The organism is Uliginosibacterium silvisoli (genome assembly GCF_036017035.1).
GTDB classification, from domain to species: Bacteria; Pseudomonadota; Gammaproteobacteria; order Burkholderiales; family Rhodocyclaceae; genus Viridibacterium; species Viridibacterium silvisoli.
The window spans coordinates 1,628,432-1,686,102 of sequence record NZ_JAYXHS010000001.1 but is presented as its reverse complement, the minus strand read 5'-3'; the positions used below and the strand labels follow the sequence as shown (position 1 = coordinate 1,686,102).

At 59.8% G+C, this 57,671-nt stretch carries 50 protein-coding genes (1 of these 50 cut by a window edge); 20 read left to right on the top strand and 30 right to left on the bottom strand.

Going from position 1 to position 57,671, the window contains the following annotated elements; all coding sequences use genetic code 11:
• Positions 1 to 143: 143 nt before the first annotated feature.
• Positions 144 to 1,355: a hypothetical protein gene (locus VVD49_RS07650; protein WP_327598545.1), complete on the bottom strand. Its 1,212-nt coding sequence runs from the start codon at positions 1,353 to 1,355 to the stop codon at positions 144 to 146.
• Between the two features lie 1,009 nt (positions 1,356 to 2,364).
• On the opposite strand from VVD49_RS07650, the gene VVD49_RS07645 reads away from it, so the two are divergent.
• The 4 genes from VVD49_RS07645 (at position 2,365) to VVD49_RS07630 (ending at position 6,931) form a co-directional block, all read left to right on the top strand.
• Positions 2,365 to 3,357 carry a glycosyltransferase family 2 protein gene (locus VVD49_RS07645; protein WP_327598544.1) on the top strand — a complete coding sequence of 331 codons (993 nt, stop codon included), beginning with the start codon at positions 2,365 to 2,367 and terminating at the stop codon, positions 3,355 to 3,357.
• 117 nt (positions 3,358 to 3,474) lie between these two features.
• Complete coding sequence (locus tag VVD49_RS07640; RefSeq protein WP_327598543.1) at positions 3,475 to 3,825, top strand: DMT family transporter; 351 nt, start codon at positions 3,475 to 3,477, stop codon at positions 3,823 to 3,825.
• A 45-nt stretch (positions 3,826 to 3,870) separates the two neighbouring features.
• Positions 3,871 to 4,710 carry a class I SAM-dependent methyltransferase gene (locus VVD49_RS07635; RefSeq protein ID WP_327598542.1) on the top strand — a complete coding sequence of 280 codons (840 nt, stop codon included), beginning with the start codon at positions 3,871 to 3,873 and terminating at the stop codon, positions 4,708 to 4,710.
• A gap of 397 nt (positions 4,711 to 5,107) precedes the next feature.
• Positions 5,108 to 6,931, top strand: a complete 1,824-nt coding sequence (locus tag VVD49_RS07630; protein ID WP_327598541.1) for a DUF2142 domain-containing protein — start codon at positions 5,108 to 5,110, stop codon at positions 6,929 to 6,931.
• Positions 6,932 to 7,249: 318 nt separating this feature from the next.
• Here the strand turns inward: VVD49_RS07630 and VVD49_RS07625 are convergent, their stop codons facing one another.
• The 10 genes from VVD49_RS07625 to VVD49_RS07580 all read right to left on the bottom strand — a co-directional run bounded on the left by VVD49_RS07625 (position 7,250) and on the right by VVD49_RS07580 (position 18,612).
• The gene (locus tag VVD49_RS07625; RefSeq protein ID WP_327598540.1) at positions 7,250 to 9,259 is read right to left on the bottom strand and encodes a glycosyltransferase family 2 protein; all 2,010 of its coding nucleotides are present in this window, start codon (positions 9,257 to 9,259) and stop codon (positions 7,250 to 7,252) included.
• Between the two features lie 371 nt (positions 9,260 to 9,630).
• A complete protein-coding gene (locus VVD49_RS07620) occupies positions 9,631 to 10,473 on the bottom strand; it encodes an MraY family glycosyltransferase (protein WP_327598954.1) in 843 nt (280 codons plus the stop codon).
• Positions 10,474 to 10,640: 167 nt separating this feature from the next.
• Positions 10,641 to 11,588, bottom strand: coding sequence for an NAD-dependent epimerase/dehydratase family protein (locus tag VVD49_RS07615; protein WP_327598539.1), 948 nt, complete (start codon positions 11,586 to 11,588; stop codon positions 10,641 to 10,643).
• A 17-nt stretch (positions 11,589 to 11,605) separates the two neighbouring features.
• Complete coding sequence (locus VVD49_RS07610; protein WP_327598538.1) at positions 11,606 to 12,412, bottom strand: glycosyltransferase family 2 protein; 807 nt, start codon at positions 12,410 to 12,412, stop codon at positions 11,606 to 11,608.
• 23 nt (positions 12,413 to 12,435) lie between these two features.
• Entirely contained in the window at positions 12,436 to 13,371 is a 936-nt protein-coding gene (locus tag VVD49_RS07605) for a glycosyltransferase family 2 protein (protein ID WP_327598537.1), read from the bottom strand.
• The gene (locus tag VVD49_RS07600; RefSeq protein WP_327598536.1) at positions 13,368 to 14,279 is read right to left on the bottom strand and encodes a glycosyltransferase family 2 protein; all 912 of its coding nucleotides are present in this window, start codon (positions 14,277 to 14,279) and stop codon (positions 13,368 to 13,370) included. The genes VVD49_RS07605 and VVD49_RS07600 overlap by 4 nt, the downstream gene beginning before the upstream one ends.
• Before the next feature lie 36 nt (positions 14,280 to 14,315).
• Positions 14,316 to 15,161: a class I SAM-dependent methyltransferase gene (locus VVD49_RS07595; protein WP_327598535.1), complete on the bottom strand. Its 846-nt coding sequence runs from the start codon at positions 15,159 to 15,161 to the stop codon at positions 14,316 to 14,318.
• Positions 15,158 to 16,675 (bottom strand): lipopolysaccharide biosynthesis protein, encoded by a 1,518-nt coding sequence (locus VVD49_RS07590; protein ID WP_327598534.1) that lies wholly within the window; start codon positions 16,673 to 16,675, stop codon positions 15,158 to 15,160. The genes VVD49_RS07595 and VVD49_RS07590 overlap by 4 nt, the downstream gene beginning before the upstream one ends.
• Positions 16,676 to 16,714: 39 nt before the next feature.
• Entirely contained in the window at positions 16,715 to 17,722 is a 1,008-nt protein-coding gene (locus tag VVD49_RS07585) for an NAD-dependent epimerase (RefSeq protein WP_327598533.1), read from the bottom strand.
• Positions 17,723 to 17,853: 131 nt separating this feature from the next.
• Complete coding sequence (locus tag VVD49_RS07580) at positions 17,854 to 18,612, bottom strand: glycosyltransferase family 2 protein (RefSeq protein ID WP_327598532.1); 759 nt, start codon at positions 18,610 to 18,612, stop codon at positions 17,854 to 17,856.
• Positions 18,613 to 18,679: 67 nt separating this feature from the next.
• On the opposite strand from VVD49_RS07580, the gene waaC reads away from it, so the two are divergent.
• Both waaC and waaA read left to right on the top strand, forming a co-directional pair.
• Positions 18,680 to 19,669: a lipopolysaccharide heptosyltransferase I gene (gene waaC / locus VVD49_RS07575; protein ID WP_327598531.1), complete on the top strand. Its 990-nt coding sequence runs from the start codon at positions 18,680 to 18,682 to the stop codon at positions 19,667 to 19,669.
• Positions 19,666 to 20,940, top strand: a complete 1,275-nt coding sequence (waaA, locus tag VVD49_RS07570; RefSeq protein ID WP_327598530.1) for a lipid IV(A) 3-deoxy-D-manno-octulosonic acid transferase — start codon at positions 19,666 to 19,668, stop codon at positions 20,938 to 20,940. Before waaC ends, waaA begins: the two co-directional genes overlap by 4 nt.
• A gap of 53 nt (positions 20,941 to 20,993) precedes the next feature.
• Here the strand turns inward: waaA and VVD49_RS07565 are convergent, their stop codons facing one another.
• The 3 genes from VVD49_RS07565 to VVD49_RS07555 all read right to left on the bottom strand — a co-directional run bounded on the left by VVD49_RS07565 (position 20,994) and on the right by VVD49_RS07555 (position 23,375).
• Positions 20,994 to 22,304, bottom strand: coding sequence for a TolC family outer membrane protein (locus VVD49_RS07565; protein ID WP_327598529.1), 1,311 nt, complete (start codon positions 22,302 to 22,304; stop codon positions 20,994 to 20,996).
• Between the two features lie 77 nt (positions 22,305 to 22,381).
• Positions 22,382 to 22,708 carry a rhodanese-like domain-containing protein gene (locus tag VVD49_RS07560; protein ID WP_327598528.1) on the bottom strand — a complete coding sequence of 109 codons (327 nt, stop codon included), beginning with the start codon at positions 22,706 to 22,708 and terminating at the stop codon, positions 22,382 to 22,384.
• A gap of 16 nt (positions 22,709 to 22,724) precedes the next feature.
• Positions 22,725 to 23,375 (bottom strand): protein-L-isoaspartate O-methyltransferase family protein, encoded by a 651-nt coding sequence (locus VVD49_RS07555; RefSeq protein ID WP_327598527.1) that lies wholly within the window; start codon positions 23,373 to 23,375, stop codon positions 22,725 to 22,727.
• A 311-nt stretch (positions 23,376 to 23,686) separates the two neighbouring features.
• Between VVD49_RS07555 and VVD49_RS07550 the strand changes: the two genes are divergently transcribed.
• From VVD49_RS07550 to VVD49_RS07530, 5 genes are all read left to right on the top strand, one after another.
• A complete protein-coding gene (locus VVD49_RS07550; RefSeq protein WP_327598526.1) occupies positions 23,687 to 25,312 on the top strand; it encodes a methyl-accepting chemotaxis protein in 1,626 nt (541 codons plus the stop codon).
• 97 nt (positions 25,313 to 25,409) lie between these two features.
• Positions 25,410 to 25,652: a FeoA family protein gene (locus tag VVD49_RS07545; RefSeq protein ID WP_327598525.1), complete on the top strand. Its 243-nt coding sequence runs from the start codon at positions 25,410 to 25,412 to the stop codon at positions 25,650 to 25,652.
• Between the two features lie 22 nt (positions 25,653 to 25,674).
• Positions 25,675 to 27,531, top strand: a complete 1,857-nt coding sequence (feoB, locus tag VVD49_RS07540; protein WP_327598524.1) for a ferrous iron transport protein B — start codon at positions 25,675 to 25,677, stop codon at positions 27,529 to 27,531.
• Positions 27,528 to 27,779 carry a hypothetical protein gene (locus tag VVD49_RS07535; RefSeq protein WP_327598523.1) on the top strand — a complete coding sequence of 84 codons (252 nt, stop codon included), beginning with the start codon at positions 27,528 to 27,530 and terminating at the stop codon, positions 27,777 to 27,779. Before feoB ends, VVD49_RS07535 begins: the two co-directional genes overlap by 4 nt.
• 143 nt (positions 27,780 to 27,922) lie before the next feature.
• A complete protein-coding gene (locus tag VVD49_RS07530; RefSeq protein ID WP_327598522.1) occupies positions 27,923 to 28,456 on the top strand; it encodes a hypothetical protein in 534 nt (177 codons plus the stop codon).
• A 63-nt stretch (positions 28,457 to 28,519) separates the two neighbouring features.
• Here VVD49_RS07530 and VVD49_RS07525 read toward each other — a convergent pair whose 3' ends face one another.
• The 7 genes from VVD49_RS07525 to VVD49_RS07495 form a co-directional block, all read right to left on the bottom strand.
• Positions 28,520 to 29,233 carry an FKBP-type peptidyl-prolyl cis-trans isomerase gene (locus tag VVD49_RS07525; protein WP_327598521.1) on the bottom strand — a complete coding sequence of 238 codons (714 nt, stop codon included), beginning with the start codon at positions 29,231 to 29,233 and terminating at the stop codon, positions 28,520 to 28,522.
• A gap of 178 nt (positions 29,234 to 29,411) precedes the next feature.
• A complete protein-coding gene (locus VVD49_RS07520) occupies positions 29,412 to 30,710 on the bottom strand; it encodes a sulfate adenylyltransferase subunit 1 (protein ID WP_327598520.1) in 1,299 nt (432 codons plus the stop codon).
• A gap of 1 nt (position 30,711) precedes the next feature.
• Positions 30,712 to 31,647, bottom strand: coding sequence for a sulfate adenylyltransferase subunit CysD (gene cysD / locus VVD49_RS07515; RefSeq protein WP_327598519.1), 936 nt, complete (start codon positions 31,645 to 31,647; stop codon positions 30,712 to 30,714).
• Between the two features lie 45 nt (positions 31,648 to 31,692).
• The gene (locus VVD49_RS07510) at positions 31,693 to 32,463 is read right to left on the bottom strand and encodes a phosphoadenylyl-sulfate reductase (RefSeq protein WP_327598518.1); all 771 of its coding nucleotides are present in this window, start codon (positions 32,461 to 32,463) and stop codon (positions 31,693 to 31,695) included.
• A gap of 13 nt (positions 32,464 to 32,476) precedes the next feature.
• Positions 32,477 to 33,091 (bottom strand): DUF934 domain-containing protein, encoded by a 615-nt coding sequence (locus VVD49_RS07505; RefSeq protein ID WP_327598517.1) that lies wholly within the window; start codon positions 33,089 to 33,091, stop codon positions 32,477 to 32,479.
• Complete coding sequence (locus tag VVD49_RS07500; RefSeq protein ID WP_327598516.1) at positions 33,084 to 34,769, bottom strand: nitrite/sulfite reductase; 1,686 nt, start codon at positions 34,767 to 34,769, stop codon at positions 33,084 to 33,086. Before VVD49_RS07500 ends, VVD49_RS07505 begins: the two co-directional genes overlap by 8 nt.
• A gap of 38 nt (positions 34,770 to 34,807) precedes the next feature.
• Positions 34,808 to 35,590 carry a sulfite exporter TauE/SafE family protein gene (locus VVD49_RS07495; RefSeq protein WP_327598515.1) on the bottom strand — a complete coding sequence of 261 codons (783 nt, stop codon included), beginning with the start codon at positions 35,588 to 35,590 and terminating at the stop codon, positions 34,808 to 34,810.
• A gap of 240 nt (positions 35,591 to 35,830) precedes the next feature.
• On the opposite strand from VVD49_RS07495, the gene VVD49_RS07490 reads away from it, so the two are divergent.
• The 7 genes from VVD49_RS07490 (at position 35,831) to VVD49_RS07460 (ending at position 44,095) form a co-directional block, all read left to right on the top strand.
• Positions 35,831 to 36,232: a hypothetical protein gene (locus VVD49_RS07490; RefSeq protein WP_327598514.1), complete on the top strand. Its 402-nt coding sequence runs from the start codon at positions 35,831 to 35,833 to the stop codon at positions 36,230 to 36,232.
• Positions 36,233 to 36,247: 15 nt separating this feature from the next.
• On the top strand, positions 36,248 to 37,192 hold the full coding sequence (cysB, locus tag VVD49_RS07485) for an HTH-type transcriptional regulator CysB (protein ID WP_327598513.1): 945 nt from the start codon (positions 36,248 to 36,250) through the stop codon (positions 37,190 to 37,192).
• Positions 37,193 to 37,287: 95 nt separating this feature from the next.
• Positions 37,288 to 38,904 (top strand): methyl-accepting chemotaxis protein, encoded by a 1,617-nt coding sequence (locus tag VVD49_RS07480; protein ID WP_327598512.1) that lies wholly within the window; start codon positions 37,288 to 37,290, stop codon positions 38,902 to 38,904.
• A gap of 146 nt (positions 38,905 to 39,050) precedes the next feature.
• Positions 39,051 to 40,670, top strand: a complete 1,620-nt coding sequence (locus tag VVD49_RS07475) for a methyl-accepting chemotaxis protein (protein ID WP_327598511.1) — start codon at positions 39,051 to 39,053, stop codon at positions 40,668 to 40,670.
• A gap of 144 nt (positions 40,671 to 40,814) precedes the next feature.
• Positions 40,815 to 41,306 carry a hypothetical protein gene (locus VVD49_RS07470; protein ID WP_327598510.1) on the top strand — a complete coding sequence of 164 codons (492 nt, stop codon included), beginning with the start codon at positions 40,815 to 40,817 and terminating at the stop codon, positions 41,304 to 41,306.
• A 63-nt stretch (positions 41,307 to 41,369) separates the two neighbouring features.
• A complete protein-coding gene (locus tag VVD49_RS07465) occupies positions 41,370 to 42,908 on the top strand; it encodes a high affinity choline transporter 1 (protein ID WP_327598509.1) in 1,539 nt (512 codons plus the stop codon).
• Between the two features lie 131 nt (positions 42,909 to 43,039).
• On the top strand, positions 43,040 to 44,095 hold the full coding sequence (locus VVD49_RS07460) for a VanZ family protein (protein ID WP_327598508.1): 1,056 nt from the start codon (positions 43,040 to 43,042) through the stop codon (positions 44,093 to 44,095).
• Here VVD49_RS07460 and VVD49_RS07455 read toward each other — a convergent pair.
• The 7 genes from VVD49_RS07455 to VVD49_RS07425 form a co-directional block, all read right to left on the bottom strand.
• On the bottom strand, positions 44,092 to 44,421 hold the full coding sequence (locus VVD49_RS07455) for a hypothetical protein (protein ID WP_327598507.1): 330 nt from the start codon (positions 44,419 to 44,421) through the stop codon (positions 44,092 to 44,094). The genes VVD49_RS07460 and VVD49_RS07455 overlap by 4 nt on opposite strands.
• 21 nt (positions 44,422 to 44,442) lie before the next feature.
• The gene (locus VVD49_RS07450) at positions 44,443 to 45,066 is read right to left on the bottom strand and encodes a Maf family protein (protein WP_327598506.1); all 624 of its coding nucleotides are present in this window, start codon (positions 45,064 to 45,066) and stop codon (positions 44,443 to 44,445) included.
• A gap of 36 nt (positions 45,067 to 45,102) precedes the next feature.
• Positions 45,103 to 45,573, bottom strand: coding sequence for a 23S rRNA (pseudouridine(1915)-N(3))-methyltransferase RlmH (gene rlmH / locus VVD49_RS07445; RefSeq protein ID WP_327598505.1), 471 nt, complete (start codon positions 45,571 to 45,573; stop codon positions 45,103 to 45,105).
• Positions 45,574 to 45,589: 16 nt separating this feature from the next.
• Positions 45,590 to 45,988 (bottom strand): ribosome silencing factor, encoded by a 399-nt coding sequence (gene rsfS / locus VVD49_RS07440; RefSeq protein ID WP_327598504.1) that lies wholly within the window; start codon positions 45,986 to 45,988, stop codon positions 45,590 to 45,592.
• A 65-nt stretch (positions 45,989 to 46,053) separates the two neighbouring features.
• Positions 46,054 to 46,740, bottom strand: a complete 687-nt coding sequence (nadD, locus tag VVD49_RS07435; protein ID WP_327598503.1) for a nicotinate-nucleotide adenylyltransferase — start codon at positions 46,738 to 46,740, stop codon at positions 46,054 to 46,056.
• Positions 46,730 to 47,575: a BPSS1780 family membrane protein gene (locus VVD49_RS07430; protein WP_327598502.1), complete on the bottom strand. Its 846-nt coding sequence runs from the start codon at positions 47,573 to 47,575 to the stop codon at positions 46,730 to 46,732. Before VVD49_RS07430 ends, nadD begins: the two co-directional genes overlap by 11 nt.
• A 2-nt stretch (positions 47,576 to 47,577) precedes the next feature.
• The gene (locus VVD49_RS07425) at positions 47,578 to 48,375 is read right to left on the bottom strand and encodes a BPSS1780 family membrane protein (protein ID WP_327598501.1); all 798 of its coding nucleotides are present in this window, start codon (positions 48,373 to 48,375) and stop codon (positions 47,578 to 47,580) included.
• A 336-nt stretch (positions 48,376 to 48,711) separates the two neighbouring features.
• On the opposite strand from VVD49_RS07425, the gene VVD49_RS07420 reads away from it, so the two are divergent.
• Together VVD49_RS07420 and VVD49_RS07415 are read left to right on the top strand one after the other, a co-directional pair.
• On the top strand, positions 48,712 to 50,760 hold the full coding sequence (locus VVD49_RS07420) for a TonB-dependent receptor plug domain-containing protein (protein ID WP_327598500.1): 2,049 nt from the start codon (positions 48,712 to 48,714) through the stop codon (positions 50,758 to 50,760).
• 215 nt (positions 50,761 to 50,975) lie between these two features.
• Positions 50,976 to 53,027, top strand: a complete 2,052-nt coding sequence (locus VVD49_RS07415) for a TonB-dependent receptor plug domain-containing protein (protein WP_327598499.1) — start codon at positions 50,976 to 50,978, stop codon at positions 53,025 to 53,027.
• Here VVD49_RS07415 and ydiK read toward each other — a convergent pair.
• Together ydiK and VVD49_RS07405 are read right to left on the bottom strand one after the other, a co-directional pair.
• Positions 53,000 to 54,082, bottom strand: coding sequence for an AI-2E family transporter YdiK (gene ydiK, locus VVD49_RS07410; protein WP_327598498.1), 1,083 nt, complete (start codon positions 54,080 to 54,082; stop codon positions 53,000 to 53,002). The two genes, VVD49_RS07415 and ydiK, sit on opposite strands and share 28 nt — an antisense overlap.
• 443 nt (positions 54,083 to 54,525) lie before the next feature.
• Positions 54,526 to 57,671: the 3' portion of an excinuclease ABC subunit UvrA gene (locus VVD49_RS07405; protein WP_327598497.1), read on the bottom strand. It continues 2,596 nt past the right edge of the window; 3,146 of the gene's 5,742 nt are visible here — the last part of the coding sequence; its start codon lies off the right edge, out of view; the stop codon is at positions 54,526 to 54,528.

Here is a 57,671-nt window from a genome sequence, read left to right as displayed (position 1 = left end):
TACAGCACGTCCCGACTTTGATCATCGCAACACAACTTAGCCCCTCTCAAAAAAGAGTCCATGTCACGAAAACCGGCCAAGCAACTCATCAGCCTATCACGCCGTTAAGTAATTCATCCGCACAGATGATAGTCCTGGACGGCCTACCAACCTTCTTTAGGACGTTTGAGACTCCAGCCAGGAGGCCAAACTTGAATAGAGTCACACTCGGGCTTGTCCATGCAGGCACGATAAGCATCCCTCCAGGCAGGTCCAGAAAAATTTGCGCGAAAACCATATGCAACGGAGGAGACGACACAAGTTGCGAAAATGACCCCATATAGACCTCTTACTGTCTTGGACGTAGCTGCAGCCAATACAAGACAAAGAAGGACATTTGGGGCAAAGAAGTATCTTCCACCGACTGCCGCCGAGATAAGGCTTAATCGGTCATCGAGCGCCCCAACATAAGAAACAAGCACCATCATTGCCGAACACAAAACGGCAAAAGGAGCCCACTCCTTTTCTCTAGCAAAAAAATAGTAAAAACATAGAACCAAGCAGATTGAAAACACTTCAAAAACGCCCCCCCCATTCCTAACAAAAGGAGCCAAAAAATTCGCAAACTCGGGGCCGAATACTGGAGAATATATTTGCTGAAAACTTGATGCCTGCAAAGCAACAAGGATTCTGAAATCCACGGACCGCCCTCCCCCTGCATCGGCCCCATGTAACAGCAACATGGACAACTGGATGAGTGCGCACATCGCAAGGACAGCCCCTTGAACTAGACGCTCCCTATCTCTCGTGACAGCATAACGTGCCAAAGCCACAGGCGCGACAATGCATGCAGGAACTCCTCCAAGGCCGCATGCCACCAAAAGAAGTCTTGAAAGCCAGAGACGCCAGCCACGCGACACAGGCAGAATAACAAGGACGGCCGCCAGCAGCCCCAAATGCCACTGAACGTTGGTCGCTGTCGAGAAAACCTCTTCACTTTGAGGCAGTCCGTGGTAAACAATTAGAAACCCCAAAAACTGCAAAAATCCGATTTCAAGCTGCGTTCGGTACATGATCAGATAAAGAATCGGCACTGATTGAACGGCATACGACAGGGAGGTGGTGGCGAATGGAAGCCAATTTATGGGCACAAGCGTGCCCAGCCAGACAATAATATTGGTGACTATCTGCAACTGGCCCTTGTACACATAACAAAAAGCAGAAATAAAACTCTTGCCATGAACGCCCGAGAAAAAATCGGTAGCCTCTTCTGCCCACAACCGTCCGTCCAGCAAGTACCCTCTCGTCTTAATAGCAGAGAGAATGATAAGAATGACGATCAGCACGATATTTTGCAGCGCGGCATCGTGGCGCAACCTCAAAAACACTCCTTTTACTCGCAACGACCCCTCTCCCAACGATTCAAAAACACTGCAAACAAACGACCATCTTCTCGCGAGGCGAGGCGATCCGCCAAGACAACTGTGCGAACAAGCAAGTAATACATAACATAATGCCAGCCAATGAAGGAGCAAAGCCCCCCCCCCGCACTTCACAGCACTTTGAGACGAAACTATCCGCGGATAGCAGTCTTGGCTTCCAAAATCAATCGCCGGAGGCGGAGGCCCTTCGCGTTGAGAAAACCGCCTGTTCGAGGGATGGCGCGGCAGTTTACCAAAAACCCCCCTCCCCCCCACACACACGCACACACACACTCAGGAGAGCCGGCATCGCACAGGGGAGGCACGCGCCATACACCGCAGTGCGAACCACATCCCTTGACGGTGCGCAACATTAAATTGACGACCCCGAGCAATGAGGAATAGCTCCCCGTTACGCATTTAGACGCTGCAAATATCAAATCACCAGAAAAAGAGACTTGACACTCGACGCGAGGATCGCTCACTTACCTACGAGCATTACACAAGACATCCGCACAACTCTAGCAAACGCTTAACATTCGACTTGAGGGCAGCCGGGAGAGCCCTTCCTCGTAGCGCGCCAGGCTTCTTTGGCAGAAATACTGCGGTCGAGGCTCAGCACTGCCGGACGATTGCAGCGCACTTGACTACACCGATAGCCCAACTAAACATATCACGGCACAATCTATCGATCATCGCAATGGGATAAAGAAAAGCTCGGAATATTGAAAAGTGGCCAACGCCAAGCCTCCGTGCGGGTATCATTACAGGCTTAGCGGTGGATGCTGTATAAGGGTCGTATCGAAGAGTTAATCAGGAAATAAAGCGAATGCTCCTTCCTTAGGCTAACCGTCTCTCGATCAACCGCCATCCTTTGGCGGTGAACTGCGGGCCGTCACCTGCAGCCAATGCCCGTCCTGATTTGTTTATATATTTTCAAAACAGACTATTCTCCGTATTCGCTATGGATATCCAGCTAAAAATTGCAGTAATAATTCCAACCTACAAAGCACGCAACCATATTCTGAACGTAATAGAACTGATTGGTTCTGAGGTTACTCGAATTTACGTTGTTGATGACTGCTGCCCCGATCAATCAGGCTCTTTTGTCAAGACAAATTGCAGAGACAAGCGAGTCTCCGTGTTAAGACATGCGGAAAACGAGGGGGTAGGGGGGGCGGTTATGACGGGTTACAGAGCCGCAATCGAGGATGGCATGGATGTGTTGGTCAAAATCGATAGCGACGGCCAAATGGACCCGATCTTGATCCTGGATTTTGTGCGTCCTATTGCAGCTGGCGAAGCTGACTACACCAAGGGTAATCGTTTTTTTGACTTGGAAAAGATACACGCAATGCCCGCAACACGGCTCGTTGGCAATGCAGTACTTTCGCTCATGTGCAAGTTATCATCTGGCTACTGGAATCTCTTTGACCCAACCAACGGTTACACGGCCATCCACGCAGACATGGCTCGCCACCTGCCTTTTAGCAAAATTAGCCGACGCTATTTTTTTGAAACCGACATGCTATTCAGGCTAAACACTCTGCGCGCGGTCGTAGTTGATGTACCGATGGAAGCAAAGTATGGAAACGAGACAAGCAATTTAAAGATTACCCGGATCATTGGAGAGTTTTTCGTAAAACATGCTCGGAATTTCTTTAAAAGGATTTTTTACAATTATTATCTTAGGGACATGTCTCTTGCCTCAATAGAGCTACCCGTGGGTTTTTTGCTTTTTCTCTTCGGGTTGGTTTATGGGGGCTACCACTGGAGCCACTCCGCCAATAACGGCATTCCGACACCGGCCGGCACGGTTATGTTGTCCGCCCTACCAATTCTTGCAGGGATTCAGTTACTTCTCGGCTTTGTTGGATATGACATATCTTCGGTTCCCACACGCGCTATCCACAGCAATATTCGGAAGCTTCAGAATGTCAATAGAGAATCTTCGTAGCTGGGCGGCCAACTACTCTGAGGATGAAGCGCTTCCGACATATTTCGGCACGCACTCCTACGCCTAATCGCGCAAGGTGCCTGTCGTTAATCATAAAAACTCAATGCACAAAATAGAATGTCCGTCTTTCAAATAATCTTGATTTTGTTTACCGTGCTTTTGTTGTCGGTCGGGCAGATTCTATTTAAACTGGCATCGAATGATATAGTTTTGACCGTCGACGGGCTTCTTCCATCTCTTCTCAGCTTTAAGCTTTTGATTGCGTTTGCCGTCTATTCAGGCGCAACGGTTCTTTGGCTAATTGCGCTAAAAGACGTGCCTCTGCGCGCAGCCTACCCATTCGCTGCACTGGCTTTTTTCCTTGTCCCTACTTTGGCTCACTTCTTGCTGGGCGAGCCGCTTGGTTGGAATACGTATATTGGGGCGAGCATCATTGCCTTTGGCGTAATTATTTCTGTTTCTAAGTGAGGTTTTCGTATGGCCGTAAAATGCTGCCCCGTCTGCGATTCAGTAATGGACGGTGGAATCCAGGCCTGGCACTGGGAGTGCTCAACCTGCAACTACGAAAACGCCGAGCTAGCGCCGGCAATTAACCAAGCAACGGCACATGACCAAATAGACGAACAGTTTCGCGAAAAGGGGTTGCGGCCTTTACGAGTTGACAACTTTGACAAGCTATTGCACGCAATTATTGAGAATAGAAAAAAAACTGGGAGCCTTTTGGATGTTGGCTGCGCCCATGGATGGTTCTTGGAGCGCGCAGGCGAAATGGGATTCAAAGCACTTGGCATTGAACCTGATCTACATGTTTACGAGGCCACTCACCAGCGCGGGCTGCACGTACGACGGGGGTTTTTCCCTGAAGTTTTGTCTTCAAATGAACAGTTTGATGTGATCGTATTCAACGACGTTTTTGAGCACATTCCAGATGTAAAAAGCACATTGGCTGAATGCAGGGCGCACTTAAAGCCCGCAGGGATGCTTGTATTGAATCTGCCGAGCAGCTCAGGAGTGTTTTATCGGACCTCCCGCTTGCTATTAAATTTGGGAATCGGGGGGTTTTTTGAACGGCTTTGGCAAAAAGATCTCCCCTCTCCGCACTTGCATTATTTTTGCCAAGAAAATTTGCGGCAGTTATTGGAGAGGAATGGTTTCAAGGAAATTGCAGTAGGGCGGCTTTCGACCATCAGTATGAAAGGGTTGTATACACGAGTTTCGTACACCCGCGGCCACTCCTTGCCTGTGCGTCTACTCATTTGCTTGATAGTGACATTGGCCTTTCCAATTATTTTCATGATGCCCAGCGATATTGTTTACTCCCTATCAACCAAAAATGGGGGCGAAAGCGGTTAACAGTGCTTTCGAAGCAAGCTCGATCAGCGCTTGCCAATAGAGAACACTCCAAGCTTTTGCATCACTCGAATTGTATGCCGCGCACCTCTGTGCTCATTCTCCACATTTCGCCTGCTCACTTGGGAGTCGGTGCGATTGCGGCGGAGGACTGTACTTGTAATAGATCGGTTGCTGGCTTTGCGAGCCTTCACGCACAATTCGAGCGGCGCTGTTTTCGTAATTCATTGCATGCTTTTGACAGAAAGCTTGTTTTACAAAAACGACCAGCCGTTCGACTCGTCATCCATATCTGCAGCTAGACGGGCGCCAACCGAGGTCGTCAACAGCGGCCACCTTTCATTCTTTGTACCAAAATCATATTTAGGGCGCGTAGGCGGACTTCAGGAAGACAATGCAGATGAGAGACAACCTTAAGAAAATCACAACTGATGATTCTTTTATTATTTCCCTGTTGTTATTTATCGCATGTTTTTTTCTTGCGGCAGTTATTCCTCCGTTTAAATCTCCGGATGAGTTTGATCACATCCAGCGCGCCTATCTCTTGGGAAAAGGAGTTTTCATATTAGATCGCCCAGAGGGAAAATCAAGCGGCGGAGATGTTGATACCGGTTTATTGGCATACATGGCGAGCCACCCATCAACGCAGGACAAATTATCTGCAGATGTAATTGATGCTGCAAGCAAGATTCGGTGGACAGGCCAAAGGGTTTACGACCCAGCGCCGGGCACCGGGTACTATTTTCCTGTTATTTATTCTCCGCAGGCCGCTGGGCTTTTGCTTGGGGAGAGGCTAGGACTTACGGTTGATTATTCTTATAGGCTTGCCAGAGCATTTTCTATACTTGCGGCAGTTTTACTTGTTTTCTCAGCCTTTAGAACATATGCCACAAACCCATTGTCTCTAGCACTCATTTCTGTGCCAATGAGTCTGTTTCAATTTTCATCAGCGAGCTTGGATGGGGTCTCAACTGCGTTAGCCTTATTTGTGATCGCAACATTCTTGCGGATTACAACGGAAAAAACAGACACGCCAAACTGGCGTCTTTACGCTCTTGCCATAGCCGTTGTGGTGCTGGCAACATCTAGAATACATTTAATTCCATTTGTTCTAATGCTTGCCGCCTCATTCTTTTACACTACAAAGAAGAGATCGCTATTTTTGTTTGTGGTTTCGTGTTTTTTCATTCTTGCCTGGGTGAGCATTGCCGTAAAAACGACGGTTGACCTTAGGGCCGTGTTGGGCGAGCCGCCCTCAAATATAATCGCCTTTTACACAAAACAGCCTTTTCAGTTTTTGAAAGTATTTTGGCAGACGATAACAGACCTAAATCTGGTCGACAATTACTACACCCAATTTCTTGGGATACTTGGTTGGCTTGACACCCCATTTGAACGCCCTATGTATACTGTTATGGGGAGCGTTGTTTTGGCGATCGCCTCTTTGACATTTTCTTGGCGAGGAATAAAGAACGAATGGCCGCATAGACTGTTATTAATTTTTATTTCTGCGCTCTCTATTTTTTTGATTTTTCTTGCTTTACTCGTAACCTGGTCACCACACCCTGCGAGCAAAATTTCTGGGGTGCAAGGCAGATATTTTCTTATTCCGGCCATCCTTATTGCATACGGAGTTTCTGAAAAAATCAACTCTCTTTGTGATTGGCAGAAAAGGTTCTTTACTGTTTTTTGTTTTTTGTTTTTTGTTTTTTCCATTTCCGGCACAACAAATGTCTTGCTTCGCAGGTACTATCTCTCCCCGTTTCAACAGCAGCAGATCGAAAATATTATTTATGAGCCGGAAGTTGTGTCAGACAAGTCGAAGACATACGAGCACAAGATGGTCCCAAGCGCAGTCTTAGATGAGCGCAGTCCCATCCGCCTAAGGATGCCGCCGTTGAAAAACAGTGATTTCGGGAAGCAGAGACGTATCGGAATCTTGTTTGGGACATATGCTCGTCAGAACCTAGGCAGAGCAGAGCTTCTACTCAGAGCCAGTGACGGAAGATCTTTTATTCAAGATTTTTCCTTGTCAGAATTGGCCGATAACTCATATAGATATTTTTATGTACCGGCTGATTTCTACGTTTCCGGTGAGATCCGCTTTCTGTCAGGAGGGGGCATCAGCGTTTGGGAAAACCATTCGGCTGACGGTCAGATTCTGACCTGCCTGGACCTCTTGTACTCTTCAAACAAGGACGTTGTCGTTGCAGGTTGCCACTGATGCTGGTAGCACGGACTCGGAAGATTCATCACTGCTGACGCTGACCTAAGACAGGGCCCGGATGCAACCACGGGGCGAGCTTAAGCACAATTTGCACAACGCGTGATTGGCTGGGCCTTAATTGGAGATCGCACGAATGTATAGGTTTGCACGTGGGAGCGCACATCCGCTATGCGTATGCGATTCTCCCTGCACGGCAATTGCCTTGATGGCTGCGCTGAACGCGAACGTATCCCGCTCCAACGAGATTGTCCAACCATGCCACCTAACACAGCAACCTCACCGAGGCGAAAACGGCAAGTGGCGCAACCTTCAAACTCAGCTGGGGAGAGCCTCTTGGGGGATCTGACTTTCTTGGCAAAGCTGGACTCTTGGTGGCCAAGCTAGACTGAAGTCTCCGTGCTCAAGCGTCAAGTTTGGGTTATAGGCCGGATCCAGCAAAAGGGTGTCACCCCAGCTACTTTGCATATATGCAACTTCAGCAGCAAATCTTTGTTTTTTCTCTGGAGTGTCGTCCCCCCCGCGCGTAGCTGATTCGTGGTGATAGAACTCAGCAAACGGCGTCCAAATATTTTGATAACCCGCCGCCCTCACTTTCAAACAGAAATCTACATCATTGAAAGCTACCCGCAAGTCAGACTCGTTCAACCCCCCCACTTCCCAGTAGATTGATTTGTGAATCAACAGGCAGGCTGCCGTCACGCAAGACACTCCTTGTATTAGCGCGCCGCGGCCGAAATATCCGAAATGCCCACGAGGAAGCCTGCTGTGCGCATGGCCAGCGACTCCGCCTAAACCCAGCACAACCCCTCCATGCTGCAAGGTGTTATCCGGATACCAAAGGCGCGCGCCAACCGCACCGTGCCCGGGTAAAGCAGCAAGACTCAGCATCTCTTCAAGCCAGCCAGGTGTGATTACCTCGATATCGTTATTCAAGAGCGCAACGAACTCCCCCTGAGCCAATGTCACGGCACGATTATTAAGGGCTGAATAGTTGAAAGGACTATCATCGCGAATCACCGTGATTCGCGGGTCCGCTGCAATTTCCGAAAAATACTGAAGCGCGCGAGGATCGTCGGATCCATTGTCGATGATCAATATTTCGAAATTACGGTAGGTCGTCTTCTCCAAAATGCTGCTTACGCACTGGCGAATCAAATGTAGGCCGTTGCGGGTTGGAATAACAAGACTCACAAGCGGCTGCGTTAGCGGCGTCGCATAGCGGATCCGGTACTGCATAAAGGGGGTTAACTCCACCGACCCCGAGACTGAACGACGCTGTAAATGCTCACTGAGCGCCTTTAGACCTGCATCTTGGGCATACGTCTTGGCCCCCGCGTCCATGGAGGTACTCGCGGCATGAATACGCCAGTGATAGAGCACATGCGGGATATGCACCACTTGACTCGGCGCGATCAAATCCACCACTCGCAACGCGAGATCGTAGTCTTGCGAGCCTTCGAAGCCCATCCGAAAGCCCCCGACGTTTTCAACTAAATCCCGTCGATAAACGCCCAGATGGCTAATCATGTTCTGAGCGCGGAGCAGTTCAAGATTTAGATCGCACTTAAAATATGGGCTTGTCCTGTTTCCGTATTCATCAATCTTGTCCTCGTCGGTATAAATCAGACCGGCATCAGCGTTGCTCACAATGGCTTGTGCTATAAGTACCAAGGCGTGTTCAGGCAGCAGATCATCGTGATCCAGCAAGGCAATCCACGTGCCTGTTGCCATAGCAAGGGCGCTGTTCGACGCAGCAGAGATATGTCCGTTTATCTCCCGGAAAGCCACCTTGATACGTGCATCAGTATGAGCATATCGTTCAAGAACTCGCCTAACCTCCGGATCCGTTGACGCATCATCGGCAATACATAGCTCCCAATTCGAATAGATTTGCTGACGCACTGATTCGATTGCTTGCGCTAACCAAGCGGGATCGGGATTGTAAGTAGGCATGACTATCGAAACTCTTGGGCGCTGCAATAGTCCTTCCGAAACAGCGACCAATTTCTTCCGTTTGTCGCTATCGATCGTATCGTAACGCCTCACCCACTCGGCATAGTCATTCCGATCAAAACCCGTCGAGTGTCTCGCATCATTCCCCGCTTGAACAAAACGGATGCCGCGCTTGACGCCTGACAAACCATCCCTCCAAAAGAGATTGAGCGCCTTCATCAATGTCGAAAAAACACCTCCTCCAGTCTGAAAAGCAGCAGGCATGATTTTCAACAGATGCTTTCCACGCGCAAACTGGTAGCCCACGAATCTTAAAGGGGCAGTAATGCGCCGATGACCGGAGCTTCTCGATACATTTTTCACAGGAATCATTCCAGCAGGCTCCGACTCACGTACATACCGGACAAAAAGCCTACTCATACAAATTTTCAATCATCAGAAGGGGCTGGGGTGACACACCAAGACGGAAGAGAACCGTTGCTCTTTCCATCTGCAACGGAACCCAATCGGTTGGTGAAGAAGCCCGCGATATTACCTTATCCCCATCTTAACGTCGCACAACGAACTCATTCTCGCCTTCAGCAGATTGCAAGCTATTTGCATTTTTGTATATTGTTAGTAGCAATAAAAGCTCTATTTGTGAGATGAGCCTCAGACGCCATCGAGCCCGTTCTTTCTGTAGACTTTGACAATGCCATACACCGCATCATTGACGGCTTTTTTGCCCGAATAGCGCAGGGTGCTTAGCTAGCGACATCCAATCGGCCAGCATCCAGAAACCAGGCAAGAGCAGACAAGCCCCCCCAGCAGACGATCGTCAACGGCACGGCTAGAGCGGGCCACATATGCGCAACAAGAGATGCGGGCGCTAGGAATAGCGCGTTGATTGCAAGTACAGTTAGCGTTACCGCACGGTGGTTGCCGATGCGCTGAGAGGCACGTTGGTATGCGTGGGAACGATGGGCTTCCGTCACACGAACTCTCGTCAGGGCACGACGGCATAGAGTGAAGGTGGCATCCACTGCGAAAACGGCCATCAATATCACCCACGGCCAGATCGTCGTATGGTCAGTCACCGTAGCATGCAGCGCGAGCACGCCAATGACGAAACCAAGAAAGCCGCTGCCTACATCTCCCATGAATATTCTGGCAGGCGGCCAGTTCACTGCCAGGAAGCCAGCAGAGGCCGCCGCCAATAGCCAGCAGGGCATACCGTCGCCACCCGACAGCCACAACAACAAGCCGCCAACACCACCCACAAACACGGCCTGGGAGCCCGCCAAGCCGTCAATGCCGTCCATGAAGTTGTACAGATTGGTGGCCCAAACCAGCGCCAATACGGCAATCATGCTGCCGAACCAACCCCACGCCCAATTCGCAACACCCATTTCAAGGACGGGCCATCCACCGAGGCAGGCAACGGCCCACATTGCGGCAAGGACATGGCAAGCGAAACGGGTGCGCGCGGGCAAAGAAACGTGGTCATCCCAGAACCCGATCACTGCCACGAGAGCCCCTCCGGGCAGTAGTGCCCATAGCAGCTTGCTCGATGGCTGAACGAAATACGCCCAAACAAGCAGGGCCACGCCGAAAGTAAGGACGATGGCGGCACCGCCGCCTCGGGGCGTAGAGACAGCATGCGAGCTACGGGCATTCGGTATATCCACAATCGCCCGAGCAAGGGCGTAGCGCCTCAGGGCTAGCGTCCCGAGCCATGCCGAGAGAAGGATTGCCAACAGCAGACCAATCGGGATCACGCGTCTGGCTCCGATGCGCTCAGATAATGTTGGGCTGTCCGGAAAAGGACATCGTCCAGAGACTCCACGGAAGCCCAGCCAAGCAGATTGCGGGCTTTGCCAGCGTCGACTTCCAGATCGCCACTTAGACGATCTATTTGCGCATGCTTGCCCGAGAGACGCGCCAGTGCGCGCAGCAACGGGACGGGCACGGGCCACAGACGCGCCCTGCTCCCAAGACCACGCGCCAAGCCCGCTATCAACTCGGGTGTGCTCAATGCCGGCTCATCTGCAACGAGAAAGATCTCTCCAGCCGCTGCGACCTTTATGGCACACAACTCAAGCAGGCAGACCAGACTGCGTACTCCGACGAAACTGCGACGATTGCGCACGCTCGCGAGCGGCAGTGAGCGCCCTTGCGACAGCGCACGTAGCAGCGCAGGCAGGTTGCCCTTCGTCCCCGGCCCGACGACCATCGGCGGGCGCACAATCACAAGTTCAAGCCCGGTATCGGCCGATATCTGCTGCAGCGCCAACTCAGCCGCCAGCTTGGACCTTCCGTACGCGTCCTCCGGACGCGGCACATCATTTTCGTCAAAAGGCTTTCCGTGCGTAGCCTCTCCATTGACCTTGATGCTGCTCACGAACACTAGCCGTTTGACGCCGGCAATAGCCGCCGCGCGCGCCAAGTGCGCCGAGCCGCACACATTGATGCGTTCGAAGTCAGCCTCCGTACTCTTGCCATCCATTACATGTACGCGCGCGGCGAGATGAATAACGACATCAACATCTTTCAGGACTCCCTCCCAAGAGGTGGAGTCATCGATTTCGCCAACAGCCGCGCCCCCGGCCGCCGTAGCGCGGCGTACGACCGACACGACCCGATAGCCCTGTCGGCCGAGGTGCGCGCACAACTCGGCGCCCACGAAACCGTTCGCGCCGGTTACGAGCACTCGCGGGGTCATGTCATCCGCATTCATATTCACATCCACTTCCAGCCGTGCAGACCAAAATACACCCATGCAGACTGACAGAACATTTTCACGTGGATCCAGCCCTTGCGCGCAGCACCACCACCAAAATGCGTGATGCGCACATCACTCACCGCAGCAAGCCGCCCAAATGACTTTGCCCGCAGGCTCAGATCAAAGTCTTCGAAATAGAGGAAATAGCGCGGGTCGAACCCTTTCAGTTGTCGCAAGGCCTCGGCACGACACAGCATGAAGCAGCCACTCACGATGGGGGGGTCCCACATCACGCCTGGCCTGCCTTGGTCCTCCATTTCGTAGCGCGCCATGCGCGCCTTGAACATGCTGCGCATCCAACGGGGCGCAAAGCCTCGCAAGAACAGATCGAAAACAGCAGGGGGACGTTTGCACAGGAAATGCCAGTCAGCTCCGTCGCTCTGCATGGCGGGAGAGAGCAAGACACATTCGGGATGAGCCTGCATGAACTGCAGGGCCCGTGACAGGGAGTCTGGCTGCAAGGACACGTCCGGATTCAGGATCAAGTGCAGATCACCCATGCCTTGCTCCATGACCAGATTGTGCCCTTGCCCGAAGCCGACATTGCCCTGCCCACTCAGCAGGTGGGCGCGCTTCCACCCCTCTTGCCGAGCCAGTTCGATGAGGCCCTCATCGTTGCCGTTGTCGACAAGCTGTAATGTGACATCGCTCAGGTCATCGCTGGCCTTCGCCCGACCTGCAGCGGCCAACAAGCTCGCCAGCGTCTCGCGCAGCATTGCGCGGTCCGGATGATAGGTAACGAGGCCGACAGAAAGTGTGGTCATTCAGATAAAGCGAAGAAGCCGGGCTACGCGCCCGGGCAGAAAGGGCCTGTCCGCCCCATGAGGCCGTGCCAAAGACCGAGAGTCATCATTTTTAGCTGCTGCAGGCGGGACTTGCCAAACAGGGCATAGAACACGAACTTCTGGGCTGTTCTCAAGCCATTCGCACACTTCCAGGCACCTGGCACATAGCTCAGGCGACTCACCAGCACAGCATTCCGGAAGGTGTAATAGTGACGGAGCGGGCTTCTTGCGGGATACGCAGCCCCCCTGAATATGATGGGATCATCACCCAGAGAATGTTGCATCCAGGCCGAGAAACAGCCGAAATTTTCATAGCCCATGCTTTGTGCCCGCAAGCCCCATTCGACATCGACATAATCGATAAAAAGGTCACTTCGCATATCACCCACGTCGTTCAATACCGCCATGGGAATCATGCACCCCGACGCGATCAGGTGATCTACGGCAACAACATCACCCAGCTCAGGCTTCGCACAGCGCGTCAGCGAGAGTCCTCGCACGCGCACGAAGACCGGCACGCTGCCTTGGCGCTCATCGACGTAGCTGGGGCCAATGGAGCCCACGCGCCGACCTTGTGTGCCAAGCCAGTGCAATGAAGTCCGTAACGCCTTTACCATTCCATCCGCGGGGCAGCTGTCATGATCGAAAAAGACCAACTGCGTCGCGCCCAACTCTCGGGCACGGGCGATGCCGACATTCTGGGCGTGGGCAATCCCCATGTTGCGACCCAGCGCGATGAGTTCCTCGCCCTCTGTACGTACCATCGCCGCAAGTCCTATGTCATCGCGGGAGCCGTTATCAACCACGATGGACACATCGACCTGCCCCTGCAGACTGTCCAGAAGCCTCTGAAGCGTATTCACATCGGGGTTGTAGCTGACGATGAGGGCAACGACACGATCGGGGACGGGAGCTCCAGACAAATCCTGCGCGCTCATACTCGCGCGAGCACCGACAGGTGCCGACGAAGCAACGCAGGGAAGATTCCATAGCGCACAAGGACCCAGCGTCGCATCCACCAGCCGTGGCTATAAAGCTGGGCGAACTTCTCGGCGCAGGCCAGATTCTCGTCCGACGCTTTGCCGGCAAGGGCCTGAACCAGAGCATCGGCCTGTGCGCAGGCTGCGGTGTAATTCAGTGGCCATCCGTCCCGGCTGAAAGTGCGTGCGGGAATGGAGAAAAAACTGGGCATTTTCTTTGCGCCCAAGGTGTTGCGGCCATGTTGGCGATACTGGATCAGCGCATGTCGCACCGGCACGATGCGTCCGAGCGCACTCGCAATCAGCGCAAGCCAGTAGTCATGCATGAACGCACTCTCGGGAATGGGCGTAGCAGCATCCACCAATGCCCGGTTGCAAAGCATGGCGCAGCCCGTCACGACATTCTGGACAAGCAACTGGGATAGGTCATCCCTGAAAGGGTCTATGCCCTGATAGACCCAGAAGCTGGGATTCATCAGTTCGAGGCTTTCATCGACGACCTGCAGATCGCAATGCGCCAGCATCGGCGTGCCCGGCTCAGCATGCCGCTCTTCGGTACACAGCGCCTCAAGCAGCAACTCGAGTTTCTCCGGCTTCCAGACATCGTCCTGGTCACAGAAGGCAACGTAGGGCGCCGAGGAGTGCGCAATCAGTCTGGAGAAAGAGATCTTGGCTCCAGCACGCCCCTCGTCGCGCAGGATTTCAAATTGTCCGGGGTAGTTCCGGGCGTAGGTTTCCAGCAGCGTCAGTGAGCCATCCGACGACCCATCATCCCTGGCGATAACACGCCAATCCTTGTGCGTTTGCGCTAGAAGCGAATCAAGCTGAGCCGGTAGGTAGGCGGCGCCGTTGTAGGTCGCTAGCAAAATATCTATTCTCAAGACTGCTCTCGTCGTGCCGGCTTACTTTGATATCAATCGTGACAGCTTCAATTTTATTTCAAGAATGATGGTTCTTCGCAAGATATCAGCCTTGAAAAAGAGCGCCTGGAAAAACCCGGGATGATCGGCAAAGCGCAGGTTGTTGGCCCGGAAGGTGTCACCACTCTCCGCCGGTGTCGCACAGACAATGTACTGGAAATTGCGCCATTCCCTGTCCGGCGCCAGCAGGCCGATCACGACTCGGAACAAGAAGGGGCTATACAAGCCATAGCGGCGTACCGCCTCCCCTCCTCTCATCGTCGTCGGCCTGAAATCAAGAATCCTGAACGCCGTTGCACTGAACAGTTCGACGATGGTGTTGCGGGTGAAGAACCGGATATGGCTATTGTCCATGATTCCCGTTTTTGCATAGTCCCACTTGCCAGCCAGCAACATGCCACGCACTGCCACATGGGCAACATTGGGGATCGAGGCAACCACCACACCGCCTGGCTTCAAACGCGAACGGCACACGTCGAGAACCACCTCCGGATTTGCCGTGTGCTCCAGCACGTCAACAAAGCTGATCACATCGAACCGCTCATCCGGATGACTGGCGAAATAGTCATCCGCGAATCCAACGAACACCTGATCCAATAATGTCTGCGCGGCCGTTGCAGCGACCGGGTCAGGCTCCACTCCGACAACGGAGTGGCCCGCGGCCTTCAGCACTTCGCCCCAATAGCCGGACGCGCAACCTACTTCCAGTACCCTTAAGGCACGTCCTCTCGCATGCGCCTGAACCATGTCATAGGCCAGCGTATGCGAGCTGTTCTTCTCTGCAAGATTGATACTGGCGTGGTACTTCATCCCGGGCTCCACGGTCATGCACTCCTGTTCCTGCAAACCACCCCTGAAACATATGCCACGGCTTGCGCTCGCAAGCTGGGGCTAACCCATATGCCAATCGGCACGACCAATACCGCAGCTCCGCAAGCAAAAAGGGCACTTGCCAGCCGGCCATGCTCTGCATCAACAAGACAGGCCAGCAGGGCATAGATCGACAAGCACGCTGCCGGCCCACGCAGCACATCCCCGCGCAGCCAGGACCCGGTCAGGCCCGGCAACATGCGACGCTGCGTTTCCAGCATCCAGCCGACGAAGAACGCCAAGTTTCCAACAAACCAGGCCCAGGCCGCACCCGTCGCACCGTAATGAACGGCAAGAAAAACAACGGAGGGAACCCAGAGCAATGAAAAGATCAGGGAGCCGACCACATGCCGGCGGATCTCGCCGCGCGCATATTGCAACTGAAAAACAAGGCTGGACATCGCCAACAAAGCATTTCCTCCGGCATACAAAGCCAGAATCGTCGCCTCTTGATGCGCCAGGGTGCGATTGCCCGTCCATGCCCACAGCAACGGCTCTCCAAGAAAAATGGCGGCGCCCGATACGACTCCCAAAACACACATCAGCATTTGTGTCCCGCTGCGATACAGATTTGCCAGCGCGCCCTCATCATGACTGGTTGCCAGGAACACGAGACGCGGCTGCAAAGCCTGAATCAACGGAGTACTCAGCAAGGTCACTCCGCTCGCAGCAACCAAGGCAACGGCGTAACTGCCGTAAGCCCTCAGATCCAGGTAGTGGGACAAGACCAGTCGATCAACCTGTCCGATGACACCCCATGCCAGCGTCAAACCCGCCATGGCCCCCGCGAAACGGAAGACCGGCAAGGCGCTTCGATCAGGGCGCAGCGCCGACTGCTTGCCGCCCGGCAGGCTACGATAAAACAGGACACTGCAAACGGAAAACTCCAGAACGGCAATGACTACCTGATACGCGAAAAAAACTTCACACCGCGTGGAAATCAACAACAGAACAGCCACCACCAGGACTGAGCGCAGGGTCGCAAGCAACACCGCCACGAGATTCACCGTCAGCAGCCTGTCCATTCCGATCAGCCCACTGCGATAAAGGCTGGTCAGCCAACGCCCTCCGACCATCACCCCCATCATGGCGACACAGCGGCTCGCCTCTGCAACACTGATCTCGGTCAGCTGCAACCAATGCCCGGCGATCCAGCTACTGGCCAGCACGAGAATCAAGGCACACACTGCCCCCACGACCAGGAACAGCCATTCAGCGCTGCGAATGAAACGCCAGACTGCCTCCTGACTGACAGCTCCAGCACGATAGCGCGACAACTCGCGGATCAGGGTGGGGGAAATCCCCATATCGAGCAAGGCAAACCACGTCTGCAGCGCCACGAAGAAGCTGATCAACCCATACGCTTCGATGCCCATGTGGCGCACGTACACGGGCACCATGACGATCCCGATAGCAGCCACATACAGCTGCCCCAGCATATTGGCCGCGACGCTTTTCTTGAGTGACGCCACGTCGGCTAACCCCGGGCCCGATCGCCCGCTAACGATCGCCTACACACGAAAATAGTCTCTGTACCAGGCTACAAAGCGCTGCACGCCGCTACGCAACGGCGTACCCGGCTCAAAGCCCGTCCACGCCGTCAATGCAGACACGTCCGCCGAGGTGACCGGCACATCGCCCGGCTGCATGGGCTGGAAGTCCTTCTCCGCAATCTTGCCCGTCGCCGATTCGATCGCGTCAATGAAGTCCATCAGCGGCACGGGATCCTGATTGCCGATGTTGAAGACGCGGAACGGTGCGCGGCTGGTGGCGGGATTCGGAGCCTTGCCATCGTAGGCCGCATCCGGCTCGGCCGGGCGATCGAGGGTGCGTACGACGCCCTGCACGATGTCATCGACATAGGTGAAGTCGCGCAGCATCTTGCCGTGATTGAACACCTTGATCGGGCGTCCTTCGAAGATCGCGCTGGTGAACAACCAGGGCGCCATGTCCGGCCGCCCCCATGGGCCATACACCGTGAAGAAGCGCAGGCCCGTGGTGGGAATGTCGTAGAGATGACTGTAGGTGTGGGCCATCAATTCGTTGGCCTTCTTGGTCGCCGCATAGAGGCTAACCGGGTGATCCACAGGATCCGCTTCGGAGAAAGGCGTCTTCTCGTTGCCACCATAGACGCTGGAGCTCGACGCATAGACAAGGTGCTGTACGGCGTTGTGGCGACAGCCCTCGAGGACGTTCACGAAACCGACGAGATTCGAATCCACGTAGGCATGCGGATTCTGCAGCGAATAGCGCACGCCGGCCTGGGCCGCCAGATGCACGACGCGCTCGAATTTCTCTTCGGCGAACAATCGCGTCATGCCGTCACGATCTGCCAGATCGAGTTTGATGAAGCGGAAGTTGCTGAAAGCCTGGAGCTGCGCCAAACGGTCCAGCTTCAACTGCGGGTCGTAGTAGTCATTCAGATTGTCGAGCCCGACAACCTCATCGCCGCGCTGAAGCAACACCAGGGATGTATGCATGCCGATGAAACCGGCCGCGCCTGTTACCAGAATTTTCATGAAATGACCTTTCACGAGTCCGCCGCGATAATGGCGGACCGCCACGATGTTATGAGTTCATCGGCAGGCTTTTCCCCCTCAGGCCTTGGCCTGGCAGGAGTCGCGCCATACCTGCATGGCTGGGTCCCGGACTAACCCCGCCCCACCCGCTCGAAGTGCTTGGCGTACTTCGCGAAACTGTTGAAGCAGCCGATCAGTATATGGATCAGGCCCGGCAAACCATCGAGCCAGCCACCACGCAACAGGTAAAATTTTATGAAGCGAAAGCCCGGACTCAGGAAAAGCTTCGTAAAGGAAACCTCCGTCCCCTCGGCCAGCATGGCCTCGGCAGCCAGCGTGGTGTAGCGATTCTGCTTGGCCAGGTACGACTCGATGTTTTCTTCGGAGTGATGCAGCAAGTCACCCTTGAGCCGCCCGACCACGTCGAGCGTGATGACCTTTTCGTGCACCACGTCGTCTGACCAACGTGCGTGCTGGCGATTGAACAATCGCAAAGAAAGATCCGGATAGCCTTCGCCGTGGCGCAAATAGCGGCCGAGGAAGCGATTGCAGCGCGGAAATTCGTAGACCTTGTAGGCCGGCGCGGCGAGTTCGGATTCGATACTCCGGCGCAACGCGTCGGAAACGATTTCGTCGGAATCAACGCACAGCACCCAGTCATGCTGCGCCTGGTCGATGGCGAACTGCTTCTGCGGCCCAAAGCCACGCCAGGCTTCGGTGATGACGCGGGCACCCAAGCTCTCCGCCAGTTCGCGCGTGCCGTCTGTGCTGCCCGAGTCCACCACCACGATTTCCTCGCAGAAAGTCAGCGACTCCAAAGTCGCGCGCAGGCTGTGCGCGCAATTGAGCGTGATCAGTACTGCGGAAAGGGCTTGGCGGGCAGCGGCCATGGTCGGGGCGGGATCGGGCGATATAATCGGCGGCCCGCCATTCTACGCCAGCACGGCATAAGCCCGCATGCGATCAGTTCTGTTGGTCAAAACTTCGTCCATGGGCGATGTGATCCATAACCTGCCCGTGGTCAGCGACCTGCGGCGGATCTGGCCGCAAGCCACCATCGACTGGGTGGTGGAAGAGAGCTTTGCGGAAATTCCGCGCCTGCATCCCGAAGTACATAAGGTCATTCCCGTCGCGATCCGGCGCTGGCGCAAGCAGCTCGGCCAGGCCGCAACCTGGCGGGAAATGCGCAGTGCGTCCGCCGTGCTACGTGAAAACTACTATGACTTCATCATCGACACCCAAGGCCTCGCCAAGAGCGCCTTGATCAGCCGCGTCGCGCAGGGCCTGCGTTGCGGCTACGCGCGCGAGGTCGCACGCGAACCACTGGCTGCGCTCGCCTACGACTGCCACTACGTCATTCCGCGCAATGCACACGCAGTCGAGCGCAACCGCTGGCTGGCCGCTGCCGCCTGCGAATACGCGCAGGATTTACCGCTGCGTTACGGCATTCATGCGCCCGACGCGTTGCCGGCATGGGCCACCGCCGGCCTGCAGGATTCGCCATTTGCCGTGCTACTCACCGCCACCAGCCGCGACGACAAGCTGTGGCCGGAAGCACACTGGATTGCACTGGGGCACGCACTGCGCGAACAAGGCCTGAGCTGCGTGCTACCCGCCGGCAATCCCGCTGAGCGCACGCGCGCCGAGCGCATCGCAGCGGCTATCCCGCACGCCCTCGTTGCCCCGCCTTCACGCCTCACCGAACTGGCCAGCCTGATGCAGGCCGCGCAGGCCGTCGTTGGCGTGGACACCGGCCTGAGCCATCTCGCTGCAGCTCTCGACCGCCCCATAGTCGCCATTGCCGTGTCGACTGATCCCGCACTGACGGGCGTGCACGGCGGCCCGCGCACGATGAACCTGGGCGGCATCGGCCAGATACCGGAACCGGCCGCAGTCATGCATGCACTGGCCCCGCATCTGGCGGCGCGTGCGCGCCAGCAAGCATGAAGCGCGCGCTCTATTCCCTGCTGTGGTTTTGCGGCATGCCGCTGGTGCTCGGGCGCCTGCTATGGCGTGCACGTCGCCAACCGGAATACCTGGCGCATCTCGGCGAACGTTTCGGTCGCGTCACGCCGCCAGCCGGCCCCTGCATCTGGCTACACGCCGTCTCCGTCGGCGAGACGCGTGCTGCGCAGCCGCTGATCAAGACGCTTCTCAGCACATACCCTGAGCACCGCATTCTCGTCACGCACATGACCCCCACAGGTCGCGCGACAGGGAAGGAGTTGTTTGGCAAGGAGTCGCGCATCCAGCAGGCCTGGCTCCCCTACGATCTGCCCTGGCTGGCCCGACGCTTCCTGCGCAGCGTGCGCCCGGCCTGCGGCATCATCATGGAAACCGAGGTATGGCCCAACCTGATGCGCCAAGCGCAAGTGGCTGACGTGCCGATGTTGCTCGCCAACGCGCGTTTGTCCGCACGTTCAGCAAAGGGCTACGCGCGCCTCGGCGGGCTCGCCCGCGAGGCATTTGCCGCCTTCAGGCTGATCGCTGCGCAAAGCGCGGCAGATGCCGAGCGCTTGTGCCAGCTCGCGGGGCCCGCTGGTCAAGGCTCGGTGAGCGTCACCGGCAACATCAAGTATGACGTCGAGATTTCCCCGGCACTGCAGGCGCTGGGGGCGAGCTTCCGGCAACTCGCCGGTCAGCGCCCAGTCATGATCGCGACCAGCACACGCGAAGGCGAGGAGGCGCTGCTGTTCGAAGCATTCGCGCGCCAGGCGCCTGCGGAAGTCTTGCTGGTGCTGGTACCGCGCCACCCACAACGCTTCGACGACGTAGCCGCACTGGCGCAGCGCAGTGGCCTGAGCCTGCAACGCCGTAGTGACAATGCCCCGATTGCGGCGCATACGCGCGTCTGGCTCGGTGACAGCATGGGCGAGATGGCGGCCTATTACGCCATGGCGGACGTCTCTTTGATCGGCGGCAGCTGGCTGCCCTTCGGCAGCCAGAACCTGATCGAGTCCTGTGCCGCAGGCGTGCCTGTGATGATTGGCCCTTCCAGCTTCAATTTCACCGAGGCCGCCGAGAAGGCCATCGAAGCCGGCGCAGCTCTGCGCTGTGCCGATGCCGCCGGCGGTATCGCCGCAGCCCTCGCCCTGCTTGCCAACACCACACGTCGCGAAGCAATGGGTCAGGCCGGCCTCGCCTTCTGCAAGCAGCACGGTGGTGCAAGTGCTCGCCTCATGCAGCTCGTGCGCCAACTGCTGCCGGGCACTGCCTGAGCAAACAAAAAGGGCGCTCACGCGCCCTTTTTCATCCCGCAACCTGACAAAACTCAGGGCACCAGCAAAGCATTGATCTGCGCCATGTCTTCGGCTTCGATGGTGCCTGTCGCGGCCTTGAGCTTGAGCTGCGCAATCAGAGTGTCGTAACGCGCCTTGGCGAGTTTCTGCTGCGTATCGGCCAGCGAGCTCTGCGCGTTGAGCACGTCGATATTGATACGCACACCGACTTCGTAACCCAGCTTGTTGGAATCGACAGCGCTCTTGCTCGACAACACTGCGGCTTCATAACCACGCACCTGGGCGATACCACTGGTCACGCCCACGAAGGCCTGGCGTGCCGCCTGCACAGCAGTGCGGCGTTGCGTCTCGAGATCGGACTCGGCCTTGGTCGACAACGCGAGGCTTTCGCGCACCTTGGATTGCGTCGCACCGCCGGCATAGAGCGGCAATTGCAGTTGCACGCCCACGGCGCCGTTACGGACCAGCGAAGGGTTGCCATTGTTGGTGTTGGTCAGGTGCACATTGCTGTAGCTGGCCACCATATCGACGGTCGGCAGATGGCCCGCGCGCGCCTTCTCCACGTCGCGCTTGGCGATTTCTAGCGCCAGTTGCTGGGCCTGCACGGCAGGATTGTTCTTCTCCGCCGAGCCCACCCAGTCTTCCATCGAGGCAGGAATCGGTGCCGTAATCTGCACGCCTGGGCGCAGACGCGCCAGCGTTTGTGGCGGCTTGCCGGAAAGCAGGCTCAAGGCCTCGCGCTTGACGATCAGGTCGCTCTGCGCAGCGATCTCCTGTGCTGACGCAAGGTCGTATTTGGATTGCGCTTCATTCACGTCAGTAATGGTGACAGTGCCGACCTGGAAACTCTTCTTCGACAGCTGCAGCTGCTGATCGGCAGCCGACTTCAGGGCCTGCACCGAAGCCAGCACTTCTTCCGCATACAGCACGTCGAAATAGGTCTGCGCCGCGCGCAAAGCCAGATCGTTACGTGCGGTCTGGAACTGTGCCTGTGCCAACCCGACCTGCAGATCACCCTGCTTGTAGCTCACCCAGTTCTGCCAGCGAAACAAGGGTTGCGTCAGCTGTACTTGATAGGAGTTGGTGTTGAAACCGAAGTTGACCGGATTGGACACCAGCTCGACATCGGTTCTCGTGTAGGACGATGCGCCCGTCATGTTCAGCACAGGCAGGATGTTGGCCGTACCTTGCGGCCCCTTCTCCTTGCCGCTCTCCAGCTGCGCACGCGCGCTGTTGAATTGCGAATCACTGACCAGCGCATCACGGTAGATATCCAGCAGATTGGCAGCATGTGCATTCATGGCCGAGCAAGCGACCAGAACAAGATAGGCGATGCGTTTCATGTATTCCCGTTCTCCGGATATTGGTTTCGTATGACTACTCACAACACGCATTACACAAACTGCTGACGATGCCACCGTCAATAAGTCGGCACCGTCGGATCAACCTGCTCGGACCAGGCATGTATGCCGCCGGAGAGATTGAAGATGCGGTCAAAACCGCGCGTCCCCAGGAACATGGCCACCTGCTGGCTGCGCATGCCGTGATGACAGATGCACACGATGTCGCGCCCGGCATCGAGCTCGTCCGTGCGCCCGGGAATAGTTCCCATCGGCATCGAAACAGCCCCCTCTATCGCGCAATGGGCAAACTCGTGAGGCTCGCGCACGTCAAGCAGGAAAGGTCTGGCACGGCTCCCGTCCTTGAGCCAGGCCGCGAGGTCGGTTGCACTGATCTGTTCGAGCATTGAAATACCCTTGCCGTCAGAAAGCAAAGCTTGGCGCTTGCGCCGTGCGCAGGTACGGCACAAGCGTCTCGAAAACCGTGCTGCTGCGGAACTGGCCGTCGCCCAGATTCTGGACGAGCTGCCCCTTCATGACCGGCGCAGTGCCCACGAATGCGAACAGGCGGCCACCGGTCTTGAGCTGATCGAGCCAGGCTTGCGAAATCTCGCGAACGGCGCCCGAGACCATGATTACGTCATACGGCGCGCGGGCTGGCAGACCCGCCAGACCATCACCTTCTTCGACGATCACGTTGTCGATCTCGTTGCGCGCGAGGTTGTCGACCGCGAAGCGCACCAGCTGCGGCTCGATCTCGACACTACGCACCCACTCGCCGCGCACCGCCAGCAGAGCCGCCATGTAACCCGAACCCGTACCGATTTCGAGAATGCTGTCACCCGACTTGACGCCGATCGCCTGCAGCGCCTTGGCCTCGACCTTGGGCTCCAGCATGCTCTGGCCGCAGCCGATCGGGAGCTGTACCTCACCGAATGCCAGTGCCTGATGCTCGGGCAGCACGAAGAGCTCGCGTTTCACCGAACGCAACGCATTCAGCACATCCGGGTCGAGCACATCCCAGGGGCGGATCTGCTGCTCGATCATGTTGAAACGGGCGTGTTCGAAGTCCATGAAACATCCTTGAGGCAAGATTTGCGGGCAATTTTACCGGTTTCCGGGCGCTGCGCTGCGATTAAAAAGCGTAACAAGCCATGTCCGTCAACGACCGTGCCGCCTTTTCACATGCTCGCCGCAACACCTCCGCCCCGTTCTTGCTGTCGAAATTCCGGTAATAAATTCAATTTGCGTAGCCCCCTGCCGTAAAGGACAAGGTGACCAGCAAACATGGCTGGCGTTCGCAGGACGGACCGGCGGCGGCGCGCAAAGGAGATCAGGCAAGGCTTCTGCCAGGTGCGCCCCCACTTCTTGAGAGGTTGCAATCCATGTGGTTCGATCAACTGAATTTTCGTGCAAAGCTGGGGCTGAATTTCCTGTTGGGCAGCGGTACGCTGCTCGTGGCGCTCCTCTTCTGCACCATCAAGCTGAATTCCATCAGCGGCTCCCTCCAGACCCTCATTGACGACTCCGTGCAATCGATGGACTCGGCATCGCGCCTGTCGCAGGTGCGTCTGCGCTACCGCGTCCGCAGCCTGGAGTACATGCTCGCCGAAACCGATGCCGAACGGGACAAGCTCGTCACATCCCTGGCCGAGCTGGATGACACCCTCGCCAAGGAAGTCGAAACGCAGCGCAAGTTATCCGCCGACGGCAAGGACAAGGAACTCACCGATCAGATCGTCAAGGCGACCGACGCTTACCACGTCGCTGTCGAGCAGGCGATTGCGCAGATGAAGGCCGGCCACGCGGACGAAGCGAAGAAGCTGCAGAAGACCACGTGGGTCAAACTCGCAAATGAAGCGCGCGACAGCACCGACGCGCTAAGCAAATACAAGCGCGACGAAGCCGCCCAACGCGCCACCAGCGCAACCAAGGAAGCCTCGATCGCAGTTTGGGGCAGCTACGTCGCCATCGTCGTCGCAGGTCTTATCGCTGTGGCTTTCTCGGTGTGGTTCGCACGCCGCATTACGTCTCAGCTCGGTGCTGCCGTCACCGTCACCCGACGCATTGCCGATGGCGACCTGACCACGGCCGTACCGGAAAGCGGCGGCGACGAGATCGGCCGGCTCATTGACGCCATGCGCCACATGCGCGACTCCTTGCGCGCCTCCGTCACAGAGACCAAGCAGCAAGCCGGCTCGCTGGCCGAAGCCTCACGCCAGCTCAACGGCAATGTCAGCCAGATGGAGATCAACAGCACCACGCAGAGCAATGCCGCATCGGCGATTGCCGCCAACATCGAAGAGCTGACCGTCTCGATCAACCATGTCTCGGACAACACCAGCGACGCCAGCGTCCTTGCCTCCGACGCGGACCGCACGGCTGCCGCAGGCGCCCAGACCATCGAACGCGTGGTCGCGGAGATCCACCAGATCTCCAGCGTGGTCAGCGCCGCTGCCGGGCGCATTGGCGAACTCGAAAACCAATCGGCGCAGATCTCCAACATCATCGTGGTGATCCGCGAGATCGCCGATCAAACGAATCTGCTGGCGCTCAATGCCGCCATCGAAGCCGCACGTGCCGGGGAACAAGGACGCGGCTTTGCCGTGGTGGCAGACGAAGTGCGCAAGCTGGCTGAACGCACCTCGCAGTCGACTGCCGAAATCGGCAAGATGATCGACAGCATCCAGACCTCGACACGTGAGGCCGTGACGGAGATCCGCAACGGCGTCGCTTCGGTCGACCAGGGCGTGCAACTCGCCAACTCCGCCGGTTCGACGGTCGATGAGCTACGCAACATGGCCAAGCGCGTGGCCGACCTCGTCGCTGACATCGCAGTGGGTTTGCGCGAGCAGTCCGCGGCGTCGACCGACGTAGCCAGCAAGGTCGAGCAGATCGCCGTGCACGCAGAGGAAATCAACACCAGCACCGTTTCCACGGCCGCTGCCGCCCGTACCCTGGATGGCATCGCCAGCCACATGCTGGGCACCGTCAACAAGTTCAGCCTCTGATAAAGCACGCCATGGCTTGAGGCGGATCAACGCCGCCGCTTGCCAGCAGGGATCGACAGGTATATAAAAATGAGAACGATTCGCATCTCATTTCTGTATGAACCTCTCCCTCCTCAAACGCGGTGCGCGTGCCACCGTCGAAACCGTTGACTCCAGTCATGCAAGCGATGCCATCGCGCAACGCCTGCGAGAGATCGGCTTCGTCAGCGGCGAACAAGTAAGCGTGCTTGCCTTCGGTCCGCTCGGCGCGGACACCATCGCCGTGCAGATCGGTTTCACGCGCTTCGCGCTGCGCCGCAGTGAGGCCGCGCGCGTGCGCGTCTCCCTGCAAAGCGCCTGAAGCCGGAGCGTCGTTCAAACAGATGAATAGCGCCGTCAGCTCCACCCTGCCCGCCCCGCTGCATATCGCACTGGTCGGCAATCCCAATTGCGGCAAGACCGCACTCTTCAATCGTCTCACCGGCTCGCGCCAGAAAGTCGCCAACTACGCCGGCGTCACGGTCGAGCGCAAGGAAGGCGCGCTGCAACTCGCCTCCGGACGCCTCGTGCGCGTGCTCGATCTGCCCGGCGCTTACAGCCTCAACGCCACCAGCCCCGATGAAGCGATCACGCGCGATGTCTGCCTCGGCCAGCGTGCGGGCGAGCAACGGCCCGACCTGCTGGTCTGCGTCGTGGATGCCACCAATCTGCGCCTGCACCTGCGTTTCGTGCTTGAACTGGCGCAACTCGGCTTGCCGATGCTGGTATCGCTGAACATGATGGATTCCGCTGCGCGCCGTGGTATCCGCATCGATCGCGAACAACTGCAAAGCCGGCTTGGCATGCCCGTCATCGAGACAATTGCCATTCGCAAGGATGGAGCACAGAGCCTGCTCACGGCGCTCGAAGGGCAAACTGTTACACCACCTCCCGCCCTGGCGCCGGAAGCCGACTTGCATGCCGCAGTGCGCGACCTGCTGGCGGCCACAGTCAGCGTGCCACGCCGCACCGCCGAAATCGATGACGCGCTCGATCGCTGGGTCCTGCATCCCGTGGTCGGCATGCTGATACTTGCCAGCGTCATGTTCCTGATGTTCCAGGCGGTGTTCAGCTGGGCCGGACCGTTCCAGGACGCCATCGAAACCGGCATTGGCGCCACCGGCGGCTTCATCAGCGAGCACCTGCCCGACGGCATGCTGCGCAGCCTGCTGGTGGACGGCATCATCGCCGGCACAGGCAGCGTGCTGGTCTTCTTGCCGCAGATCCTGCTGCTGTTCCTGTTCATCCTGTGCCTCGAAGAGTCGGGCTATCTGCCACGCGCCGCCTTCCTGCTGGATCGCGCCATGCTCGCCTCCGGCCTCTCCGGTCGTGCCTTCATCCCGCTACTGTCGAGCTTCGCCTGCGCCATTCCCGGCATCATGGCCACGCGCAGCATCCAGCATCCGCGCGATCGTCTGCTGACCATCATGGTTGCGCCGCTCATGACCTGTTCCGCACGCCTGCCCGTCTACGCACTGCTGATCGGCGCCTTCGTGCCCGAGCGCACGGTGCTCGGCTACGTCGGCCTGCAGGGGCTGGTGCTATTCGGCCTGTATCTCCTCGGCATACTGACCGCGCTCATCGTGGCCTGGATCGTCAAACGCTTCGGGAGTGGCCATACGGAAGCAGCCTTGCTGATGGAGCTGCCATCGTGGCGGCTGCCGAATCCGCGCGATATCTTCATCGGCCTTGTCGAGCGCGCCAGCATCTTCATCAAGCGTGTCGGCGGCATCATCCTCGCCCTCTCCATCCTGCTATGGTTTCTCGCCAGCTTCCCGGCTCCGCCGGCCGACTGGCACGGCACCGCCATCGAATACAGCTATGCCGGACACATCGGTCGCGCCATGCAGGTCTTCTTCGCACCGATAGGATTCAACTGGCAGATCTGCGTGGCGCTCATTCCGGGCCTCGCTGCGCGCGAAGTGGCTGTCAGCGGGCTTGCCACCGTGTATGCCATCGGCGGCGGACAGGATGCGGCCGCCTCGCAACTCGCCCCATTGATTGCTGCGCAATGGTCGCTCGGCACCGGCCTGGCCTTGCTCGCCTGGTACATCTATGCGCCGCAATGCCTGTCCACGCTGGCCGTCATCCGTCGTGAAACCGGCTCGTGGCGCATGGTGGGAATCTCGCTGGTGTATCTGTTTGCGCTGGCATGGATCGCGGCCTTCATCGCCTTCCATATCGGCGGATTGCTGTCATGAGTCCGCAGCTCTACGCAGCATTGGAACCACTGATCGTCGGCCTGATAGTGCTGCTGGCAGCGCTCGCCGCACTGCGCAAGCTTGCGCCGACATTGTGGCAACGCCTTACCGGCAAATCCGCCGGCAGCAGCTGTCATGACAATGGCAACAGCAAAAAAACCGACGGCTGCAACAGCGGCTGTGGCCACTGCGACAAGGCCTCTCCTGCCGCAACGCAACAAAGCGTACGCATCCATCCGCGCACGTAGCGTGCCTGAAACAGGGGTGTTTCCGACAAACGGCCCAAAGAGGCAAAATTCCCGCAGCGCCGCTTTTCATGACTCAAGCTCCAAGCCTGAACGTCCGATAAGAGACACATGTATGGCGCATTTCGCGCCGACAACCAGCGGATATGAGTATGACGACCTGGAACGGCATCGCGATGTACGCCCCGCAGACCCCGGAGCACTACCTCATCCCCGGCGCGCAACGCTGCGTGTTCCGCATCATGCAGGAGCACGGCGATACTCAAGCCTGGAATCTGTACTGGCTGTCGAAACCGGAGACCGACCATCTGCTGACGCAGCGTGACGGCTGGTTCCAGCACTACCACTCATTCAATGAACGCCAGACGCGTGCTTTCTACGCCGCGCTGGATACCCAGGTTTACAACCGCCTGACACTTGCCGCCGTGGTCGCACTGCCACCACGCGAAGCCATTCCGCTGCTGCAGGCGGCGCAACTCGACAAGACCGAGTTCTATGCCCTGTACGACGGCGAAGGTGGTGGCGAAGCCTGGCGCCAGGTGATGCTCGGCCGTTTGTTCGTCGCTGCACGTTCGGCTGATGAACGCCAGCATGCCGAGAACCCTGCCGACGTCGTGTGGATAGACTTCCACACCCGCCACCCGACGCTCAAGAACGGCACGCGCCACCAGCGCGTCTAAGCCCGCACTGAAAACAAAAAGGCCACCGCATGCGGTGGCCTTTTTCATTGCTGTTGAAGCAGATTACTTCTTGGCAGGTGCCGGAGCTGCTGGCGCCGGTGCTGCTGCCGGAGCCGGTGCTGGCGGCTTGATGCCGAGCAGTTCGACTTCGAAGTTCAGCGTAGCGTTAGGTGGAATTGCACCGCCTGCGCCTTGCTCGCCATAAGCGATGGCCGATGGGCAGACCAGGCGAGCCTTGCCGCCGACCTTCATCTTCGCCACGCCTTCACCCCAGCACTTGATCACGCCATTCAGCGGGAACTCGATCGGCTCGCCACGCTTGTAGGAGCTGTCGAACTCGGTGCCGTCGATCAGCGTGCCACGGTAGTGAACCTTGACCGTATCGTTGATCGTCGGGCTCGCGCCCGTGCCGTCCTTCTGCGAGATGAAGATCAGGCCTGAAGCCGTCTTCTGTGCGCCGGTTTCCTTGGCAGCCTTCTCGAGGTAGGTCTTGCCTGCAGCGGCTTGCTTCGCGCCAGCAGCAGCCATGCGCTTCTGCGCCAGCTCCTGAACCTTCGGCCCATACGTTTCCAGCTCGACAGCAGGCTTGCCGTTGGTGGCGTCGCTCAAACCCTTCTTGACCAGTTCCAGCTCGGCGGGCGACAGATTGAAGACCGACACTTGCTTGCCGATGATGGCGCCAATTGCGTAGACCGTCTTCTGGTCTTCGGTCATCTCCGCTGCGGAAGCGGCCACTGCGCCCAATGCGCAGACCACGGCAATGAAAGTCTTTTTCATGGTTTTCCTTGGTTGGTATTCGCGGACCGATCCAGCGGGAGCAGTTCCGTATGAGGTTGCGCATTCTGGCGCAAGAAGAGTCAAGAAGCGTGACAAAACGGCATGCACTATAAACCAAAGGCCCGTGCGGGGCTTGCAAAGCATCCCCGCACGGGCCTGTTTTACATCTTCTGGCCGATCAAAGGATCATGCCGGCACCGACGGTGTTGTTGGTCGACTCATCGATCACGATGAAAGCGCCTGCGCCACGGTTCTGCGTATAGGCGTCGGCGAACACAGGCAGCGCCAGCTTGAGGCTGACACGCGCAATGTCGTTCACAGCCAGCTGCGTCGCATCAACGTGCTCCAGCGAATTCACGTCCACTCGGTAAGCGATGCCGTTGAGCTTGGCCTTGCTGGTGCGCGTCGTGTGGCGGATCGCGTAAGTGCGTGCCGGCGACAGCGGCGTCTCGGACAGCCAGCACACCATTGCTTCGACTTCCTTGCGCGCTTCCGGCACTTCGGACGACTTGACGATCATGTCGCCGCGCGAGATGTCGACTTCGTCTTCGAGCAGCAGGGTGATGGACTGTTCGGTCACGCCTTCGGCAATCGGCTCGCCACCCAGATGCACCGCCTTGACGCGACTGGTGCGGCCGGACGGCAACACGGTCACGTCGTCACCGACGCGGATCGAACCGGACTCAACGCGGCCCATGAAGCCGCGGTAGTCGTGCAGCTCGGGATTGGCCGAATCCTGCGGGCGGCACACGAACTGCACCGGGAAGCGGAACGGTTCGTCGTGCTCGCTGTGCGCGGCTGGCGCCGACTCCAGCACTTCCAGCAGGGTCGGGCCCTTGTACCAGGACATTGCATCGCTACGGTCGACGATGTTGTCGCCGTTGAGTGCCGACATCGGGATGAACTGCAGATCGCCGCCTTCGGGGATCAGGCCCATCTTCTCGGCGAAAGCGCGGTACTCGCCACAGATGCGCTCATAGGTTTCCTGACTGTAATCGACGAGGTCCATCTTGTTGATGGCGACGACGCGATGCGGAATACCGACGAGATGCGCGAGGTAACTATGACGACGGGTTTGCGTGAGCACGCCCTTGCGCGCATCGACGAGGATGATCGCGAGGTTCGCCGTCGACGCAGCAGTAACCATGTTGCGCGTATACTGCTCGTGGCCCGGTGCGTCGGCGATGATGTACTTGCGCGTGCCCGTCGAGAAGTAGCGATACGCCACGTCGATGGTGATGCCCTGCTCGCGCTCGGCCTGCAGACCATCGGTGAGCAGCGACAGATCGACTGCTTCCATGCCGCGCTTCTTCGAGGTCTTCTCGATCTGCGTCAGCGTGTCGGCGAGGATGGTCTTCGTATCGAACAGCAGGCGACCGATCAGCGTGCTCTTGCCGTCGTCCACGCTGCCGCAGGTCATGAAGCGCAGCAGGCCGCCGTTTTTGTCCAACTCAGTAATATTTTCGTTTGCAGACATCTTAGAAATAACCTTCTTTTTTCCGTTGCTCCATCGAAGCATCGGAAGTCTGATCGTCGAGACGCGTCGCGCCACGTTCGGTGATGGTGGTCGTCGCCGTTTCCAGCACGATCTTGCTGACCGTGTCGGCATCGCTGATCACGGGCGCCGTGCAGGTGATGTCGCCGACGGTGCGGAAACGCACTTCCATGTCGACGATCTCTTCACCCGCGCGCGGCACATTGACCAGTTCGCCACTGGCCAGCGGCACATTGACCGGCACGATGGCACCCTGGCGGATCACCACGTTGCGCTGGTGTGCGAAGTAGATCGACGGCAGCTCGAGCTTCTCGCGCTCGATGTATTGCCACACGTCCATCTCGGTCCAGTTGCTGATCGGGAAGGCGCGGATGTTCTCGCCCTTGTGCGTGCGGGCGTTGTACAGGTTCCACAGCTCCGGGCGCTGGTTCTTCGGATCCCACTGACCGAACTCGTCGCGGAAGCTCATCACGCGCTCCTTGGCGCGGGCCTTCTCTTCGTCGCGGCGTGCGCCGCCGATACAGGCGTCGAACTCGAACTCGGCAATCGCTTCGAGCAGGGTCACGGACTGATGCTTGTTGCGCGATTCGTCAGCCGACTTCAGCACCACGGTGCCGCGCTTCATCGAGTCTTCGACAGAACGCACGATCAGGCGCTCACCCAGTTCGGCGGCGCGCTTGTCGCGGAAGTCGACCACTTCCTTGTAGTTGTGGCCGGTGTCGATGTGCATCAGCGGGAACGGGAACTTGCCCGGGCGGAAAGCCTTCTCCGCGACGCGCAGCATGCAGATGGAATCCTTGCCGCCGGAGAACAGCAACACGGGGCGTTCGCACTGGCCTGCCACCTCACGCATGATGTGGATGGCCTCGGCTTCCAGCCAGTCGAGGTGAGACAGGGTTTGTTTCGTCAGAGTCGTCATTTTTTCTTCAGCAAGTCATGCCCGCGATGGGGATCGCTCAACGGGTTACTTCTTTACATGCAGTCCGCATTCTTTGGAGTCGGGATTTTCCCACCACCAGCGTCCAGCACGCACATCCTCACCAACTGCGATGGAACGTGTGCACGGCGCGCAGCCGATGCTGGGGTAGAACTGGTCATGCAGCGCGTTGTACGGCACTTCATGCATGCGGATGTAGGCCCACACTTCCTGCTCGCTCCAGTCGGCCAGCGGGTTGTATTTTTCCAGACCATTGCCTGCGTCGTACTCGCGCACCGGCAGATCGGTACGCGTGGTGCTCTGGGCAGCGCGCAGGCCGGTGATCCACGCCTTCTTGCCGCTCAAAGCGCGGCGCAACGGCTCGACCTTGCGGATGCCGCAGCAGGCCTTGCGCATTTCCACCGAGTCGTAGAACGCGTTGATTCCGTTGGTGCGCACGTAGTTTTCGACCGCCGCACTCTCCGGGAAGAACACCTTCAGATGCGTGGCGTACTTCTGCTCGACCTCGCCCATCAGCGAGTAGGTCTCGGCTGGAAGCCGCCCCGTGTCGAGCGAGAAAATCTCGATCGGCAATTGCTCGCTGAGGATGATGTCGGTCAGCACCATGTCTTCCGCGCCGAAGCTGTTGGCGAAAGTCACGGAGCCGTTGGCGCCATCGTGCTGATCAGCAATCGCGTGCAGCAGTTCGAGCGCATTGGCGCACTTGACGCCCACGCTCATGCGCAGCGCATCCGTCAGCTCCGGATGGGTCGCCGGATTCGTTGCGCGCGGCTTGAGGAAAGAAACGGTCTGTTCCATTTCAGCGATGTCCTCAGACGCGTGCGTGACGACGCCATACAGGCTGATCGATCACCACGGCAGCCTGATACGGCTCGCTGAAGTCCTTCAGCGAAGCGAGGGCATCCTGTGCCGAACGATCGGCGCGGATTTCGAACGAGGTAAAACCGCAGCGATTCAGGAAGAACAACTGGTCGCGCAGCACGTCGCCAAACGCACGCAGCTCGTTGCGGAAACCAAAGCGCGTGCGCAGCAACGAAGACGTCGAGTAGGCACGGCCGTCCGGGTGACGCTCGATAAACACGCCGATCACGGGGAAGACGTTCAGATCCGGCTGATCCGCAAACAACGTCTCCACCAGCTCATGCGTTTCCAGCCACACGCCGATTTCGCCTGCGGCGACGCGCGCAGCGAATTCGCTCTTGCGCGCCAGCCACACGGACAACGGCAGAATGACTTTGCCCGCAGGCACTTCGGTCGCAGCAATCAGTTCGGGCGTTGCGGTTTCAGCGTTGGTCAGCTTGAACAGCACGACCTTGCCGGCCTGCTTCTTCACTTCTTCCTGTACGGCGGGCAGACGCACGATCTGCCAGTCATCGTCAGTGGCGATCAACGCCGAACCATTGAGTTGTTTGATCAAGTTAGACATTTGCTACTTCCTTCTTGCCCGGCAGGCGATCTGCATAGACGCGCGTCTTGAACGGCGCCACACCGAGGCGACGCACCGTGTCGATGAAACGCTCTTCAGGCGTGCGGTTTTCCAGATACACGTCGATCAGGCGCTGCACCACTCCCGCTACTTCCGCAGCCGCGAAAGACGGGCCGATCACCGAGCCGAGGCTCGCGTCATTGCCCTGCTTGCCGCCGATGCTGACCTGGTACCACTCCGAACCATCCTTATCGACGCCAAGCACGCCGATGTGACCGACGTGGTGGTGACCGCAGGCGTTCATGCAACCGGAGATGTTGACCTCGATCTCGCCGATGTCGTGCTGGTAATCGAGGTCATCGAACTGCTGTTGCACTGACAGTGCAATCGGAATACTCGGTGCATTGGCCAGCGAGCAGAAGTCGCCACCCGGGCAGCAGATGATGTCGGTGATGAGGCCGATGTTCGGCGTCGCCAGACCGGCGGCCTTGGCCGTCTTCCACAGCTCGTACAGGTCACCGAGCTTCACGTCGGCCAGGATCAGGTTCTGCTCGTGCGACACGCGCAGTTCGCCAAAGCTGTACTGGTCGGCGAAGTTGGCGACGATGTCCATCTGCTCGGAGGTCGCATCGCCCGGTGCAATACCGGTCGGCTTGAGCGACAAGGTGATGGCGCGATAACCCGACACCTTGTGCGCATGCACGCAGCGCTTCACCCAGTTGCTGAAGGCCTTGTCGGAAGCAAGCTTCTCCTCGAACGCAGCATTGCTCTCGCTCAGCGTTTCGTAGGCAGGCGCGTCGAAGTGCGTGGCCACGCGGTCCAGTTCGGCTTGCGTGATCGTGTTCGGGCCATCCTTGTGATGCGCCCACTCAGCGTCGACCTGCTTGCGGAATTCTTCAATACCCAACGCTTTCACGAGGATCTTGATACGCGCCTTGTACGAATTGTCGCGACGACCCCAGCGGTTATAGGTGCGGATGATGGCTTCGCAATATGTGATGGCGTGCTGCCAGGGCAGCGCCTCCTGGATCACCTCGCCCAGAATCGGCGTACGGCCCAGGCCCCCGCCAACCCACAGCTTGATCAGCAGCTCGTTGTTGGCGCCGCGGTAGAACTCCATGCCGATGTCGTGCATCTGCACGACAGCGCGGTCATCGGTCGTACCGCTGACAGCGATCTTGAACTTGCGTGGCAGCAGCGCGAATTCCGGATGGAACGTGCTCCACTGGCGCAGCACTTCCGCCATCGGACGCGGGTCCACCACCTCATCCGGCGCGACACCCGCGAACTGGTCGGTCGTGATGTTGCGGATGCAGTTGCCCGAAGTCTGGATGGCGTGCATTTCAACGCTGGCCAGCTCTTCGAGAATGTCCGGCACGCGCGTCAGCTCGGGCCAGTTGTACTGGCAGTTCTGGCGCGTCGAGAAGTGGGCGTAATCGCGGTCGTACTCGCGCGCGATGTGCGCCAGCTTGCGCAATTGCGTCGAGCTGAGCAGGCCGTAGGGAATGGCCACGCGCAGCATCGGCGCATGGCGCTGGATGTAGAGACCATTCTGCAGACGCAACGGACGGAACTCGTCGTCCGTCAGCTCGCCCGCGAGATAACGGCGCGTCTGGTCGCGGTATTGCGCGACACGCTCCTTCACGATGCGATGGTCATATTCGTCGTATTTGTACATGGCGACTTTCCGGGGATTCGATTCTTCAGTCTAGTTGTTCAGTAGGCAGCAATGAGCTTGGTGCCGATAAGCACGAGCATGCCTGCCAGAATGGGGCGCAAGACCTTCTCCGGGACTTTTGCGGAAATATGGCTGCCCAGCCAGATACCAGGCAAGGAACCGATCAGCAGGCTGCCGAGGAGCAGCCAGTTGATGCTGCCCAGCCACCAGTGGCCGAGACCCGCTACGAGCGTCAGCGGTACGGCATGTGCAATATCCGAGCCAACGATGCGGTGCGCGGGCAGCGCAGGGTACAGGAAAAACAATACCGTCACGCCCAGCGCACCTGCGCCCACCGAGGAGATGGAAACCAGCACGCCAAGCACGGCGCCGGCCAGCACGGTCAGCCAGAAAGTGCGGCGTGGATCCGGTGCCGAAGGTGCGTGTTTTTGCGCAAATGCCTGCAGCTTTTTGCGCAGAACCAGGGACAGTGCGGTCAATAAGAGTGCAATGCCCAGCGCGAAGGAAATCAGCTTGGATGCACCGCCCAGGCCACCCGGAAAATACTGATGCACCAGCCACAGCGTGAGCGCGGCGGCCGGCAGGGAGCCCATGGCCAGCGTACGCGTGATCGTCCAGTCCACCGTGCCCTTGAGGCTGTGCGCCAGCGTGCCGCCCGCCTTGGTGATCGAGGCGTAGAGCAGGTCGGTACCGACCGCGACGGAAGGATTCACGCCGAACAGCAGCACCAGCAAGGGCGTCATGAGCGAACCGCCACCCACACCGGTCAGGCCGACGATGGTGCCAACGGCAAAGCCGGCGACTGGGTAGAGCAGGTTCATGGTTTCTTTTGTATGGGACTCGGGGAGGCTGGATCATAGCGCGGGGGTTTTGGGTCTCTACCCCCTGTTTCATTCACACCCATAGAAGAAAAAGTAATATAAAGGCCTCGTCTTCCCGGCTGCGCGGGGCTCATGCTGCGTTGGCCCGCTCGCCGGCCGAAAGGCCTGCTCTGCGCGGGCCGCCTTGCCTGAGCACCCGCTCGCTCGGGAATCCGAGGCCTTTATCTGCGTGGAAATCATATGTTCGATTCCGAAACACTTAAGTTCGCTATCCCGGCAGTTATTGCGATAGTGGGGTGGTTTGCGGCACATCAGTTCAATGTCTACCGCGATATCCAAAACAAGCGTCGGGATTTACGAATTCAGTTCTTGTTAGATGCCTATCGGCGGCTTGAATCAGCAGCCAATCGAGCTAAGCAAACCGAAGATCAGAAACAGGCATTTGAATCTGCTGTGGCGGACATTCAATTGCTTGGTACCACAGCGCAAGTTGAGGCAACGATCACATACCTTCAGAAGCACGCTGCTGGTAGCGGTGCAAAAATCGACGAAGTACTTAGGTTGCTACGAAAAGATTTACGCAGAGAACTCGGACTTTCAGGCCAAGTTGAAAATGCTGTCGTGTTTCGCTTTACATGCTGACTCGCCCACCCAGACATGAACCTCCAACAACTCCGCTACGTCCTCGAAGTCGCTAACCGCAAGCTCTCCATGTCGGAGGCGGCGGATGCCTTGTTCACCTCGCAGCCCGGCGTGTCGAAGCAGATCAAGCTGCTCGAGGAGGAACTCGGCATCGAGATTTTCGTGCGGCATGGCAAGCGCCTGACTGCCATCACCGAGCCGGGGCGGCAGGTGGTGGCGATTGCGGAGCGCATGCTGCGCGAGGCGGACAATCTGCGGGCGGTGGGCAACGAGTTCCAGAATGAGGAAGCTGGCGTTCTGACTATCGCTACAACCCATACGCAGGCGCGCTATGCCTTGCCAAAGGTGGTGGCGGAGTTCGTGCGGCGTTATCCGAAGGTGCAGCTGCATCTGCACCAGGGCAATCCGACGCAGAACTGCGAGATGGTGTTGCGCGGACAGGCGGATATCGCGATTGCGACGGAGGCGATTGCCGATACGCCGGATCTGGTGATGCTGCCGTGCAAGCAGTGGAACCGCAGCGTGATTGCCAAGACAGGCCACCCCATCCTGCGTGACAAGCTGCTGACGCTGGAGGCGATCGCGCATTACCCGATCATCACTTATGACTCGGCCTTTGCCGGCCGCAGCCAGATCAACAAGGCCTTCCTCGGCCGCGGCCTGAAACCTAATGTGGTGCTGACGGCGCTGGATTCGGACGTGATCAAGACCTACGTGAGCATGGACCTCGGGATCGGCATCATCGCCAGCATGGCTTTCGACCCGCTGCTCGATCGCGGCCTGGCCGCAGCCGACGCCTCGCACCTGTTCGAGTCTTCCACGACGCGCATCGGCCTGCCGCGCAATGCCTGGTTGCGCGGTTATGCCTACGCCTTCATCGAGCTGTTCGCACCGCAACTCACACGGCATATCGTCGATTCGGCGCTGAGCGGCATGCAGGGCTCCGACCCGGGCCTGTAAGCCGCCAGGCAGGCATGCGCCGCCCCTTCAGCCCTCGTCTGCGATTGCCGATATGCATAGGCGAACCGCGACGTTTCCGAAAGGCAGGGCGAACCATGAAACTCACCATTGCAGCGCGTCTCACCGTCATGATTGCCATCTCGGCCATCGCACTGGTCGTGGTCGGGCTGGCAGGCATGCTCTCTGCCAATGCCCTCTCCACCTCGCTCGACAAGGTCAATGGCAACACGATCCCGAGCATCGGCGCCATCGACGACATGGAGACCAGCGTACTCAACATCCGTCTCGGCGCCCTGCTTTACACCAGCGCCGCCACGCCCGAAATAGCCGAGCGCGCTGACGAGCGCATCCGCACCTACCGCCAGCGCCTGCAAGGACTCTTCGAGACCTATGGCACGCTGGTCGCAGATGACGAAGACCGTCGCTTGTTCGAAGACGACCGCGCCGCCACCCAGGCCTTTCTCGAAGCGGTCGATGGCATCGTCGCCAAGGCCAGGCAACAGGATGCCGAAGGCGCGCGTGCGCTCAACAACGCCATGCGCCCGCTCGCCGACAAGCTCTATGACACGCTGGAAGTCCATGCGGCCTACAACGAGAAAAGTGCCAAGGCCAACGCACAGGACGCGGCCGATACGCGCAACAGCGGCCGCTGGATTGCATGGGGTGCGATCGTGCTGGGCCTGGCCATGATAGGCGGGGTCGGCTACTTCACCATCCGCAGCATCAAGGCGGCCTTGAGCAATACGCAGAGCGTGCTGGTGCGTATCGAGCGCGATCAGGACTTCACGGTGCGCGTGCCCATCCTGCAGCAGGACGAGATTGGCGAGATGGCCGGCATCCTGAACCGGCTCATCGACAAGCTGCAGAGCAATCTCAAGACCATTGCCGAAAGCACGCAGCGCGTCGCCAGCGCGGCAAACCGCATGGCCGTCACGGCCGGTCAGGTCGCCACGGCTTCTGGCCAGCAGAGCAGCTCGGCTGCCGATATGGCGGCTTCCATCGAGGAGATGACCGTCAGCATCGGCCATGTCGGCGACCGTGCCGCAGAGGCCAACCAGCTTTCCTCCACGTCCGGCGTCCTCGCCGACACGGGCGAACAGGTGATCGGCCAGACCGTCACCGACATCAACGACATTGCCGGCACGGTGAACCACGCATCCGGCCGCATCCGCGAGCTGGAAACACAGAGCGACCGCATTTCCTCCGTCGTGGCCGTCATTCGCGAAGTGGCGGACCAGACCAATCTGCTGGCACTCAATGCAGCCATCGAAGCCGCTCGCGCCGGCGAGCAAGGCCGTGGCTTTGCCGTGGTGGCCGACGAAGTACGCAAGCTGGCCGAGCGCACCGCCAGCTCGACGCATGAGATCTCCTCGATGGTGGAGACAGTGCGCGGCAGCGCCAAGGAAGCTGTCGAAAGCATGGGCACGGCAGTCACCCGCGTGGCGGCGGGTGTGGAGCGCGCCGCCAACGCCAGTGACGCCATCCGCCAGATCGGCAGCAGCAGCCGTGAAGCCGTCGACATGGTCAGCGAAATCACGCACGCCATCCGCGAGCAGAATGCGGCCAGCACCAGCATCGCCCAGCAAGTGGAGCGTATCGCCCAGATGGCAGAAGAGAGCAATACCGCTGCCAGCGAAAGCGCCCAGGCCGCGCGCGAACTCGACACGCTCGCAGGCAGCATGCAACGCGTGGTGGCCAGCTATCGGCTCTGAGTTCTGACAAAAGGAACGCTCCGGCCTACCTCTCAGAACGACACATGTTTTCACGCTTCAACGATTCAGTTTTCCGCGTTTCCTGCCGTTGCGCCCTATTCGCCCTCGAATAATTGCGAAATGACAAGAATGAAGCGGAGACAAGGATGAGCCTCACGATTGCGAAGAAGCTGACCATCATGGTGGTCGGCTCGGCTGCGGCCCTGCTGGTGGTCGGCGCGGCTGGATTGATAGGCACAGCTCGCCTGGAAAAGGCCCTCAACAACGTCAACGCCAATACGATTCCGTCGATCACGGTGCTCGAGAAAATGAGCAAAGCCGTCGACGAGACACGCATCAACGTACTGGCGCTGGCGCTGACCTCGACCGAGTCGGTGAAGAACGACATCGAGAGCCGGATCACGGAGCAACGCCGTGAGTTCGAGAAGCACACCAAGGATTACGAAGCCCTGCTCGACGACGACAAGGACAAGCAGCTGCTCGAAGACGACAAGATGGCGATGATGATTTATCGCGCCGGCGTGGCCAAGGCACTGCGCCTGTCGAAGAGCAGCGATGCGGAGGGCATGCGCGCCCTGATCGAATCCGACCTGACGCCGCTCGCCAACAAGCTGGCCGACGCCATCAAGGCGCACGTCGAATACAACTACGAGATCACGCGGCGCGAGGCCGAGACCTCGGCCAGCTTTGCACGCAACGCACGTTTTCTGGCCCTCGGTGCCGTCACACTCGGCCTGATTGCCGTCAGCCTGATCGGCTTGTTCATGACGCGCAGCATCCGCACGGCACTGGGCAGCATGCAGGCACTCATCACGCGTATCGAAAACCAGCAGGACTTCACGGCACGTGCCGAGATCCACAGCAATGACGAGATAGGCGTCATGGCCGGCTTGCTCAATCGCCTGCTGGCAAAGCTGCAGGGCAATCTGAAGACGATTGCCGAGGGCGCGCAGAAGCTCTCCATCGCGTCAACACATATGGCCACGTCATCGGATCAGGTTGCCAGCGCCTCCGACCAGCAAAGCGCATCTGCGTCGAACATGGCCGCCTCCATCGAAGAACTGACGGTCAGCATCACGCACGTGGGCGACCGCGCCAGCGAAGCCAATGCCGAGTCGACGCGTTCGGGCCAGCTTGCCGAGGCGGGCACCACAGTCATCGGCCAGACAGTGCACGACATCAACGAAATTGCCGACACGGTGAATGCCGCTTCGGGCCGCATCCGCGAGCTCGAAGAGCAGAGCGATCGCATCTCCTCGGTGGTCGCCGTCATCCGCGAAGTGGCCGATCAAACGAATCTGCTGGCGCTCAACGCTGCCATCGAAGCGGCACGCGCTGGCGAACAAGGCCGCGGCTTTGCGGTGGTGGCCGACGAGGTGCGCAAGCTGGCCGAACGCACGGCCGCATCCACGCATGAAATCTCGTCCATGGTCGACACCGTGCGCGGCAGTGCACGCAACGCCGTGGAGAGCATGGAGCAAGCCGTCGAACGCGTCTCGGCAGGCGTCGCACGTGCGGCTGAAGCCAATAGTGCGATTCGCCAGATCGGCGAGAGCAGCGAGAGCGCAGTCGAGATGGTCAGCGAGATCACCCATGCGATCCGCGAACAGAGCTCGGCCAGCACCAGCATTGCGCAACAGGTGGAGCGCATCGCGCAGATGGCCGAGGAAAGCAATGCCGCGGCGCGCCAGAGTGCGCAATCAGCGCGCGAGCTGGACGCACTGGCCAACACCATGCAGAAGGTGGTCGCCAGCTACCGCCTGTAAAGCGCCGCCGGCGCCAGCCATCACCCACACCCGCCGCGTGCGGGTGTTTTCTTTTCCGGCACGGTGCCGATTTCTCGTCCTGCACGACATCGGGGATACTGTTTCTCCCAGCGGCACCCGCCGCAGCATGCAAGACAACAGGCCATGAACGAATTCAAGGACTGGATGGAGCTGGCGAGCTTCATCATCACGATCGTCGCACTGCCCTTTGCCATCGCGGTCTTCATCTTCGAGCAGCGCCGCGAGCGCGCCAATGAGGAAGAGGAGATCTATCTCAAGCTCTCCGACGACTACTCGCGCTTCATGGAGCTGGTGTTGCAGAACTCCGATCTGAAGCTGCGCTCGAGCGTCGCCACCGACCTCACCGAGGAACAGCTGGACCGGCGCCTCGCCCTCTACTCCATCCTCGTCAGCCTGTTCGAGCGCGCCTATCTGCTGGTCTACGAGGACGATATGGATCGCAAGCAGTTGCGCATGTGGCGCTCGTGGGAAGACTTCATGCGCGAGTGGTGCGAGCGCGCCGATTTCCGCGCCGCCCTGCCCGGCCTGCTGCACGGCGAAGACCCCGATTTCGTCAACGAAATGCAGAAGCTGGCAGCCGAAGCCGCGCAACAGGCCGGCACAAAGCCCGCATGAGGCGCTTGGCAGCCATAGGTATAATCCGCCGATAATAATTCCAGCACTTTTCGGGGTCGTTCAATGCTGCTCACCTTCGTCATCATTTACTGGTTGGTCTCGATCGGCATCGGCCTCTATGCCGCGCTGCGCGTCAAGACCACCACGGACTACGCCGTCGCCGGCCGCTCGCTGCCGTTCTACGTCGTCACCGCGACAGTGTTCGCGACCTGGTTCGGTTCCGAGACAGTACTGGGCATCCCCGCCACCTTCCTCAAGGACGGTCTCGGCGGCGTCGTCGCAGATCCTTTCGGCTCATCGCTGTGTCTGATTTTCGTTGGCTTGTTTTTCGCGAAGCCACTCTATCGCCTCAACTTGCTGACCATTGGTGACTACTACCGTCTGCGGTTCGGCCGCACGGTCGAGCTGGTCACCACAGTTGCCATCGTCATTTCCTATCTCGGCTGGGTCGCGGCGCAGATCAAGGCGCTGGGGCTCGTATTCTTCGTGCTGTCCGATGGTGGCGTATCGCAGGAAACCGGGATGATGCTGGGCGCCGGTTCGGTGCTGATCTACACCCTGTTCGGCGGCATGTGGGCCGTCGCGATTACCGACTTCCTGCAGATGATCGTCATCGTCATCGGCCTGCTCTACATCGGCTGGGATGTAAGTGGCAGCGCAGGCGGTGTCGGCGCCGTCCTTGCGCATGCCGAGGCCGCTGGCAAGTTCAAGTTCTGGCCAGGGCTCAATCTCAACGAAATCGTGCTCTTTGCCGGCACTGCCGTGACGATGATGCTGGGCTCCATCCCGCAGCAGGACGTGTTCCAGCGCGTGCAGTCGTCGAAGAACGAATTCACGGCCGTGTGGGCCTCGGTTCTGGGCGGTTCGCTGTACTTCTGCTTCGCCTTCATCCCGATGTTCCTCGCCTACTGCGCGACCCTCATCGCGCCCGAACTGGTCGCCCGGTACATCGATACGGACTCGCAACTGATCCTGCCGCAGCTCGTGTTGCAGAAGGTGCCTCTGATCGCGCAGATCATGTTCTTCGGCGCCTTGCTCTCGGCCATCAAGAGCTGCGCGTCGGCGACGCTGCTTGCACCGTCAGTGACTTTCTCGGAAAACCTGCTGCGCCCCATTCTCAAGGCCTGGAAACCGGGCATGACAGACAAGCAATTCCTGCGCTGCATGCAAGGCGTCGTGCTGGTCTTCACCTGCGTGGTCACCTATATCGCGATGAACTCGAAACTGTCGATCTACGGCCTGGTCGAGAACGCCTACAAGGTCACGCTGGTGGCGGCCTTCGTGCCGCTGGTGATGGGCGTCTACTGGAAGCGCGCGACCACGCAAGGCGCCATCACATCGATGTTGCTGGGGCTCACGACCTGGCTCTCGCTGGAGGCCACAGCACCCGCATGGACCGAGGTCTGGCTGCCGCATTTCGTCGGCTTCCTCGTCTCGCTCACGAGCTTCATCCTGTTTTCGCTGCTGCCGCAAGTCATGCGCACGCCACCGATTCCGCAGCCGCCAAGCGGCCAGACGCCCCATCACGTCGGTGATCGCCCGCTTGCTCACGTCAGCCCCGCAGCTGGTGGGCCGGCCGCTGGCCATAGCGGCGGCGTATGAGCGTAGCGGGTCTGCCGACACATACTCGATTGCGCTCGCGACGTCCGGGGTGCGAATCAAGGCTCAGCGGCTTTGACAGGGACGCCCCCTGTCAAAGCGCCATGATGCCGGGCCACACCCGGTAGGCGCGCATGCAGCACGACCGTCGGCTACCTCGTTATCTGGCCCTGGCCTATGCGCTGCTGACGGCCTATGCGTGCCTGCACCCCTTCTCCGGCTGGCGCGACACGGGCATCAGCCCGTTCGCTTTTCTCGTCGCGCCACTGCCGCGCTACAACACTTTCGCCGACCTGTGGCTCAATGCGCTGGGCTTCGTACCACTGGGCTTCATGCTGGCAGCCTCGTTCTGGCATGGCAGCGACAAACGCATCGTGCTCATGTCGACCATCCTGCTCTGCGCCTTGCTCAGCGGCTCGCTGGAGTTCGTGCAGAACTACCTGCCGACACGCGTGGCCTCGAACGTGGACCTCGCCACCAACACGTTTGGCGGCCTGCTTGGAGGGCTCGCAGGTCTGTATTGGGGCAACCTCTTCGACTACAGCGGCGCGCTGGCCAGCTGGCGCCGGCGCCGCATCCTGCCCGGCCACATCGGCGAAGTCGGCATGGTGCTCATTGCACTGTGGTGGCTGACCCAGCTGGAACCGACCAGCACCTTGTTCGGTACCGGCGACATGCGACCGCTGTTCGACCTGCCGGCCGCCATCATGTTTTCGGCGCGACGTTTCGTCGTCATCGAAACCCTCATCGTGTCACTGAACGTGATTGCCCTCGGCCTGCTGTTGCGGCGCTGCATGCAGGAACCGAGTGGTGTCGTGGTGATGTTGGTGCTGCTTGGCGGCCTGGCCGTACGCTCCCTGGCCGACTACATCTTCATCGTGCCGCCCGCGCCCTGGCAATGGGCGACGCCGGGGGCCTTGCGTGGCTTGCTGGTCGGCGTTACGGCACTCATCGTGGCCTGGCGGCTACCCGGCTGGCTGCAGCACAGCCTCGCCTGCCTCGCCATCCTGCTATGCACGGTGCTGGTCAACATCGCCCCGGAAAATCCCTTCGAGCTGGCCTCGATGCGGCTCATTCACGAAAGCCACTTCCTCAACTTCCACGGCCTGACTCGGCTGGCCGATTTCCTGTGGCCCTTCCTGGCGCTGATCTACCTGTCGGCGAATGCGGCGCTGGTGTCGCGGCGTTAACTCCAGAAGCGTCTGAAATAGAAATGCTCGGATAAAAACGGCAAGAAGTGGAGCACCACCCCAAAGCAGGCGATACCAAACACGACCAGTATCACTGCACTCAGCGCATTGCAAAGCAGTCGGGATCGAATTTGCCGCCCCAGCCAGTTGATCGGCAAGGAGACAAACCACAAGCCAATGCCGGCAACGAATCCCGAAACAAGCAGCATCGCCCCACCCGTGGCCGTTCTCGGGGTGAGATTGAATATGCCCATCGCCGCAATGGGTACTGCGATGGCAAAACCCAGGAATGCAACAGTATTGCTCTTCAGCTCATGTGTATCCATGTTCGCTGCGGGCAGGCCCTGTCATGACTCCTGGCTGAACTCGCGCAGCAATTCGGCCGTCTCGAACAGCGGCAAACCCATGATGCCGGAGTACGAACCGTGGATCTCCGAAATGAAGGCGGCGGCGCGGCCCTGGATGCCGTAGGCGCCAGCCTTGCCGAATGGCTCGCCACTCTCGACGTAGGCCGCAATGTCCTGATCAGAGAGCTCGCGCATGCGCACGGTGCTGATCGACAGGCGCTGCTTGAGCACATCATCGTTGGCCAAGGCCACCGCGGTCAGAACGCGATGCTCACGGCCAGATAGTTTTCGCAGTATCTGAACGGCATGCTCGGCGTTGTCCGGCTTGCCGATGATTTCACCGTCGACCTCCAGCGTGGTATCTGCCGACAACACGGCCTGGCGGCGCAGCTTGCGCCACACGATGCGGCGCATTGCGCCCTCGGCCTTGGCGGCAGCGACGCGGGTGACGTACTCGACGGCGGATTCATTGCCGATGATGGCTTCGGAAATATCGTCGTCTTCACGTGGCGGCACGCGGAAGAACAAGGTATCGAAGTCGATACCGATCTGGTGCAGGAGTTCGCGGCGGCGTGGGCTTGTGGATGCCAGATAGATACGCGGCAGTGAGGTGTCGGATGCCATGTTCGGTCGGAAATTCGTGCGACCGGGGCAGCCGCCTCAGTCGCGGTGATAAGGATGGTTGTTCAGCAGGCTCCACGCACGGTAGAGCGCTTCTGCGAGCATGACACGCACCATGGCATGCGGCAAGGTCAGGCTGGAGAGACGCATGCTCTCATGGGCGCCCTGCTTCAAGGCCGGCGCAAGTCCGTCAGGACCGCCGATGACGAAGGCCACGTCGTCGCCACCGTCCTGCCACTTCTGCAGACGCTCGGAAAGCTTGCGCGAGGTCATGTCTTCGCCGCGCTCGTCGAGCACCACGAGACGTGTGCGTGGCGGGATGGCCTGGCGCAAGCGCGTGGCTTCGAGTTCCATCATTGCGGCAGGGGTCTTGCCAGTGGTGCGCGGCTCGGCGCGCACCTCGATCAGCTCGAGCGAGCAATCACGCGGAAATCGTTTGGCATATTCCTCGAAGCCGGCCTCAACCCAGCCGGGCATTTTCGTGCCGACTGCGGCGACGTACAGCTTCAAATCCGCCGAGCCTGTTTCAGGCTGCGCGCGAAGCGCGAGCATCTGCCGAGTGATCGGCTTCGTGCTCGGCCATCAACTTGCGACGTGCTGCCGGCGTCGCAATCCACAGCTCTTCGAGGTTGTAGTAGCTGCGTACTGCGGGCTGCATGATGTGGATGACGACATCGCCCGCATCGACCAGCACCCATTCACCGGTCTGCTCGCCTTCGATGCTGATGATTTCACCGCCTGCTTCCTTGACCTTCTCCGCGACGTGACGCGCGAGGGCGCGTGTCTGCCGGTTGGAATCACCACTGGCGATCACGACACGATCAAAAAGAGAGGTGAGCTTGGTGACGTTGATGACTTCGATGTCCTTGGCCTTGATGTCTTCAAGGGCGTCGACAACGATTTTCTGCAGCTTGCGAATATCCATGCGGAGGTCTGTTTTCCTGAATTTAGGGGAGGTGAGCGGGGCCCGCCGGGAGGGCGGCTACGCCTTCAAATGTAAAGCCTTTGCGCTTCAATATAGTCGAGAACGCCGTCTGGCACCAAGAAGCGCGGGCTCCTGCCGGCCGCCAGAACGGCGCGGATGGCCGTCGCGGAAATCTCCAGCGGGGTCATCTCGAAATGGCTGATACGCCCGGCTGGCGTGGCTGAGAGCGCATCTGGCGAGGGCGCCTGGCGGGCAGCGAACTCCTCCTCCAGGGCCGCCCGGCCAGCATCGCTTTTTGCAGCGCCTGACGTGAAATCCATCACATGGCCGGGGCGCGTCGCCACGGCGATATGCGCCAGATCGAACAGTTCACGCCAGCGATGCCAGCCCGGCAGGCCGAGAAAAGCGTCGACGCCCAGCAGCAACACCAAGGGGCGCTCCTGGCCGAACAGCCCGCGCAGACGTTCCAGCGTCGGCACGGTGTAGCTCGGCGCATCGCTGAGGACCTCGGCTTCGTCGAGCTCGAATTGCGCGCTGCCCGCCAGCGCCAGACGCGCCATGGCCAACCGGTCTGCCGAGGTCGCGCCGGGGCGAGCTCGGTGCGGCGGCTGGCCGGCCGGGATGAAACGCACGGCGCCCAGCGCGCACGCGTCGAGCGCTTCCTGCGCGAGGCGCAGGTGGGCGATGTGGATGGGATCGAAGGTGCCGCCGAAAATCCCCAGCGGCCTGTCCGGAGACATCTCAGGCGTCATGCTCGTTGGCGCGCGGAGCCTGCTGCAAGGGGCCGAAGATATCGGTCAGACTGAGGTAATTGCTGGCAAGACAGGCCGGCATGAGGACACCGAACAGCACCATGACGGCCACCGCCTGGCCCACGCCGCCAAACAGCATGATGATGCTCAACGGAACCGACAGCCCCGCCAGCGACAAGCCGAAAACGAGAAAGGCCGCCTTGTTGCGCCAGCAGGCAATGACGCTGAAGAACAGCGACTTGACTGGGGGCACGTCGGCGAAAGCGGTCAGGGCTGGCGCGATCCACATGACGATGCTCAGCACCGAAATGCCCAGCAGGTTGAACAGCAGGGCCAGCATGGCATTGAATGGCAAGGCAACTGGTGCGATCGCCGCCTGTGGCAACGATGCCCCCGCCGCAGCGTTGGCCATGGTGGCGCTGGCGGCTTCGCTGCTCGCTGCAATCTGCTGCAGCGACTCGCCCGCAACGAGGGTCATCAAGCCCTTGCCCAGCATGAGGCCGACAAAGGTCACCACTCCCAGGATCAGCAAGCCGTTCACACGCGCATTGCCGTTCCGCTGGAAGATGGCGACGAACCCACTCGTCAACACCTTGGGATTGACCCGCCGTTCGAGACTCACGGCATGGCAGACGTGCAGCAGGAAAATGTCGAGAAACGGACCGATCAGGCAGATCAGCAGCGAACCGATCCACGGCACGCTTCCAACCAGCCCGGACAACAGGAAGCTCAGCATGGCAGCCAGGCCGACGATGGCCGGGTTGCGCTGCCACAGCTTCAGACCGCCGACGAACCAGAACCAGCCGCGCGCAGCGGGCAAACGCTTGGCCTGCATGCTCATACCTCGTGCACGGCGTCGCCGTACATGTCGAGACAGGCCTGGCGCAAGGCACCAACGCTCACCGGAATGAAGATCAGCACGCCCAGTCCGGCAGGCATCAGGGATACGGCAAACAGCACGTACATCAGCAAGCCAAACAACAGGGTCGCCCCCAGATTGCGCAGGCTGGCCTTCAGCGACAGGCCCAGTGCCTCCAGTGGCGGCAAGGCGCGATAAGTGACGAGGGCTGGCGCGTTCACCAGGGCCAGGATCATCAACAGGTAGATGAACACCGACACGCCCAGCCCGGTCACCAGCACCGAGATGAAGGCCGTCGCCGCGCTCAACAGGCTGCTCAGCGCACTCCCCAGCACGGCACCCAGCACGCCGGCCAACAAGCCGCCGACGAGGGCCAGCTGTACCACCAGCAGCATCAGCACGAGCGGAATGCTGAACAGCACGCCCACCAGCGCAAGGCTGCCGCCATGGACGCGGAAACCATCAAACAGGTGCAGGAAGCGCACGGTTTCGCCCCGTGACTGGCGTTCCGCCGCAGACAGCATGCCTCCGGTGAGCAACACGAACAGCACCGGCCCCGCCATCGGCCCGATGATGGGCAGCGGCACAAGTACGGTGGAGACCAGCGCCATGATGATGAAAACCGCCAGCGCCATGAGCGCCCACTGCACAGGCTGGCCAATGAAGAGACTCCAGCCACTGCCCAGCCAGCTGAAAGCCTGCGAGGCCGACAGCTTGCGAATGACGGGTTTGCGCGCCGAACGAGGCACGGCGGGCACTGACGAGGTTTGCAACATGAGGAAACGATCCGGAAGGTCCGACGGGCGGGGAAGCGCAGGTCAGCAATGCTATCGAATGCAGGGCAGCAGTTCAAACCCGACGCGCCGATTTGCCCGTAAAACGGCTTGAAATGTGTGCTCGCGGCCAAAAAGACCACAAGAAGAAGACAAAATCACGACAAAGCGTGCGTCGATTGCCGTCGATGACGCTTGCGCGGTCACGGCAAGCCGCCTGAGCGGTTAATATGCCCACAGCGTTGCACTTCATGCATTGTCGATTCCCGGGGCAGCTTCTTTGATCATCTGTTTGTCCGTGCGCACGCCAATACCTACAACTCCTGACGCCGCTGCACGATGGCCGCTTTGCTGATCCTGCGGACACTCACACCCAGACTCCCGCCACGCCTCGCATTGCTGGGCGGCCTGCTGCTGGCCGCAAACCAGGCCATGGCAAGCGCCGAGAAACCCTATCTCGCCGATCTGCCCGTCGTGCTCAGCGCCTCACGCATGCCGCAACCCCTTGACGAAGCGCCGGGCGCCATCACCGTCATCAGCGGCGATTTCATCCGCTCGACCGGTTACCGCGATCTGGCGCGCGTCTTCCGTCTGGTGCCCGGCATGCAGGTCGGCCAGGAGCGGGGCAACAACTACTGGGTGACCTATCACGGCTTGGGCGGCACCTTTCCGTCCGAACTGCAGGTGCTCATCGACGGTCGTTCGATCTACACGCCCAGCGTCTTCGGCGGCGTGGACTGGGGCGCCCTGCCCCTGAACATCGACGAGATCGATCGCATCGAAGTCGTTCGCGGTCCGAATGCGGTGACCTATGGCGCCAATGCATTCATGGGCGCCATCAACATCATCACGCGGCACACCTTGCAGGAGCCGATCAACCTCGTACGCGCCAGCGTCGGTGACCACGGCATCGCCGACGTGGACGCGATGGCCCACGCCAAGCTCGGGCCTGCCAGCCTGCGCATCTCGGCCGTCAGCCACAACGACGAGGGCTTCGACAATCTCAACGATTCGCGCCGCGTCGATACGCTGGCGGCACGCGCGGACTGGCGCCTGTCGAATGCCGACGAGCTGACGATGCGCCTGAGCCAGAGCTCCGTCCGCAAGGGTGAGGGCTACGCGCTAAGCTTGTTCGACAATAATCCCGAGCGTAAATCCTCGAGCAGTACGCAGACCGCTCACCTGAACTGGACGCACGCGGCGAGCGCCAACGAAGAGATCCTGTTCCACTACTACCACAACCGCGAACACCTCACGGACGGCTGGACGACCTACCTGCCCCCCGGTTATGGCTATCCGGTCTCGCACCCGCCACTCAACCGCGACCGGCGCAGTGTGCGCAACGACATCGAGGGGCAGTACCGCGTCACCACGGAACGGCGCCAGTTCGTCTGGGGCGGAGAATTGCGTCGCGACGAGATCGACTCGCCTTTCCTGTACAGCGCGGGCAACCCGCCGCCCGAGAATCTGGCACGCGGATTCGCCAGCCTCGACGAGCATCTGGCACGCAACTGGCAACTCAATCTTGGCGTCTCCGTGGAGCACTACAGCAATGAGCCCACCCACGTCGCGCCACGCATTTTCCTCAATACACAGCTCAGCCCCAAGCACAGCTTTCGCGGCGGCTTTTCACGCGCCTGGCAGCAGCCGCTGACTTTCCAGAAATACGGTGACGTGCGCGCCTATGACCCGACGACGGGCGTTCTGCTGGTGTATCCCAATCAACCAAACCCTGACCTGAAGCAGGCGCGTATCGACAGCACGGAGCTGGGTTACCTGGGACGTTTCACGACCTGGCAAAGCAGTCTCGATGTGCGCCTCTTCAACGAGCGCATCACCAATTACACGATGATGGTGCAAGCACCATCGACTGCGGTGCTGACTCCCTACATCGGCTCATCGCAATACGTGAATCTGCAGCACCCCGTCACCCTGCGCGGCGTCGAATACCAGTTCAAGGCCAAACCCACGGCGGCGAGCGACATCCTGTTCAGCCACACCCTCATCGATCGCCCCTCGCAGGACGGCATCAACTACCGTATCGCGCCCTATACAGCCAGCCTGAGCTGGCAACAGGCGTGGACCAGCGCCTGGACGAGCAGGCTGACGCTCGTGCGCATGGGGCCCTTGTCGGGGAGCGATGGCTTCGTGCCGATGACGCAGTACCGCGCCAAGCCCTACACCACGGCTGACGCGCGCATTGCCTGGCATACGCCGCTGGGGAAGGAAATGAAGCTGGAAATCGCGCTGAATGCCATCAACATCGGCGAGCGCCATCAGGAAATGCCGGACCGGTCCGAGCAGACCTACCTGGCCACCTTCGGCGACAACACGCCGGCGAACTACGCCTCGCGGATGATCTACCTGACCGGCTCGCTGCAGTTCTGAGGCGTCGCCCCGAATCGTCAGCAGGGCTGCGCGCTGCACGGCAGCAAATGACCTGACGCAATCTGCCGTGACTACGCAGTCGCAGCGGGCTGCCAGAGCGGTTAATATGCCGGCTGCGTGCCGTACGGCGCAAAGATTGTTCCCGGGGCCTGTTTTTTGACTTTCCGTCTGTCCGTGCGAACGCCCATAACCACAACACAAACCGACGTTGCACGATGCCCGCGTTACTGATCCAGCGGGCACCTGTTTCCAGACTCCCGCCACGCCTCGCGTTGCTGGGCGGCCTGCTGCTGGCCGCAAGCCAGGCCATGGCCAGTGCCGAGAGCACCTATCTTGCCGACATGCCCGTCGTGCTGAGTGCTTCGCGCATGCCGCAACCGCTCAACGAAGCGCCGGGCGCCGTCACCGTCATCAGCGGCGACTTCATCCGCTCGACCGGCTACCGCGACCTGGCGCGCGTCTTCCGCCTGGTGCCCGGCATGCAGATCGGCCAGGAGCGCGGCAACAACCACTGGGTCACCTATCACGGCTTGGGCAGCACCTTCCCCTCGGAATTGCAGGTGCTCGTCGATGGCCGCTCCATCTATTCGCCGAGCTCCTTTGGTGGCGTGGACTGGAGCGCCTTGCCTGTCAGCATCGACGAAATCGACCGCGTCGAAGTGGTCCGCGGTCCCAATGCCGTGAGCTATGGTGCGAACGCCTTCATGGGCGTGATCAACATCATCACGCGCCACTCCCTGCAAGAGCCCATCAATCTGGCGCGGCTCACGGGCGGTAACGCGGATATCCACGACCTGGATCTGATGACGCATGCTGCTGCCGGCGCGCTCAGCACGCGCATTAATGTCAGCTCGCACAATGACGATGGCTTTGCCAATCTCAACGATGCGCGTCGCGTCGACCTGCTATCGACGCGCACCGACTGGCGCCTTGGCAATGCCGACGAATTGACCCTGCGCCTGAGTCTGAGCTCGGGCAGCAAGGGCGAGGGCTATCCGAAATCGCTGTTCGCCAGCAATGCCGAGCGCAAGTCCACGAGCGACGCGCAGGCCCTGCACCTGACCTGGACGCACGCTCCCAGCGCCGGCGAAGAAACCCTGCTGCACTACTATCACAATCGCGAAAACGTCACGGACGGCTGGACCGCCATCATCCCGTCGCCTTTTCCATACGGGCCGACCACGTCCGATCTCGAACGCAACCGGCGCGCCACGCGCGACCATCTGGAATTCCAGCGCCGCAGCTCCAATGAGCAGCGACAGACCGTGTGGGGTGCCGAGGTGCGTCGCGACAGCGTCGAAGCGCCTTACGTGTTCAGCGGCGGCAAGCTGCCGCCAGCCGACATGTATCGCGCTTTCGCCAATCTGGACGAACACCTGTCGCGCAACTGGCAACTCAATCTGGGTGCCTCGTTGGAACACTTCAGCGACCAGCCCACCCATTTCGCGCCGCGGCTCTTCATCAACACCCAGCTCGACGCGCAACAAACCCTGCGCGCAGGCGTGTCGCGCGCCTGGCAGCAGCGCCCGACTTTCGAGGAGAACGTCGACGTCCGCGTCATCGATCCGAAGACGGGCGCCCTGCTGGTCCATGCCTACCAGCCCAATCCGGATCTCAGGCAGTCGCGTATCGACAGCGCAGAGCTGGGCTACCTCGGCCGCTTCAAGACACTGGACAGCAGCCTCGACGTGCGCCTGTTCAACGAGCGCGTGAAGGACTATGTCGTTCGCGTAGCACAGACTTCGAATGCGGCGCTGACCCCCTGGATCGGCTCATCGCAATACGTGAATCTGTCCTACCCGATCACCTTGCGCGGCATCGAATACCAGTTCAAGTTCAAGCCCGTCGACAGCAGCCAGATCCTGTTCAGCCACACCCTCATCGACCGTCACTCGGGCAATGAGAACATAGACGCCCGCATTGCGCCCTATACGGCCAGCCTGAGCTGGCAACAGCAATGGGGTCATGGCTGGTCGAGCACGCTCACCGGCATCCGCATGGGCTCGCTATCGGGCGGCGACGGCTTCGTGCCGGTGTCCTCCTACACGGCGAAGCCCTATACGAGCTTCGACGCGCGCGTTGCCTGGCTCACCACGCTGGGTGCAGGCAAGAAACTCGAGCTGGCGCTCAATGCGATCAACCTTGGCGAACGCCACCAGGAAATTCCTGATCGCGCCGAGCAACGCTATCTGTCCGCGCTCGGCAACGACACGCCGGCCAACTACGTGTCGCGCATGATTTACCTGACAGCCTCTCTGGCGTTCTGAGGCACATCGCGCTCGATCCAGGCATTCACCAGCACGGAGGTCACGAGCAGCAGGACCGGCCCGACAAACAAGCCGAACAAGCCGAAGCCGACCAGACCGCCAATACTGCCCGCAAACACCATCAGGAACGGCATATCGGCACCGCGCTGGATCAGCAATGGGCGCAGCACATTGTCGAGTGTCAGCCCAAAAACGGTGAATACGAGCAGCACCACGCCTTGCCAGGTATGGCCCTGCAGGAAGAGCCAGATCACCGCCGGGATGAGAATCGGCCCCGGGCCAAGCTGAGCCAGGCACAACATCAGCATCAGGGAAGTGAGCACGGCGGCGAACGGTACGCCCGCAATGGCCAGACCGATGCCACCGATGACGGATTGCACCATCGCCGTCACCACGATACCCAGCGCAACCGCACGCACCGTTTCACCGGCCAGCGTCACCAGCATGTCGATGTGCGCGCCCCCCAGGCGCATGGCGAGCCGCCGCATGAACGCAGCAACCTTCTCGCCATTGAGAAAGAGCAGCGCAGCCACGATGATGGTAATGGTGAAGTGCAGCAGGGCCGAACCCAGCGTGCCCGCGCGCGCAATCAACCAGGCGGCAATCTCGCGACCATGTGCCGTGATGCTGCCCATCAGCGAGCCGGGGCCTGAGGCCAGCAGGCGCGGCCATTCCGTGGCCACCTTGGGCCCGACGACAGGCAAGCCAACCACCCAGTCAGGCGGTGTCGCCAGAAAACCCTCGCGCGCCGAGCTCACCCAGGCGATGAGCGCATCCGCGTTGTCGATCAGGGTCAGCAAGGACAGTACGATAGGCAGGAAGACCACCAGGGTCAGAATGACGATCACGATCGCCACCGCCAGCCCGCGCCTGCCCCCCACCTTGGCCTGCACACCCGACATCAGGGGCCAGCTGGCAACGACGATCAATGAAGCCCACAGCATGCCCTGGATGAACGGGCGTAGCACCCAGTAGCAGCCGAACAGCAGCAAGGCGATCAACAGCACGGCAAGCAGGGTGCGGATCAGTTCGGGAATATGCGATGAGCTATTCATGGCGGGACCTGTCGAGGCTGTCGGTGCCTGATTGTAGCGTCATGAACGTTGCCGCGATGTGTTGGCGATGACGGAAGCAAAGTGGCTTCGTGCGGCGACTTACCCGAGCCCAGGCTCAGCGGCTCCCTCCCCTTTGGGGGAGGGTGCCCCGCGAGGGGCGAGAGAGGGGGAATCTCGCACTGCATGACAAACTCTTTGCCCCCCTTTCGCCTCTCCCGGCCTTACGGCCACCCTCCCCCAGCTTTACGAATAGCGCAGCCACTGGAAGCTCCCCTCGCCCGCCTGCGAGGCGAAGCGAGGGTTTCGGATTGCATGCAATCCGCTCGCGTAGCCGGTCGGGAATACAATCCCGACCGTGGGGCGCGGAGCGGGGGTTGGGGGAGAGGGCATCGAAGAGGGGACTGCTACGGGCGCGCCTGACTCATTACTACGCGCCCAACAACCTAGATCCGCCGCGCCAGAAAGTCCCTCAACGCCTTCGCCGTATGCGTATCCGCCTTGAGCAGCTTCGCAGGCGAACCCTCGAACACCACCGTGCCGCCTTCCGCGCCACCTTCCGGCCCCATGTCGATGATCCAGTCAGCCTCGGCCATGACATCCAGATCGTGCTCGATGACCAGCACCGTGTTGTTCGCCTCGACGAGTCGATGCAGTACGTGGATCAGCTTCGCCACGTCGGCCATGTGCAGACCGACCGTGGGCTCGTCGAGCACGTAGAGCGTGTGCGGATTCTTGGCGCGCGGGTTGCGCACGGCGCCGTCGAGCTTCACCTTCGACAATTCAGTGACCAGCTTGATGCGCTGCGCCTCGCCGCCCGACAGCGTCGGCGATGGCTGACCAATCGTGAGGTAGCCAAGGCCGACGTCCTGCAACAGCTTGAGCGGATGCGACACGGACGGATGCGCGGCGAAGAAGTCGACGGCCTCATCGATCTCCATTTGCAGCACGTCGGCAATCGTCTTGCCGCGCCATGTTGCCGACAGCGTGTCGGCATTGAAGCGCTTGCCTCCGCAGACATCGCACAGCACCTTCACATCGGGCAGGAAGTTCATCGCCACCGTCTGCTGGCCGGCGCCCTCGCATGCCGGGCAACGTCCCTCGCCCGTGTTGAACGAGAAGCGCGCCGCCGTCCAGCCGCGCAGCTTCGACACTTCCGTATCGGCGAACAGCTTGCGGATGGCATCCCAGAAACCGACGTAGGTCGCCGGGCAGGAACGCGGCGTCTTGCCGATCGGCGTCTGGTCGACTTCGAGTACACGACCGACGGGCTCGTAGCCGGTCAGCGATGCATACGGCGGTTTGCCCGCTGCGCGTCGCGGTGGCAAGGGCGCAGCGTTCTTGCGCGCGGCTTTCTTCGCGTCTTCCTCTTCGCCAATCAGGCGCTTGAGCGATGCGTGCAATACATCGCGCGCCAGCGTCGACTTGCCCGAGCCGGACACGCCCGTCACCACGCTCAGACGACTCAGCGGCACACGTGCCGCAGCATTGCGCAGGTTGTGGAGATTGGCACCGACCAGTTCGATGGCTTCGTCTTGCTTCGCCACTTCGTTGCGCTTGTGCAGCGGATGCTGCATCGGCACGCGCAGGCACTGGCCCGTCACCGAGTCCGCTGAAGCAATGAGTTCGGCAGCCGTGCCTTGCGCAATGAGGCGACCGCCACGTGTACCGGCGCCCGGCCCGAGGTCGAGCACTTCATCGGCGCGGCGGATCGTCTCTTCGTCATGTTCGACGACCACCACCGTGTTGCCCTTCTCGCGCAAGGCATCGAGCATATCCAGCAGCACGCCGTTGTCGCGCGGATGCAAGCCGATCGAAGGTTCGTCGAGCACGTAGCAGACGCCACGCAGATTGCTGCCGAGCTGTGCGGCGAGACGAATGCGCTGCGCTTCGCCACCCGACAGGGTTGGCGCCGCGCGATCCAGCGCGAGATAGCCAAGCCCGACGTCGCGCAGGAAAGCGAGACGATGCGTCAGCTCGCTGATGATGTCGCGACCGATCTCCGCTTCGCGGCCCTTGAGTTTCAGTTGCGCCGCCCACTGCGCGAGTTCGCCGACAGACTCCTCGCTGTACTGCGCGATGGATTTGTTGTGATAGCGCACGGCCAGCGCCACGGGGTTGAGACGTTGCCCGTCACACGCTGAACACGCGACCTCTTCGCCACTGTCGTCGAGACCGGCGAACTCCATCTCGGCCACGTCCGTTTCCTCGTCCTTCATCCAGGCCGGAATCTGCACGCCAGTACCGCAGCAGGTCTCGCACCAACCGTGCTTGGAGTTGTACGAGAACAGGCGTGGATCGAGTTCGGGGAAGCTGGTGCCGCAGGACGGGCAGGCGCGCAGCGTGGAGAACACGACACCGGCCTGTTCTTCGGGCGTGATCACGCGCACGATGCCTTTGCCGAAACCCAATGCCGCAGCGAGCTTCTCGCGCAGTTCGGCTTCGTTGTCAGCCTCGATCTGCACATCGGCAACGGGCAGTTCGATGTTGTGTTCCTTGAAGCGATCCAGACGCGGCCATGGCGACACCGGCAGGAATTCACCATCGACACGCAGATGCGTGTAGCCCTTGTTCTTCGCCCACTTGGCGAGGTCTGTGTACAGGCCTTTGCGATTGACCACCAGCGGCGCGAGCAGGCCGATGCGCTGGCCGCGATAGTCACGCAGCATGCGCGCGGCAATTGCTTCCATGCTTTGCGGTTCGATGGCGCAGTCGCAAGTCGGGCAATGCTGCGTGCCGAGCTTGACGAACAGCAGTCGCAGGAAGTGATGCACTTCGGTGAGCGTGCCGACCGTGCTCTTGCGGCCGCCACGGCTGGTCCGCTGCTCAATTGCAACCGTCGGTGGAATGCCATGAATCGCATCCACGTCGGGCTTCGACGCCGGCTGTACGAACTGGCGCGCGTAAGCGTTGAGCGATTCGAGATAGCGACGCTGACCTTCGGCGAAGAGGATGTCGAACGCGAGCGTCGACTTGCCCGAGCCGGACACGCCGGTCACGACGGTGAACTGGTTGTGCTTGATCTGCAGCGAGACGTTCTTCAGGTTGTGCTCGCGTGCATGCACGATGTCGATGGAGTCCTGCACACGACGGTAACGCGCGGGCGCTTCGGCAACACGCAGGGCTGCTGCCGCATCGCGCTTCTGCGCGGCCTCGACACCACCATCCATTTCACCAGCGTAGGCGGCGAGCGCCACGCCGGTGTGCGAACGCTTGCAGGCGATCACGTCTTCGACCGTGCCTTCGACGAGAATCTCGCCGCCCGCATCGCCACCTTCGGGACCGAGATCGATCAGCCAGTCAGCGGCGCGCATGACATCCAGATTGTGTTCAACGACGAGCACGGTGTTGCCTGCATCGACGAGCGCACGCAGCGCGCGCAGCAGCTTTTCGATGTCACCGAAGTGCAGGCCGGTCGTGGGCTCGTCGAAGAGGAACAGACTTCCTCGTGTGGCAGCTTTCTTCTTCGCGGCGCTCTTGGCCGAATAGTCCGCAAGATGGCCAGCAAGTTTCAATCGCTGCGCTTCACCCCCTGACAGAGTCGGCACCGGTTGTCCCAAGGTCAGGTAATCGAGACCGACGTCGACCAGCG

Excerpts from the sequence above, each read along its gene's own strand:
- VVD49_RS07645 (WP_327598544.1), top strand. The coding sequence starts at position 2,365 with ATGGATATCCAGCTAAAAATTGCAGTAATAATTCCAACCTACAAAGCA.
- VVD49_RS07640 (WP_327598543.1), top strand. The coding sequence starts at position 3,475 with ATGTCCGTCTTTCAAATAATCTTGATTTTGTTTACCGTGCTTTTGTTG.
- VVD49_RS07635 (WP_327598542.1), top strand. The coding sequence starts at position 3,871 with ATGGACGGTGGAATCCAGGCCTGGCACTGGGAGTGCTCAACCTGCAAC.
- VVD49_RS07630 (WP_327598541.1), top strand. The coding sequence starts at position 5,108 with ATGAGAGACAACCTTAAGAAAATCACAACTGATGATTCTTTTATTATT.
- VVD49_RS07625 (WP_327598540.1), bottom strand. The coding sequence starts at position 9,259 with ATGATTCCTGTGAAAAATGTATCGAGAAGCTCCGGTCATCGGCGCATT.
- VVD49_RS07615 (WP_327598539.1), bottom strand. The coding sequence starts at position 11,588 with ATGACCCCGCGAGTGCTCGTAACCGGCGCGAACGGTTTCGTGGGCGCC.
- VVD49_RS07610 (WP_327598538.1), bottom strand. The coding sequence starts at position 12,412 with ATGACCACACTTTCTGTCGGCCTCGTTACCTATCATCCGGACCGCGCA.
- VVD49_RS07605 (WP_327598537.1), bottom strand. The coding sequence starts at position 13,371 with ATGAGCGCGCAGGATTTGTCTGGAGCTCCCGTCCCCGATCGTGTCGTT.
- VVD49_RS07595 (WP_327598535.1), bottom strand. The coding sequence starts at position 15,161 with ATGACCGTGGAGCCCGGGATGAAGTACCACGCCAGTATCAATCTTGCA.
- VVD49_RS07585 (WP_327598533.1), bottom strand. The coding sequence starts at position 17,722 with ATGAAAATTCTGGTAACAGGCGCGGCCGGTTTCATCGGCATGCATACA.
- VVD49_RS07580 (WP_327598532.1), bottom strand. The coding sequence starts at position 18,612 with ATGGCCGCTGCCCGCCAAGCCCTTTCCGCAGTACTGATCACGCTCAAT.
- waaC (WP_327598531.1), top strand. The coding sequence starts at position 18,680 with ATGCGATCAGTTCTGTTGGTCAAAACTTCGTCCATGGGCGATGTGATC.
- waaA (WP_327598530.1), top strand. The coding sequence starts at position 19,666 with ATGAAGCGCGCGCTCTATTCCCTGCTGTGGTTTTGCGGCATGCCGCTG.
- VVD49_RS07565 (WP_327598529.1), bottom strand. The coding sequence starts at position 22,304 with ATGAAACGCATCGCCTATCTTGTTCTGGTCGCTTGCTCGGCCATGAAT.
- VVD49_RS07560 (WP_327598528.1), bottom strand. The coding sequence starts at position 22,708 with ATGCTCGAACAGATCAGTGCAACCGACCTCGCGGCCTGGCTCAAGGAC.
- VVD49_RS07555 (WP_327598527.1), bottom strand. The coding sequence starts at position 23,375 with ATGGACTTCGAACACGCCCGTTTCAACATGATCGAGCAGCAGATCCGC.
- VVD49_RS07550 (WP_327598526.1), top strand. The coding sequence starts at position 23,687 with ATGTGGTTCGATCAACTGAATTTTCGTGCAAAGCTGGGGCTGAATTTC.
- VVD49_RS07545 (WP_327598525.1), top strand. The coding sequence starts at position 25,410 with ATGAACCTCTCCCTCCTCAAACGCGGTGCGCGTGCCACCGTCGAAACC.
- feoB (WP_327598524.1), top strand. The coding sequence starts at position 25,675 with ATGAATAGCGCCGTCAGCTCCACCCTGCCCGCCCCGCTGCATATCGCA.
- VVD49_RS07535 (WP_327598523.1), top strand. The coding sequence starts at position 27,528 with ATGAGTCCGCAGCTCTACGCAGCATTGGAACCACTGATCGTCGGCCTG.
- VVD49_RS07530 (WP_327598522.1), top strand. The coding sequence starts at position 27,923 with ATGAGTATGACGACCTGGAACGGCATCGCGATGTACGCCCCGCAGACC.
- VVD49_RS07525 (WP_327598521.1), bottom strand. The coding sequence starts at position 29,233 with ATGAAAAAGACTTTCATTGCCGTGGTCTGCGCATTGGGCGCAGTGGCC.
- VVD49_RS07520 (WP_327598520.1), bottom strand. The coding sequence starts at position 30,710 with ATGTCTGCAAACGAAAATATTACTGAGTTGGACAAAAACGGCGGCCTG.
- cysD (WP_327598519.1), bottom strand. The coding sequence starts at position 31,647 with ATGACGACTCTGACGAAACAAACCCTGTCTCACCTCGACTGGCTGGAA.
- VVD49_RS07510 (WP_327598518.1), bottom strand. The coding sequence starts at position 32,463 with ATGGAACAGACCGTTTCTTTCCTCAAGCCGCGCGCAACGAATCCGGCG.
- VVD49_RS07505 (WP_327598517.1), bottom strand. The coding sequence starts at position 33,091 with ATGTCTAACTTGATCAAACAACTCAATGGTTCGGCGTTGATCGCCACT.
- VVD49_RS07500 (WP_327598516.1), bottom strand. The coding sequence starts at position 34,769 with ATGTACAAATACGACGAATATGACCATCGCATCGTGAAGGAGCGTGTC.
- VVD49_RS07495 (WP_327598515.1), bottom strand. The coding sequence starts at position 35,590 with ATGAACCTGCTCTACCCAGTCGCCGGCTTTGCCGTTGGCACCATCGTC.
- VVD49_RS07490 (WP_327598514.1), top strand. The coding sequence starts at position 35,831 with ATGTTCGATTCCGAAACACTTAAGTTCGCTATCCCGGCAGTTATTGCG.
- cysB (WP_327598513.1), top strand. The coding sequence starts at position 36,248 with ATGAACCTCCAACAACTCCGCTACGTCCTCGAAGTCGCTAACCGCAAG.
- VVD49_RS07480 (WP_327598512.1), top strand. The coding sequence starts at position 37,288 with ATGAAACTCACCATTGCAGCGCGTCTCACCGTCATGATTGCCATCTCG.
- VVD49_RS07475 (WP_327598511.1), top strand. The coding sequence starts at position 39,051 with ATGAGCCTCACGATTGCGAAGAAGCTGACCATCATGGTGGTCGGCTCG.
- VVD49_RS07470 (WP_327598510.1), top strand. The coding sequence starts at position 40,815 with ATGAACGAATTCAAGGACTGGATGGAGCTGGCGAGCTTCATCATCACG.
- VVD49_RS07465 (WP_327598509.1), top strand. The coding sequence starts at position 41,370 with ATGCTGCTCACCTTCGTCATCATTTACTGGTTGGTCTCGATCGGCATC.
- VVD49_RS07460 (WP_327598508.1), top strand. The coding sequence starts at position 43,040 with ATGCAGCACGACCGTCGGCTACCTCGTTATCTGGCCCTGGCCTATGCG.
- VVD49_RS07455 (WP_327598507.1), bottom strand. The coding sequence starts at position 44,421 with ATGGATACACATGAGCTGAAGAGCAATACTGTTGCATTCCTGGGTTTT.
- VVD49_RS07450 (WP_327598506.1), bottom strand. The coding sequence starts at position 45,066 with ATGGCATCCGACACCTCACTGCCGCGTATCTATCTGGCATCCACAAGC.
- rsfS (WP_327598504.1), bottom strand. The coding sequence starts at position 45,988 with ATGGATATTCGCAAGCTGCAGAAAATCGTTGTCGACGCCCTTGAAGAC.
- nadD (WP_327598503.1), bottom strand. The coding sequence starts at position 46,740 with ATGACGCCTGAGATGTCTCCGGACAGGCCGCTGGGGATTTTCGGCGGC.
- VVD49_RS07430 (WP_327598502.1), bottom strand. The coding sequence starts at position 47,575 with ATGCAGGCCAAGCGTTTGCCCGCTGCGCGCGGCTGGTTCTGGTTCGTC.
- VVD49_RS07425 (WP_327598501.1), bottom strand. The coding sequence starts at position 48,375 with ATGTTGCAAACCTCGTCAGTGCCCGCCGTGCCTCGTTCGGCGCGCAAA.
- VVD49_RS07420 (WP_327598500.1), top strand. The coding sequence starts at position 48,712 with ATGGCCGCTTTGCTGATCCTGCGGACACTCACACCCAGACTCCCGCCA.
- VVD49_RS07415 (WP_327598499.1), top strand. The coding sequence starts at position 50,976 with ATGCCCGCGTTACTGATCCAGCGGGCACCTGTTTCCAGACTCCCGCCA.
- ydiK (WP_327598498.1), bottom strand. The coding sequence starts at position 54,082 with ATGAATAGCTCATCGCATATTCCCGAACTGATCCGCACCCTGCTTGCC.